The organism is Clostridioides sp. LIBA-2809, from assembly GCF_056688965.1.
The window spans coordinates 57,672-115,342 of the sequence record NZ_CP197004.1; the positions used below are offsets into that span (position 1 = coordinate 57,672).

61 protein-coding genes and 2 other annotated features (2 of these 63 cut by a window edge) are annotated in these 57,671 nt (G+C 31.6%); of the genes, 59 read left to right on the forward strand and 2 right to left on the reverse strand.

Going from position 1 to position 57,671, the window contains the following annotated elements:
• Both ACTG44_RS00450 and ACTG44_RS00455 read right to left on the reverse strand, forming a co-directional pair.
• Nucleotides 1-259, reverse strand: the beginning of a protein-coding gene (locus ACTG44_RS00450) for a sensor histidine kinase (protein ID WP_479921107.1). 839 nt of this gene lie to the left of the window's left edge; the window shows 259 of its 1,098 coding nt (coding positions 1-259); the start codon lies at nt 257-259; the stop codon falls past the left edge of the window.
• 4 nt (nt 260-263) lie between these two features.
• On the reverse strand, nt 264-998 hold the full coding sequence (locus ACTG44_RS00455; RefSeq protein ID WP_479917861.1) for a response regulator transcription factor: 735 nt from the start codon (nt 996-998) through the stop codon (nt 264-266).
• Between the two features lie 167 nt (nt 999-1,165).
• Between ACTG44_RS00455 and ACTG44_RS00460 the strand changes: the two genes are divergently transcribed.
• The 59 genes from ACTG44_RS00460 to rplR all read left to right on the forward strand — a co-directional run.
• Nucleotides 1,166-2,647, forward strand: a complete 1,482-nt coding sequence (locus ACTG44_RS00460; protein WP_479921108.1) for an aspartyl protease family protein — start codon at nt 1,166-1,168, stop codon at nt 2,645-2,647.
• Nucleotides 2,648-2,763: 116 nt separating this feature from the next.
• Nucleotides 2,764-4,224, forward strand: a complete 1,461-nt coding sequence (locus tag ACTG44_RS00465; protein ID WP_479921109.1) for an aspartyl protease family protein — start codon at nt 2,764-2,766, stop codon at nt 4,222-4,224.
• Nucleotides 4,225-4,625: 401 nt separating this feature from the next.
• The gene (locus ACTG44_RS00470; protein WP_021382477.1) at nt 4,626-5,579 is read left to right on the forward strand and encodes a sugar-binding transcriptional regulator; all 954 of its coding nucleotides are present in this window, start codon (nt 4,626-4,628) and stop codon (nt 5,577-5,579) included.
• A gap of 37 nt (nt 5,580-5,616) precedes the next feature.
• Complete coding sequence (locus tag ACTG44_RS00475) at nt 5,617-6,579, forward strand: thiamine pyrophosphate-dependent dehydrogenase E1 component subunit alpha (RefSeq protein ID WP_021382479.1); 963 nt, start codon at nt 5,617-5,619, stop codon at nt 6,577-6,579.
• A gap of 24 nt (nt 6,580-6,603) precedes the next feature.
• Nucleotides 6,604-7,590 carry an alpha-ketoacid dehydrogenase subunit beta gene (locus tag ACTG44_RS00480; RefSeq protein ID WP_021382484.1) on the forward strand — a complete coding sequence of 329 codons (987 nt, stop codon included), beginning with the start codon at nt 6,604-6,606 and terminating at the stop codon, nt 7,588-7,590.
• Between the two features lie 12 nt (nt 7,591-7,602).
• The gene (locus ACTG44_RS00485; protein WP_479921110.1) at nt 7,603-8,649 is read left to right on the forward strand and encodes a 2-oxo acid dehydrogenase subunit E2; all 1,047 of its coding nucleotides are present in this window, start codon (nt 7,603-7,605) and stop codon (nt 8,647-8,649) included.
• A gap of 163 nt (nt 8,650-8,812) precedes the next feature.
• Nucleotides 8,813-10,543, forward strand: a complete 1,731-nt coding sequence (lpdA, locus tag ACTG44_RS00490) for a dihydrolipoyl dehydrogenase (RefSeq protein WP_479921111.1) — start codon at nt 8,813-8,815, stop codon at nt 10,541-10,543.
• Between the two features lie 405 nt (nt 10,544-10,948).
• The gene (locus ACTG44_RS00495) at nt 10,949-13,900 is read left to right on the forward strand and encodes a sigma 54-interacting transcriptional regulator (protein ID WP_479921112.1); all 2,952 of its coding nucleotides are present in this window, start codon (nt 10,949-10,951) and stop codon (nt 13,898-13,900) included.
• Nucleotides 13,875-14,339, forward strand: a complete 465-nt coding sequence (locus tag ACTG44_RS00500) for a PTS sugar transporter subunit IIA (protein ID WP_479917868.1) — start codon at nt 13,875-13,877, stop codon at nt 14,337-14,339. Before ACTG44_RS00495 ends, ACTG44_RS00500 begins: the two co-directional genes overlap by 26 nt.
• Nucleotides 14,340-14,418: 79 nt before the next feature.
• Nucleotides 14,419-14,721 (forward strand): PTS sugar transporter subunit IIB, encoded by a 303-nt coding sequence (locus tag ACTG44_RS00505; protein WP_479919644.1) that lies wholly within the window; start codon nt 14,419-14,421, stop codon nt 14,719-14,721.
• A 76-nt stretch (nt 14,722-14,797) separates the two neighbouring features.
• Nucleotides 14,798-16,153: a PTS galactitol transporter subunit IIC gene (locus tag ACTG44_RS00510; protein WP_021382469.1), complete on the forward strand. Its 1,356-nt coding sequence runs from the start codon at nt 14,798-14,800 to the stop codon at nt 16,151-16,153.
• 27 nt (nt 16,154-16,180) lie between these two features.
• Nucleotides 16,181-16,654: a hypothetical protein gene (locus tag ACTG44_RS00515; protein WP_479917870.1), complete on the forward strand. Its 474-nt coding sequence runs from the start codon at nt 16,181-16,183 to the stop codon at nt 16,652-16,654.
• 171 nt (nt 16,655-16,825) lie between these two features.
• The gene (locus ACTG44_RS00520; protein WP_021382472.1) at nt 16,826-17,476 is read left to right on the forward strand and encodes a class II aldolase/adducin family protein; all 651 of its coding nucleotides are present in this window, start codon (nt 16,826-16,828) and stop codon (nt 17,474-17,476) included.
• A gap of 178 nt (nt 17,477-17,654) precedes the next feature.
• The gene (lplA, locus tag ACTG44_RS00525; protein ID WP_479921113.1) at nt 17,655-18,587 is read left to right on the forward strand and encodes a lipoate--protein ligase; all 933 of its coding nucleotides are present in this window, start codon (nt 17,655-17,657) and stop codon (nt 18,585-18,587) included.
• A 276-nt stretch (nt 18,588-18,863) separates the two neighbouring features.
• A complete protein-coding gene (ispD, locus tag ACTG44_RS00530; RefSeq protein WP_021382498.1) occupies nt 18,864-19,577 on the forward strand; it encodes a 2-C-methyl-D-erythritol 4-phosphate cytidylyltransferase in 714 nt (237 codons plus the stop codon).
• Nucleotides 19,574-20,059: a 2-C-methyl-D-erythritol 2,4-cyclodiphosphate synthase gene (gene ispF, locus ACTG44_RS00535; protein WP_021382470.1), complete on the forward strand. Its 486-nt coding sequence runs from the start codon at nt 19,574-19,576 to the stop codon at nt 20,057-20,059. The genes ispD and ispF overlap by 4 nt, the downstream gene beginning before the upstream one ends.
• A gap of 94 nt (nt 20,060-20,153) precedes the next feature.
• Nucleotides 20,154-20,362, forward strand: a binding site (T-box leader).
• Between the two features lie 63 nt (nt 20,363-20,425).
• Nucleotides 20,426-22,141, forward strand: a complete 1,716-nt coding sequence (locus tag ACTG44_RS00540) for a proline--tRNA ligase (RefSeq protein ID WP_479917872.1) — start codon at nt 20,426-20,428, stop codon at nt 22,139-22,141.
• A 120-nt stretch (nt 22,142-22,261) separates the two neighbouring features.
• Nucleotides 22,262-23,707, forward strand: a complete 1,446-nt coding sequence (proS, locus tag ACTG44_RS00545) for a proline--tRNA ligase (protein WP_021382483.1) — start codon at nt 22,262-22,264, stop codon at nt 23,705-23,707.
• A gap of 432 nt (nt 23,708-24,139) precedes the next feature.
• Complete coding sequence (gene gltX / locus ACTG44_RS00550) at nt 24,140-25,621, forward strand: glutamate--tRNA ligase (protein WP_479921114.1); 1,482 nt, start codon at nt 24,140-24,142, stop codon at nt 25,619-25,621.
• A 221-nt stretch (nt 25,622-25,842) separates the two neighbouring features.
• The gene (locus ACTG44_RS00555; protein WP_021382499.1) at nt 25,843-25,998 is read left to right on the forward strand and encodes a hypothetical protein; all 156 of its coding nucleotides are present in this window, start codon (nt 25,843-25,845) and stop codon (nt 25,996-25,998) included.
• A gap of 146 nt (nt 25,999-26,144) precedes the next feature.
• Nucleotides 26,145-27,542, forward strand: coding sequence for a cysteine--tRNA ligase (gene cysS / locus ACTG44_RS00560; protein ID WP_021382482.1), 1,398 nt, complete (start codon nt 26,145-26,147; stop codon nt 27,540-27,542).
• A gap of 2 nt (nt 27,543-27,544) precedes the next feature.
• Nucleotides 27,545-27,940 carry a ribonuclease III domain-containing protein gene (locus ACTG44_RS00565; protein ID WP_044211958.1) on the forward strand — a complete coding sequence of 132 codons (396 nt, stop codon included), beginning with the start codon at nt 27,545-27,547 and terminating at the stop codon, nt 27,938-27,940.
• A 105-nt stretch (nt 27,941-28,045) separates the two neighbouring features.
• Nucleotides 28,046-28,804 (forward strand): FAD-dependent thymidylate synthase, encoded by a 759-nt coding sequence (gene thyX, locus ACTG44_RS00570; protein ID WP_021382485.1) that lies wholly within the window; start codon nt 28,046-28,048, stop codon nt 28,802-28,804.
• Nucleotides 28,805-28,816: 12 nt separating this feature from the next.
• Complete coding sequence (gene rlmB / locus ACTG44_RS00575) at nt 28,817-29,554, forward strand: 23S rRNA (guanosine(2251)-2'-O)-methyltransferase RlmB (RefSeq protein WP_021382471.1); 738 nt, start codon at nt 28,817-28,819, stop codon at nt 29,552-29,554.
• Nucleotides 29,555-29,556: 2 nt separating this feature from the next.
• Nucleotides 29,557-30,084, forward strand: a complete 528-nt coding sequence (locus ACTG44_RS00580; protein ID WP_021382459.1) for an NYN domain-containing protein — start codon at nt 29,557-29,559, stop codon at nt 30,082-30,084.
• A 64-nt stretch (nt 30,085-30,148) separates the two neighbouring features.
• Complete coding sequence (sigH, locus tag ACTG44_RS00585; protein ID WP_021382468.1) at nt 30,149-30,796, forward strand: RNA polymerase sporulation sigma factor SigH; 648 nt, start codon at nt 30,149-30,151, stop codon at nt 30,794-30,796.
• 73 nt (nt 30,797-30,869) lie between these two features.
• Nucleotides 30,870-32,063, forward strand: a complete 1,194-nt coding sequence (tuf, locus tag ACTG44_RS00590) for an elongation factor Tu (protein ID WP_169469762.1) — start codon at nt 30,870-30,872, stop codon at nt 32,061-32,063.
• 249 nt (nt 32,064-32,312) lie between these two features.
• Nucleotides 32,313-32,462 (forward strand): 50S ribosomal protein L33, encoded by a 150-nt coding sequence (rpmG, locus tag ACTG44_RS00595; protein ID WP_003421192.1) that lies wholly within the window; start codon nt 32,313-32,315, stop codon nt 32,460-32,462.
• 25 nt (nt 32,463-32,487) lie between these two features.
• Complete coding sequence (secE, locus tag ACTG44_RS00600; RefSeq protein ID WP_003429494.1) at nt 32,488-32,709, forward strand: preprotein translocase subunit SecE; 222 nt, start codon at nt 32,488-32,490, stop codon at nt 32,707-32,709.
• 19 nt (nt 32,710-32,728) lie between these two features.
• Complete coding sequence (gene nusG, locus ACTG44_RS00605; protein ID WP_003421190.1) at nt 32,729-33,271, forward strand: transcription termination/antitermination protein NusG; 543 nt, start codon at nt 32,729-32,731, stop codon at nt 33,269-33,271.
• 35 nt (nt 33,272-33,306) lie between these two features.
• Entirely contained in the window at nt 33,307-33,732 is a 426-nt protein-coding gene (rplK, locus tag ACTG44_RS00610) for a 50S ribosomal protein L11 (RefSeq protein WP_003421189.1), read from the forward strand.
• Between the two features lie 70 nt (nt 33,733-33,802).
• Nucleotides 33,803-34,501, forward strand: a complete 699-nt coding sequence (gene rplA, locus ACTG44_RS00615; protein ID WP_021382507.1) for a 50S ribosomal protein L1 — start codon at nt 33,803-33,805, stop codon at nt 34,499-34,501.
• Nucleotides 34,502-34,552: 51 nt separating this feature from the next.
• Nucleotides 34,553-34,681 (forward strand) — a sequence feature (ribosomal protein L10 leader region).
• A gap of 42 nt (nt 34,682-34,723) precedes the next feature.
• Nucleotides 34,724-35,230 (forward strand): 50S ribosomal protein L10, encoded by a 507-nt coding sequence (gene rplJ, locus ACTG44_RS00620; RefSeq protein WP_003421187.1) that lies wholly within the window; start codon nt 34,724-34,726, stop codon nt 35,228-35,230.
• Nucleotides 35,231-35,287: 57 nt separating this feature from the next.
• Nucleotides 35,288-35,653 (forward strand): 50S ribosomal protein L7/L12, encoded by a 366-nt coding sequence (gene rplL / locus ACTG44_RS00625; protein WP_021382505.1) that lies wholly within the window; start codon nt 35,288-35,290, stop codon nt 35,651-35,653.
• A gap of 388 nt (nt 35,654-36,041) precedes the next feature.
• Nucleotides 36,042-36,830, forward strand: coding sequence for a 7alpha-hydroxysteroid dehydrogenase (gene hdhA, locus ACTG44_RS00630; RefSeq protein WP_479917875.1), 789 nt, complete (start codon nt 36,042-36,044; stop codon nt 36,828-36,830).
• Between the two features lie 469 nt (nt 36,831-37,299).
• The gene (gene rpoB, locus ACTG44_RS00635; RefSeq protein ID WP_021382506.1) at nt 37,300-41,016 is read left to right on the forward strand and encodes a DNA-directed RNA polymerase subunit beta; all 3,717 of its coding nucleotides are present in this window, start codon (nt 37,300-37,302) and stop codon (nt 41,014-41,016) included.
• 41 nt (nt 41,017-41,057) lie between these two features.
• Nucleotides 41,058-44,543, forward strand: a complete 3,486-nt coding sequence (rpoC, locus tag ACTG44_RS00640) for a DNA-directed RNA polymerase subunit beta' (RefSeq protein ID WP_021382500.1) — start codon at nt 41,058-41,060, stop codon at nt 44,541-44,543.
• Between the two features lie 288 nt (nt 44,544-44,831).
• Nucleotides 44,832-45,254: a 30S ribosomal protein S12 gene (gene rpsL / locus ACTG44_RS00645; RefSeq protein ID WP_021382501.1), complete on the forward strand. Its 423-nt coding sequence runs from the start codon at nt 44,832-44,834 to the stop codon at nt 45,252-45,254.
• Nucleotides 45,255-45,375: 121 nt separating this feature from the next.
• The gene (rpsG, locus tag ACTG44_RS00650; protein WP_021382504.1) at nt 45,376-45,846 is read left to right on the forward strand and encodes a 30S ribosomal protein S7; all 471 of its coding nucleotides are present in this window, start codon (nt 45,376-45,378) and stop codon (nt 45,844-45,846) included.
• Between the two features lie 48 nt (nt 45,847-45,894).
• Nucleotides 45,895-47,961, forward strand: coding sequence for an elongation factor G (gene fusA / locus ACTG44_RS00655; protein ID WP_021382502.1), 2,067 nt, complete (start codon nt 45,895-45,897; stop codon nt 47,959-47,961).
• A gap of 90 nt (nt 47,962-48,051) precedes the next feature.
• On the forward strand, nt 48,052-49,245 hold the full coding sequence (gene tuf, locus ACTG44_RS00660; RefSeq protein WP_169469762.1) for an elongation factor Tu: 1,194 nt from the start codon (nt 48,052-48,054) through the stop codon (nt 49,243-49,245).
• A gap of 370 nt (nt 49,246-49,615) precedes the next feature.
• Nucleotides 49,616-49,927 carry a 30S ribosomal protein S10 gene (gene rpsJ, locus ACTG44_RS00665; RefSeq protein ID WP_003421175.1) on the forward strand — a complete coding sequence of 104 codons (312 nt, stop codon included), beginning with the start codon at nt 49,616-49,618 and terminating at the stop codon, nt 49,925-49,927.
• 91 nt (nt 49,928-50,018) lie between these two features.
• Nucleotides 50,019-50,648, forward strand: coding sequence for a 50S ribosomal protein L3 (rplC, locus tag ACTG44_RS00670; RefSeq protein ID WP_021386632.1), 630 nt, complete (start codon nt 50,019-50,021; stop codon nt 50,646-50,648).
• A 29-nt stretch (nt 50,649-50,677) separates the two neighbouring features.
• A complete protein-coding gene (gene rplD, locus ACTG44_RS00675; protein ID WP_021386633.1) occupies nt 50,678-51,301 on the forward strand; it encodes a 50S ribosomal protein L4 in 624 nt (207 codons plus the stop codon).
• Nucleotides 51,301-51,591 (forward strand): 50S ribosomal protein L23, encoded by a 291-nt coding sequence (gene rplW / locus ACTG44_RS00680; RefSeq protein ID WP_003435681.1) that lies wholly within the window; start codon nt 51,301-51,303, stop codon nt 51,589-51,591. The genes rplD and rplW overlap by 1 nt, the downstream gene beginning before the upstream one ends.
• 29 nt (nt 51,592-51,620) lie before the next feature.
• Complete coding sequence (gene rplB / locus ACTG44_RS00685; protein WP_003421168.1) at nt 51,621-52,451, forward strand: 50S ribosomal protein L2; 831 nt, start codon at nt 51,621-51,623, stop codon at nt 52,449-52,451.
• Nucleotides 52,452-52,485: 34 nt separating this feature from the next.
• On the forward strand, nt 52,486-52,767 hold the full coding sequence (gene rpsS / locus ACTG44_RS00690) for a 30S ribosomal protein S19 (RefSeq protein ID WP_021386634.1): 282 nt from the start codon (nt 52,486-52,488) through the stop codon (nt 52,765-52,767).
• Between the two features lie 31 nt (nt 52,768-52,798).
• Nucleotides 52,799-53,134, forward strand: a complete 336-nt coding sequence (gene rplV, locus ACTG44_RS00695; RefSeq protein WP_009887891.1) for a 50S ribosomal protein L22 — start codon at nt 52,799-52,801, stop codon at nt 53,132-53,134.
• A 22-nt stretch (nt 53,135-53,156) separates the two neighbouring features.
• Nucleotides 53,157-53,996, forward strand: a complete 840-nt coding sequence (rpsC, locus tag ACTG44_RS00700) for a 30S ribosomal protein S3 (RefSeq protein WP_054268681.1) — start codon at nt 53,157-53,159, stop codon at nt 53,994-53,996.
• 35 nt (nt 53,997-54,031) lie between these two features.
• The gene (gene rplP / locus ACTG44_RS00705) at nt 54,032-54,463 is read left to right on the forward strand and encodes a 50S ribosomal protein L16 (RefSeq protein WP_003421160.1); all 432 of its coding nucleotides are present in this window, start codon (nt 54,032-54,034) and stop codon (nt 54,461-54,463) included.
• Between the two features lies 1 nt (nt 54,464).
• The gene (rpmC, locus tag ACTG44_RS00710) at nt 54,465-54,668 is read left to right on the forward strand and encodes a 50S ribosomal protein L29 (protein ID WP_003421158.1); all 204 of its coding nucleotides are present in this window, start codon (nt 54,465-54,467) and stop codon (nt 54,666-54,668) included.
• 23 nt (nt 54,669-54,691) lie between these two features.
• Complete coding sequence (gene rpsQ, locus ACTG44_RS00715) at nt 54,692-54,946, forward strand: 30S ribosomal protein S17 (protein ID WP_003421156.1); 255 nt, start codon at nt 54,692-54,694, stop codon at nt 54,944-54,946.
• 25 nt (nt 54,947-54,971) lie between these two features.
• Complete coding sequence (rplN, locus tag ACTG44_RS00720; protein WP_021382511.1) at nt 54,972-55,340, forward strand: 50S ribosomal protein L14; 369 nt, start codon at nt 54,972-54,974, stop codon at nt 55,338-55,340.
• A 23-nt stretch (nt 55,341-55,363) separates the two neighbouring features.
• Nucleotides 55,364-55,669: a 50S ribosomal protein L24 gene (gene rplX / locus ACTG44_RS00725; RefSeq protein ID WP_021382513.1), complete on the forward strand. Its 306-nt coding sequence runs from the start codon at nt 55,364-55,366 to the stop codon at nt 55,667-55,669.
• A 29-nt stretch (nt 55,670-55,698) separates the two neighbouring features.
• The gene (gene rplE, locus ACTG44_RS00730) at nt 55,699-56,241 is read left to right on the forward strand and encodes a 50S ribosomal protein L5 (protein WP_021382514.1); all 543 of its coding nucleotides are present in this window, start codon (nt 55,699-55,701) and stop codon (nt 56,239-56,241) included.
• 17 nt (nt 56,242-56,258) lie between these two features.
• A complete protein-coding gene (locus ACTG44_RS00735; RefSeq protein WP_003421149.1) occupies nt 56,259-56,444 on the forward strand; it encodes a type Z 30S ribosomal protein S14 in 186 nt (61 codons plus the stop codon).
• A 32-nt stretch (nt 56,445-56,476) separates the two neighbouring features.
• Nucleotides 56,477-56,875 (forward strand): 30S ribosomal protein S8, encoded by a 399-nt coding sequence (gene rpsH, locus ACTG44_RS00740; RefSeq protein WP_021382525.1) that lies wholly within the window; start codon nt 56,477-56,479, stop codon nt 56,873-56,875.
• A gap of 30 nt (nt 56,876-56,905) precedes the next feature.
• On the forward strand, nt 56,906-57,448 hold the full coding sequence (gene rplF / locus ACTG44_RS00745) for a 50S ribosomal protein L6 (RefSeq protein WP_003435668.1): 543 nt from the start codon (nt 56,906-56,908) through the stop codon (nt 57,446-57,448).
• 35 nt (nt 57,449-57,483) lie between these two features.
• Nucleotides 57,484-57,671, forward strand: partial view of a 50S ribosomal protein L18 gene (gene rplR / locus ACTG44_RS00750; protein WP_021382519.1) — the 5' portion only. The gene runs 181 nt beyond the window's last position; the window shows 188 of its 369 coding nt (coding positions 1-188); it begins with the start codon at nt 57,484-57,486; the stop codon falls past the right edge of the window.

The following is a 57,671-nucleotide window of genomic DNA, read 5'->3' on the forward strand; positions in this document are numbered from 1 at the left end:
TACTTATTGAACAAATTATCAAGTAAAGTGGTCGAACAAGAAATAAGCAAAAAAGTATCCCTCCTGTAATAAAGCAGAAAGAAATTATAAGTATGCTTGGAAAATATCCAATAGATGAATCAGTCACATATAAAAATTTATGTGATTTTTCAGGATATATTAATTGATTAAGTAATATGAATAATGTAACGAAGTATACTAGAAATATAAAGAGACCTGTTGTAAAGTAAGCAATAAAACGAAAGTATAATTTTTTCAATATATCAGCTCCCATCTGGTGGTATGAACTTATACCCAATTCCACGAAGGTTTGTAATAACTTTGTATGGTTTATTATCATCCAATATCTTTTTTCTAAGCTTGGATATATGTATTGTAACAGTCTTTTCATCTCCATATCCTGCTAATCCCCAAATTGTATCGTACAGATGTGATGTAGTAAAGACCTTGTTAGGATTTTGGCAAAAAAATTCCATTAGCTCGAGTTCTTTGGCTGTACATTCTACGTCTTGACCATTTACAGTAAGTATTGCACAAGTCATATCAAGAATAATATAACCATAATGATAAATTAAGGAATTTTCTGAATGAGTATGTAATACTGAACGTTCAAGTTGTTGACGCCTAAAAATAGCTTTGATTCTGGCGACAAGCTCCATTGTATTAAAAGGTTTTGTTATATAATCATCACCACCAATGGCAAGTCCTGATAATTTATCGTAATCACCAGTTTTGGCAGTCAGAAATATGATAGGGGCTATAGTTTTCCTGCGCATTTTCGCGCATAGGTCAAATCCGCAATAATCTGGTAGCATTACATCAAGAATGATAAGGTCATATTGCCTGTTTTCAATACACTCAAGGGCTTTGGTTCCTGTTGATACACAGGTAACATTATTATAGTGTTCTTTATTTAAGGTTATTTTCACTAGGGTTAACAGCCCTTCTTCATCATCAACAATAAGTATCTTTTCAGGGTTTTCCAATTTGTCATCCATAATATTTCATCTCCCAGTATACAAAAATAGTATCATTATAATACCATACATGCAAAATGTAAGCAATAAATTATTCTTTTGTTTTTACCCTCACTTTACTTTTATTTTATTTTCATACTATATTCTATAGATAAAAAGAGAGATAAAAATAAAACAGGAGGTAAAAAATGACAAAATCGCTAAAATCAAGAGGACTAAGTGTTCTGTTATGTGGAGCTTTGATTGTTGGTGTAATGGCAGGATGTACATCTCAGGCTACATCAACAAAAAGCTCAACATCTAAGTCAACACCTAAAACAATGGAAAAAGTTACCCGTGTAAGTTCTGAAAAACAGTTGAAGAAATCGAAAGAAAAATATGAGAAAAACCCAAATGATGGAGCCTTAGCATTAAAATATGCTCAAAACTTATTTGAATTGGGAGATTTTACAGAATTGCAAGAAGTATTAAAACCTTTTTTAAATGGAGATAAACCTCTACCAGATGCTATTTACCTTTCAGCACAAATAGAATATATGAATGGTAATTATACAAAAGCGGAAAAGCTATACAATACTCTTGTGGAGAAATATCCTGATAAATTTAAAGAAAAGGCAGAAGCTGGGCTATCAATGGTCTATTATCAAACAAATCAATATCAGAAAGCAAAACAGCTATCTATGGGGCAAGAAAATGCAAGTAGCTTATTGAACAATATGATGAAAGATTTTGGTGATAGACAACCTAATCAAATTGAATGGAATGGAAAAAATGAAAGTGTTATTCCATTTCTTACAACTGACCCTCTGCCTGTTGTGCCAGTAGAGATAAATGGAAAAAGAATGAACGCTTTTATTGATACTGGTGCTCCTACATTTGTTCTTGACAAAAAATTTGCAAAAGAACTTGGAATCAAACCAGTTTCAAATGCAGATGGAAATTTTGCTGGAGGTGGTACTTCTGAGATTGGGTTTAGTAGAGCTGATTCATTTAAGGTAGGAGATATAAATATGAAAAATATCCCAGTAATGATAGGAGAGCTTGGTGGACTTGCAGAACTATTTAAGAGTACTGGATTAGATGTTCGTGCTGTTCTTGGTACAAATGTATTAAAACAATTTGTACCAACAATGGATTATCCAAATGGTGAGTTGGTATTAAGACCACGAAGTGAAGTAGTAAGGAATGAAATAGTTGTAACTGATGAAGATGCCAAAGAAGGTAAAAGTGAAATAATACAACAAATTCCATTCACACTTTCTTCTACTCATTATATGTTTGGTAAAGGTTCAATTAATAATAAAAATAATCTTAATTTCTTTATTGATTCAGGATTTAATGGTGGAAAGGGTGCTGGGGTTATTTTGCCTAAACAAACAATTGATTTATTGGGTATTACTATGCCAAAGCTAAGACCAGCTACTACAGAAGAAGGTGGAATGACAGGAAATGATTTTGAAGTAGCACAATTTGATATTTCATCATATGGATTAGGTAATGTGCAACAGAGAAAAGGTATTGGGCATTTTGCGACAGGACAAGAAGGAATGTATCAAGCACATGGATTTTTCCAAGATGCTTTAATAAGCCATAATTATCTGAAGAATTACAAATGGACAATTAATTTTGATTCAATGAAGATGACATTTAATGAGAAGAAGAATATATAATCTAAATTGTGAACAAGAGATATCTTTTTAATTTTATTTTTGGTTTACTTTTATTTTACTTTCATTTTACTTTCATATTGTATCTTATAGATAAGAACAAAAATAGGAGGTAAAAAATGATGAAATCACTGAAATCAAGAGGAATAAGTATTATATTATGTGGAGCTTTAATTGTTGGTGTAATGACAGGATGTACATCTCAGGCTACCTCATCGAAAAGCTCAACGCCTAAGTCAACTAAGACAATAGAAAAAGTTACTCGTGCAAGTTGCGAAAAACAACTAACAGAAATCAAAGGAAAGTATGACAAAAACCCAAATGATGAAGCTATAAGATTAGAATATGCCCAGATACTATTTAAATTAGGTGACATTACAGAAGCACAAGAGATGCTGAGTCCCTTGATGAATTCGAAGAAACCTTCTCCAGATGTGATTTATCTTTCTGCACGAATAGAATATCTGAATGGTAATTATGAGCAGGCTGAAAAACTATATAATACTCTTATAGAGCAATATCCTGATAAATTCAAAACAAAAGCTGAAAAAGGATTGACACTAACATATTATCAAACAAATCAATATCAAAAAGCTGAAAAATTATCCGTAGCATCAGAAGATAAGAATAATAGTATAAATAGTGTATTGGAAATGATGAAAGCTTTTAAGGATAAACAACCAAATCAAATTGACTGGAAGGGAAAAAGCGAAACAGTGATTCCTTTTATCACAACTGACCCTCTGCCAGTTGTGCCAGTAGAGATAAATGGCAAAAGAATAAATGCTATTATTGATACTGGTGGTCCAATGTTTACTATTGATCAGAAACTTGTAAAAGAACTTGGTATAAAAACAGCCTCAAAAAACGAAAATGAATTTGCTGGAGGTAATTCTGTTGAAACTGGTTTTGGTCAAGCTGATTCACTTACTATAGGAGATGTAAATATTAAAAATGTACCTGTAATGTTAGGACCATTTGATGGGTTTGAAGAGGTATTTAAGGGTTATGAAAATATTCATGGTATTATTGGTACAGGTGTATTGAAGGAATTTGTACCTACGATGGATTACCATAGTGGTCAATTAATATTAAGACCTCGAAGTGAAGTAGGTAGAGAGAATCTTAATAAAATGCTTGCAGATGACAAAACATTGGAAGAAATGCCATTTACGCTTGCAGCCACTCACTTTTTGTATGGAAAAGGCTCAGTCAATCAGAAAAGTGGACTTAACTACTTCCTTGATTCAGGACTTGCTGACGAAAAAGGTGCTGGAATTATATTACCTAAAGAAACTATAGATTCTTTGAAGATTCCTATGCCAGAGCTAAAGAAAGCTCCTGAAGGACAAGGTGGAATGGGAGGAAGTGATTTTAAGGAAGCACATTTTGATGTTTCATCATATGGACTGGGTAATTTAAAACTAAAAAATGGTCTTGGATATTATTTTACAGGTGGACTGTGGGATTATGATGAGGAACTTGGATTTGTTCATGATGGATTGGTAAGCCATAATTATTTTAAGAATTATAAATGGTCAATTGATTTCGATTCTATGAAGATGACATTTAGCAAATAGAAATAGTATATAACACAAATTGCGTGATTAAGTTTCACTTCTTTAAAGACACAGAGGTACAGGAAAAGTATCTCTGTGTTTTTTATATGTAAAAATATTTTATAAGTCAAATGTAATAGATAACTTGTTTACAAATCTGTTAGGAGTAATAGTATTCTAGCTCATCTAATTACAGAGATACTATTAGTTGGTCAAGTTTCTAGCTGAGTTATAACAGAATTAGATAGAGTAGTAAAAACTAAAATTATGTTTTTACTAGTATTTATTGTAACAATTTTCTCATTATCCAAAAAAACAGTTGACTTTTTATATGAACCCCTTCTATAATGTTACTGAAATTAAGTAAAATGATTGAACAAATGTAAAGATAATTAAAAAAGCTTGATTTTGGAGGAAAGCAAATGAAAAAAATTGGAGACCTAAGGTTAATGATGAAGTGTTGTTCACTTTATTATGAAGATAATTTAAATCAACAAGAAATAGCAAATCAATTGGGAATATCAAGACCAACAATATCAAGAATATTAAAAGAAGCTTTTGAGCAAGGAATAGTAAAAATACAGATAGTTGATGTTTTGAAAAATGACTACCAAAAAATAGAGAGAAGTCTAGAAAGAAAATATAAATTGAAAGAAGTAATAGTTGTAGATGATAAACAGGATTCACTAACTCAAAAACAAGAATTAGCAAGAGCTGTATCTGAATACCTAACTAGAGTAGTAAAGGAAAATGATATAATAGGAGTTTCAATAGGCACGACGCTAAAAGAAATACCTAGATATGTAGAAAAAAATAACTGTAAAAACGTCACATTTATACCTCTGTTAGGTGGAATTGGAGACAATGAAATAGATATTCATGCAAATCAAATAGCAGTAAGTCTAGCAAGAGCTTTTGGAGGTGATTTTAAATTATTACATGCTCCAGCTGTTATGTCTGATTTGTCTACAAAAGAAAAACTTTGTAAAGATGAAAAAATTAAAGAAGTACTAGATTTAATATATAAAACGACTATAGCAATCGTAGGTATAGGAAATCCTATGAGCTTAAACTCAACAATAATGGCTTCTGGATACATGCATGAAGAAGATATAGAAGATTTAAAAAAATATAACTCAATAGGTGCAATTTGTTTACAAGCCTTTGATAAAGAAGGAAAAACTTCTATACTTGAATTTAATCAAAGAGTATTAGGAGTAAAGCTAGAAGATTTAAAAAAAATAAAAAGAACAATAGGTGTAGCTTCAGGAGATGAAAAAATAGAAGCAATAAAAGCATCATTAAAAGCAAAGTTTATAAATAGTTTGGCAATTAATCACAGTTTAGCACTTAAATTATTAGAAGATTGTGACTAATATAATAATAGATAAAAGTTAACAGGAGGGAATGTATATGTCAATATCAAAAGAAACATTGCTTGAAATGTATAAGAGAATGAATCAGGCTAGAAAATTTGAAGAAAAGGTTAGTTGGTTTTTTGCAAGAGGTATGGTACATGGAACAACTCATTTATCTGTAGGTCAGGAAGCTTCAAGTGTAGCAGCTGTAATGGCTTTAGAAAAAGGAGATTTAGTATCATTAACTCATAGAGGACATAGTCAATTTATAGGTATGGGAATAGACTTAAACAAGATGATGGCTGAACTTATGGGTAAAGAGACAGGATTTTGTAAAGGAAAAGGAGGCTCAATGCATATAGCAGATATTGAGTCAGGCAACTTAGGGGCAAATGGAGTTGTAGGTGGAGGTCTTACAATAGCTCCAGGAGCTGCACTTACACAACAATATAAAAAAACAGGTAAAATAGTTTTATGCAGTTTTGGTGATGGGGCATCAAATGAAGGTACTTTTCACGAAGGGATAAATTTATCCTCAATATGGAAGTTGCCAATAATATTCTACTGTGAAAATAACTTATATGGTATGTCAACAAGTATAAAACGTCATATGAATATAGACAGTATTGCTACTAGAGCAGCTTCTTATGGAATAGAGGGAATATCAATAGATGGATATAATCCAATAGAAGTATACGAGACAGTACAAAAAGCTGCTGAGAAATGTAGAAGAGGTGAAGGACCTGTATTGATTGAAAGTAGAACTTATAGATGGTTAGGTCACTCAAAATCAGATGCAAATGTATATAGAACAAAAGAAGAAATAGAATCATGGAAAGCAAAGGACCCTATTGAATTTTTAAGAAATTATCTTATCGAAAATAATATCTCTAACGAAAATGAATTAGATAAAATTCAAGAATTTGCAAAACAATCAATAGAAGATGCAGTAGAGTTTGCTCAAAACAGTCCAAATCCAAAGATAGAGTCTTTATTAGAGGATGTATATGCAGACTAAGAATGGTAAAGGAGGAAAATAAAAATGAGTACAAGAGAACTAACATATGCACAAGCTATAAAAGAAGCAATGTCAGAAGAAATGAGAAGAGATGAAAATGTAATATTTATGGGAGAAGATATAGGTATATATGGAGGAGCATTTGGTGTATCAGTTGGAATGATAGATGAGTTTGGTCCAGAAAGAGTAAGAGATACTCCTATATCAGAAGCAGCTATAGCAGGAGCAGCAGCAGGAGCTGCGGCAACTGGTCTAAGACCTATTATGGAAGTAATGTTTATGGATTTTGTAACAATCTCTATGGATGCAATTGTAAATCAAGCAGCAAAAATGAGATATATGTTTGGTGGAAAAGCTCAAGTTCCAATGGTTGTTAGATGTCCTGGTGGTTCTGGAACTGGTTCAGCAGAGCAACATTCACAAAGTTTAGAAGCTTGGTTTTGCCATGTTCCAGGAGTAAAGGTAGTTGCACCTTCTACACCAGCAGATGCCAAAGGGTTATTAAAAGCAGCTATAAGAGATAATAATCCGGTCATATTTGTTGAGAATAAATTGTTATATAGAAAAAAAGGTATTGTCCCAGAAGATGATTATGTAATTGAAATTGGAAAGGCAGATATTAAAAGAGAAGGTACAGATGTTACAGTAATCACTTATGGAAGAATGTTACAAAGTGTTGAGGAAGCAGTAGAGGCGCTATCAAAAGAAAATATAAGCGTAGAAATTATAGATTTAAGAACTTTATATCCATTAGATAAAGAGACTATAGTGAAGAGTGTGTGTAAAACTGGAAGAGTTCTAATTTGTCATGAAGCAGCCAAGACTGGTGGACTAGGTGGAGAAATATCAGCATTAATAACAGAAAGTGAATCATTTGATTATTTAGATGCACCAGTAAAAAGAATCTGCGGAAAAGATGTGCCAATACCATATAATCCAGAGTTAGAAAAAGCAGTTGTCCCAAGAGTTGATGAAATAGAAGAAGCAATAAAATCTTTAATTGTTAGATAAGGAGGGATAGATATGGTGGCAAATAAAGTAAAGGCCACACCAGCAGCCAGACATCAAGCAAGAAAAGACAATATAAAACTAGATAGGCTGATTGGAAGTGGAGAAAATGGAAGAATTCATTTAGTTGATGTGTTAAATTACTTAAAAGATAGTAAGGCAAATACTACTCCTTTAGCTAAAAGAATAGCAGAAGATTTGAATATAGATTTAGAAACTATTGTAGGTACTGGATATAATGGAAAAATAAGAAAATACGATGTAGAAAAATTAACTGAAAAAGAAACTATTGCATCAGTTAATACATCTAAAGCTAGTGAGCAAAAAGAGACAAAGAGTAAAGATGAAAATTCAAGCATGTTTAATACAGTAGAAGGAACGTTTGAAAAACCAAATCCAATGAGGGCCACTGTAGCAAAACGAATGTCAGAAAGTTATTTTAGTGCCCCTGTATTTACATTCAACATAGAGGTAGATGCTACTGAATTGAAGTCACTTAGAGCAAAGTTAATAGACACAGTGAAAGAAGCAACTGGAGTAAAATTAACTATGACAGATTTAATAGTAATGGCAGTATCTAGAATACTTCCAAAGCATCAAGCTTTAAATTCAGCATGGACAGACGATGGAATATTTAGATATAAAGATATAAATGTAGCTATTGCAGTCGGGCTAGATGAAGGTTTATATGTCCCAGTAGTAAAAAATGTAAATAAAAAATCTTTAAAAGAGATAGCTAAAGAAAGTAAAGAGCTTGCTGAAAAAGTAAAGACAGGAAAACTTCTACCAGCAGACCAAGAAGGCAATACATTTACTATAAGCAATGTTGGAATGTATGGTATAACTACATTCACACCTATAATAAATATGCCTTCAAGTGCAATACTAGGGGTGGGTGCTACACAAGATAAGTTTGTTCCAGTAAATGGAGAAGCTAAAATAAAACCTATAATGAACTTATCATTGACATCAGACCACAGAGTAATAGATGGAACAGTAGCAGCAAAATTCTTAAAAGACTTAAAAGAATTGTTAGAAAATCCTTTATCAATGCTTGTATAGTTTTTGATGTTTCATTACCGATATAATAGTTTTAATAGATTACATAGTTATGATTATCTAGGTAAATTTAAAACTTTTATATGTTAGGCATTACTTTTAAATGTAACTATATGAATATAAATTGATTAATGAAAATATATGAAAATAAATAGGAGGAGAGCCTATGTCAGTAGAAGTAATAATGCCAAAAGCAGGAGTAGCTATGGAAGAAGGTACTATAGTTTCTTGGCTAAAACAAGAAGGTGAAGAAGTAAAAATTGGAGAGCCTATATTAGAGATAACAACAGACAAAGTAAACATGGAAATAGAGTCAGAGGGAGAAGGTACACTGGCTGTAATCATACATAAAGAAGAAGGTGAAGTATTACCAGTATTTACAGTAATAGGTGTAATAGCAGAAAAAGGTGAAAATCAAGAAGAAATAAAAGATAAATATTTATCTGGTAATGTCTCAAAAGAAGATATTGTTGAAGAAATTCAAAACGTAGAGGAAAAAGAAGAAAAAATAAATAAAAAAGAATGTAATCATGATTATGATGTAGTAGTAATAGGTGGAGGACCTGGAGGTTATTTATCAGCATTAAAAGCATCTCTATTAGGTGGAAAAGTTGCATTAGTTGAAGAAAACATATTAGGAGGAACTTGCTTAAATAGAGGTTGTATTCCTACAAAGACCTATATAAAAACAGCAGAAATATTGGAAGAAGTTGAACAGTTATCAAAGAGGGGCGTAAAAGTAGCTGTAGATAAGGAACAGGATATCAAAAAAGCAATAAAATATAAAAATAGAGTAGTTAAAAAACTTACAGCTGGTGTTGGTGGTCTATTAAAAAGCAGAAATGTAGATGTATTTAATCTTAAAGCTAGCGTTAAAGAAGCACATAAAGTAATATTATCTGATGGAAAAATTTTAGATACAGAAAATATAATAATCGCAACAGGTTCTAAAGTAAGAGTATTACCTATAAAAGGAATAGAATCGAATTTGATAATAACTAGTACAGAAGCTTTAGATTTAGAAGTGGTGCCACAAGAATTAGTAATAATTGGTGGTGGAGTGATAGGTTGCGAATTTGCAGAGATATTTAATTCAAGAGGTTCTAAGGTAACTATTGTAGAAATGGAAGATAGAATAATTCCAAGAATGGATAAAGAATTGAGCGAATCTCTGAACTATTCTCTTAGTAAAAAAGGTATAAATGTATTAACTAAGAAGAAAGTTTCTGAATTCAAAGAAGAAGGCAATAAAATAGTAGTATGCATTGAAGATGAAGAGCCAATAAAAGCAGATTTATGTCTATATGCTATAGGAAGACAAGCTAATCTTTCTGGTATAGAAGATTTGGATATTAAAATAGATAAAGGTTCAATAGCTGTAAACAGTAAAATGGAGACAAGTATACCAAATATATACGCAGTAGGTGATGTTACTGGTGGTGTGATGTTAGCTCATGCAGCATTTAAAATGGGAGAGGTAGCAGCTGCAAATGCTTTAGGGATGAATGAAGAAGTTGATTTAAGTGCGTTGCCTAGTTGTGTCTATACAATTCCAGAAGTAGCATCAGTTGGACTTACAGAAGAAGATGCTAGAAAAAAACATAATGTAAAAGTGGGTAAATTCAACTTTGCTGGAAATGGAAGAGCCTTAGCTTCTGGACAAGAGCAAGGATATGTAAAAGTGATAGCAGATGATAAATATGGAGAAATTTTAGGAGTACATATGTTTGGATGTGGTGTAGCAGAACTTATAAATCATGCAGCATCATTTAAGGCATTAGAAATACCTGCTGATGAAGCTAGTGAGTTGATATTTGGTCATCCATGTACTTCAGAAGCTTTGATGGAAGCTTTAGCAGATGTAAATGGGAGATGTTTACATTTACCTAAAAAATAAATTATTAATGTAAGTTTATTATTAAAATAAATTTATATTATAAAATCTTAAAATACTTATTTAGCCATACTCTTTCTTGTATAAATATATATATTTGTACGAGAAGGAGTATTTTTTATGTGAAAATATAGAAATTAAATATTTGTAGTTTTTGTTGTACAAAAAAGATAGTAATATAAAATAACAGTGTCATTTTAGTATGACTTTACTTGGAATTAGAAAAAAAGACTTTTTTGTTTTTTTAAACGTATTATTTGTAAAATATTAAAAAAAATTTTCTTAATATTTCAATAAAAGAATAGCTTGATTTAAATGTTATGATTTTATGCAATAATAATAAGCACAAAAAAAACAATATATGGCATATAAGTTGCTATATAAATAGTAAGGAGGGAACAATTATAAATGAGGCAAAGAATAAAAAACCTAATTGAAAATGAAGATAAGAAAAATCCTTTAACAGATGAAGCAATTTCAAGTATGCTAAATGTTCGAAGAGAAGATGTTACCTTTTTGAGAAATGAGTTAAAAATAGAGGATTCAAGACAAAGAAGAAAAGTTGTTTTGATTAAAGCTATAAAGGACATTTTAAAGGAAGAAAATATTATAAATAAAAATGACATAACAAGAAGGTTAAACAGTATTGGATTTACAGTATCAAGATTTACAGTCATACAGTATTTAAAAGAAATTCAAGATTCTGATGATTTAAAGCCTGATAAAGAAGTTGATGATAAAAAAGAAGAGATAAAGAATAATGGAGAAAATATAGATATAGCATTTGATAAATTAATAGGCAGTAGTGGCAGTTTAAGTACAATTATAAAATTATCCAAAGCAGCAATACTCTATCCTCCTCACGGCCTTCACACCATCATTATGGGGCCAACTGGTGTTGGAAAGAGTGAGTTAGCAGAATGTATGTATAAATTTGCAGTAGAATCATCTAGATTCCCTAAGAATGCACCTTTTATAGTTTTTAATGCTGCAGATTATTCAGAAAATCCACAGCTTTTATTATCTCAATTATTTGGACATGTCAAAGGTGCTTTTACAGGAGCTGATGAGACCAAAGAAGGTTTAGTATCAAAAGCAAATGGAGGAATCTTGTTTATAGATGAAATACATAGATTGCCTCATGAAGGTCAAGAGATATTATTTCAATTAATTGATAAAGGTATGGTCAGAAAGCTAGGAGAAACAAGGTTGACAAATAAAATAGATGTAATGATTATTTCAGCAACTTCTGAACCCATAGATTCTCACTTACTTAATACATTTAAAAGACGTATACCTGTAACAATTGAAATACCAGAATTAGTTGCAAGACCATTAAATGAGAGGTTTGATATTATAAATAACTTCTTCTTAATAGAAGCTCAAAGAATGGAAACAAGAATACATATAAAATCAGATGTATTAAAAGCTCTTATGCTTTACGATTGTATAGGAAATGTTGGTCAGCTTAGAAGTGATATTCAAGTAGCTTGTGCCAGGGGACTATTAAACAAACTTACGAGCAAACAGAAAGAAGTAAATATAAATATATCAGATGTACCTGGATATGTTAAACAAGGTCTTATGAAAATTAGAAATTGTAGAGATAAAATAGAAAATTATGTAGATGGAGACTTAATTATAGACTCAAGTTATCATGGTGAGATAGAAAAGAAAAATGAAGATATATATACTTTTCCAGATGAAATATATAAGCTTACTGAAAGAAGACATATTGATTTATTAGAGCAAGGTTTAGATTTTGATGTTATAAATAGAATTGTTGGAGGAGAGTTAGAAAGCTGTATTCAAAAATATATAAAGCAAGTTAAAAAAGTTTCTATTAGTGATAATATTCCAGATATAAGTCCGATTGTTGGAAAATATATTGTAGAGCTTACTTATGAAGTAATCAAAATAGCATCACAATATCTTAGTTCCTTAGAGCCAAATCTACATTTATGTTTAGCAGTTCACTTAAAAGCAGCTTTTGAGAGGCTAAAAGAAGGTAAAGTAATATCCAATGCCCATTTAAAAGAAATAATAGGAAATTATCCATTAGAATACTCTGTAGCAGAAAAGGTAGCTCAACATCTGAAGGAAAGATATAATATAAATTTGCCAAAAGAAGAAATAGGTATAATAGCGATATATTTTAAAATGAGTAGCAGAAGAGATATATCTGAACAAAAAAAGATAGGTGTACTTCTTATGGCTCATGGAAGAGTGGCTTCATCTGTATGTGAAGTTACAAATAAACTATTAGGAATTAACCATGCAAGGTATTTAGATATGCCATTTGAAAAAAAACCAGAAGAAATGATTGAAGAGGCTACTACAGTAGTAAAAGATATTGATGAAGGTAGAGGCGTGATTATATTAGTTGATATGGGTTCGCTTTCATATTTTGGAGATATTATCTCTGGGAAGACAGGGATTAATATAAGGACAATATGTAGATTTGACACCTTACTATCCATAGAAGTTATACGAAGAGCAGTTTTACCAGATTTAACAATAGATGAAATAGTTGATGAAGTTAAAAGTATAGAACCACAAGTAAAGGAGAGGGCTAGTAAATATAACAACACAAAATTAGATTCTAGAAAACCTATAATTTTAACATTATGTATTACAGGATTAGGAGGAGCTTGTAAGGTAAAAAAAATCTTAGAGGAAAATATTAAAGGTATAAATGAAAAGGTTGATATAGAATCTATAGGTATGATTGAATATCCAAGTCTTGACTTAGAGATAAAGCAAATAAGTAATGATAAGAATGTAATTGCTATAGTTGGAACAATTGACCCACAGATAGCCAATATCCCTTTCTTTAGCCTAGTAGACATAACTGATAAAACAAAATTAAATCAAATAAATAATTTAATTGATACAAATCAAATTGTTAAAACAAATAAAAAATATGAATTATCAGATTTAATACATAAAGAAGATATCTTTGTAGATTTACAAGTTAAATCAAAAGAAGACGCTTTAAAGTACATGAGTAAAAAACTTAGAGAAAAAGGTTATGTGACGAAAAATTTCTATAAAAAAGTGGTAGAAAGAGATAATCTATTTCCGACTGAATTATCAGATGGAATAGCAATACCTCATACTGATGGAATAGATGTAATTAGACCAGCTATAAGTATAGCTATTTTGAAAAATCCTATTATATGGAGTAAAAATAAAGTGAAAATAATACTTTTATTAGCTGTAGACCAAAAATGCTTTAATCCATTAAATACTCTACTTACATTTATAGAAACAGATGAATTTAAAGATATAAAAAACATTAAAGATAGAGATTTTATTAGGGAGATGATATTAGATGGAGTCAATGCAAATAATCAGTAGTAATTTAATTTTCAAAAATATTGAAGTGTCAAATAATGAAGATGCATTAAAATTTTTAGGACAACGTTTATTTGATAAACAGTATGTAAAAGAAAGTTACATAGAAGCTGTTATAGCAAGAGAAAAAAAGTATGCTACAGGGTTACCAACGGAAATCTATGGAGTAGCTATACCACATACAGATATAGTACATGTAAATGAACCAGGTATAGCGATTGGCATACTTAATAAGCCTGTAAAATTTATAATGATGGGTACAGAAGATACTGAAATTGATGTAAAAGTTGTATTTATGTTAGCAGTAAAAGAGCCACAAGAACAATTACAATTATTAGAAAAACTTATGACTATATTTCAAGATAAGAATATGTTAAATAATATTGTAGATTTAAATGAAGAAAGTATGAGTGACTTATTAAACTCTAAACTAAAAAATTAAACATGTAAAGAGTATTAAAAATATATAAATGCTATTGAAGATTTCTAACTATAGATATCTTTAAAATAAAACAATTTTAATGGGGGTGAATAATGTGGCTAAAAAAATATTAGTTGCATGTGGAACAGGAGTATGTACTTCAACAATTGCTATAAACAAATTAAAGAAAGCACTTCAAGACCTTGGGAAATTAGACATGGTTAATATTACACAGTGTAAAGTAGTGGAAGTTGCGTCAAAAGCACCTGACTATGATTTGATAATTTGTACTACACAAGTTTCTAGTAGTATAAAAACACCTGTAATAAATGGGTTACCTTTTTTAACTGGTGTTGGAATGGACAAATTAATCGATGATGTATTGGAAAAATTAGAATTATAATTTGAACTTTTAAAGAATAGAGTCTCTAAAATTATAAGTTTTAGAGACTGAAAATTAAATAATGGAGGGTCTTTAGATGGAGATATTAAATTTCATTGTTAGTTTAGGTGCACAAGTAATGATGCCAATAATAATATGTATTTTTGGTTTGATATTAGGCACAAAGATTGGAAAATCATTAAGAGCTGGTTTAACAGTGGGGGTTGGATTTATAGGTCTTAATACTATTATAGCTTTATTGACAGATAACTTAGGTCCAGCAACACAACAAATGGTTAAGAACTTAGGATTAAACCTATCTATAATAGATGTAGGCTGGCCAGCAGCATCAGCTATAGCTTTTGCATCAACGGTAGGGGCTTTAATTATTCCAATAGGTCTTGTAGTAAATATAGTTATGTTAATTACTAATACTACTCAAACTGTTGATGTAGACATATGGGATTACTGGCATTTTGCTTTTACAGGGGCTTTAGTAGCAGGAGCCACACAAAGTGTAGTATGGGGAGTGTTTGCGGCAGTAGCAAATATGGTAATTGTATTGGTAATGGCAGATTTAACTGCTCCAGGTATAGAGAAATATTTGGGTATGCCAGGGATATCCCTTCCTCATGGATTTACACAAGCATTTGTTCCAATTGCTATAGTTGTAAATAAATTACTAGACTTAATACCAGGTATAAATAAGATTGAGATAAATGCGGATACACTACAGAAAAAATTTGGATTATTTGGAGAACCTTTAATCATGGGGTCTATAATAGGTATAATAATTGGTATTGCAGCGAAATATGATATAAAAGGTATATTACAGTTAGGTGTAACTATGGGAGCTGTATTGATATTAATTCCAAAGATGGCAGCATTGTTAATGGAAGGTTTATTACCAGTATCAGAAGCAGCACAGGAATTTATTGAGAAAAGATTTAAAAATAGAGGGAAGATTTATATAGGTTTAGATTCAGCAGTAGGGATAGGTCATCCTGTTACATTGTCAGTTGCATTAGTATTGGTTCCTTTAACTATAGTTATAGCAGCTATATTACCAGGAAATAAAGTCCTGCCATTTGCAGACTTAGCAGTAATTCCATTTGCACTTGTTTTAATCGTACCAATTACAAAAGGAAATGTATTTAGAACATTAATAATAGGAATACTTATAATTACTTCTGGATTGTTAATTGCAACTAATTTAGCTCCACTATTTACTCAAATGGCTCTAAATGCTAGTTTTAAAATGCCTGAAGGAGCAACTATGATTTCAAGCATTTGTGATGGTGCAAATCCATTAAGTTGGGTATTTGTAAAGATTATGAATTATAAAGCTATTGGAGGAGTGATTTTTGGAGTTATAGCTTTAGGAATGGCTATTTACAATAGAAATAGAATAATAAAGGAAAATAAAAAATTATCTCTAGAAGAGGAAATATAAAAATAATTTTATTGGAGTGTATGGATTATGAAAAAATATAAATATAATTCTATAAGATACTTAATTAGCGTGATAGTACCAGGATTTTTTATGATTTTGATATTGATTTATGCACTGTTTAATAACTATATAAATTTTAGTGTAAATATGTATAGTTTGTTGATAATTATCTGTACCTATGGGATACACAATACTTTTGTATCATCAAGTAATCCTAAAGAAATTATTATTGATAATAAATGTATACATTTTATCTCATTTATTGCTACACATAAGTATGAAATTACAGATATCAAAAAAGTAAGAATACGAGAGTTTTACAATAAAAATCTTTATCTGAAAATTAATGATGGGAGCTTTTTTAAAGGTAGGTATTGGATAAGAACAAATATGTTTAGTAACGATATAGAATTATACAATTATTTTGTTGCATTAGAAGAAGGTTTATATCCAGAATCATTAAAATTTAGAAATAAGAGATTAGATAATAAAGGAGTATAAGAGTAAAAAATTAAAATTGGAAGTGGATTAATTTCTATTGATAAAATGTAATATTAGGTTTTATGGAAAGTTTTTGGAATTTTCAAATAAAATTGAAGATAGTATTTAAATAATAAGGTGCAACTAAGATATATAAAGGTTGTGTCTATAATAGATTGGGGGATTTAACTAATGTTGTTGGAGAAATTGAGAAAAGAAGTATTACAGGCATCTTTAGACCTTTTAAATTATAAGTTGGTGACATTAACAGGAGGAAATGTAAGTGGAAGAGACGAAGAAACTGGATATATAGCAATTACCCCAAGTGGAATGGACTATAGAAACCTTATACCAAGTGATATTGTTATAGTGGATATAGAAGGAAACACTATAGATGGAAAATGGAAAGCATCAGTGGATTTGCCAGACCACTTATATATATATAAGCATAGAGAAGATATAAATAGTATAATTCATACACACTCTACATACTCAAGTTGTTTTGCTATTTTAAATGAACCTATAGCGTGTGCAAGTACAACTCTTGCAAATGAAGTAGGTGGGGCGGTACCTGTCGCAAAATTTGCACCACCAACATCTAACAAAATGGGGAAATGTGTTGTTGAAGTAATTGGTAATAAAAGAGCGTGTCTTTTAGCAAATCATGGTGTAATAGCAGTTGGTCCATCTGTAGGACATGCCATTACAGCAGCTGTAATGTTGGAAGATTCAGCAAAAGTATATTACTTGGCAAAATCAATTGGCACACCAGTATTATTGCCAGACGAAGAAATTCAAAGAGCTAGAGATGTATTTTTTAATGTATATGGTCAGGACAAATAAGCTAGGTAAAACTTTTAAATTAATGTAAAAATATAGATATTCAATAATATTAAGGCGTTTTATAATGATATAATAAGTTTAATAATTAAGAAAGAAAAATAGGAAGTCTAATAGTATATAAAATTATTTAAGTCTAAAATAAAAAATAAGATAAAATAAAAAAGGAGTCTATATTTCTATGTATTACTTATTAAACAAAAGCACAAATCCTTACTTTAATTTAGCATTAGAAGAATATCTATTTTTAAATGAAAAATATAATGATGATATTATAATCATATGGAGAAACGAGGAGTCCATTTTTATTGGTAAAAATCAAAATCCATATCAGGAAATACATCATGCTGTCATTGAAAAGGGAGAAATCCCTATTTTAAGAAGAATATCTGGAGGAGGTACTGTTTATCACGATTTAGGTAATATAAATATGTCATTCATACAAAAAGATAGGCATCTTCATGAAATAGATTTTTTGGAACATACTAAGTTTATGCAAGATATGCTCTTAGCCTTAGGCTTAGATGTATCTATAACTGAAAGAAAAGATTTATTTTTAAATGGTAAAAAAATTTCAGGCTCAGCACAGTCTATAAAAAGAAAAAATTCTCTTTATCATGGAACTCTTCTTTATGATTCGGATTTAAATAAATTGACTAAGTATCTGAATTCAAATAAATCAACTGAATCAAATGCTACTAAGTCTGTTTCAAGTAAAGTGACAAATATTAAACTTGTACTTGAAAAAGATATAAATTACTTTTTAGATTATTGTGTTAAATATTTAAAATCTAATATAAAAAATATAAAAGAACTTGAATTAGATGATGATGATATTAAAAGTGTATACAATCTAGTGGAAGACAAGTATAAAAAAGTGGAGTGGGCATATGGTAAAACACCTAAATTTCAAGTAGTACTGCCATTTAATAGTGAAAGTGAAATCAATATACATGTTAATAAGTGGAAGGTATCAAAGTTTTTTATTTCCTACAAGGATGATGTGATTAATATGGATAAGTTGCTAGAAGTGGAGTTTTTTAAACAAGAAATAAAAGATAGCCTCTTAGAAAATTATCCACATTACATAGATTTAATTAATTTAATATTTTAATATAAAGCCTCCAATTTGATAAAATTTTCTTATATCAAACTGGAGGCTTTGAATATTTTTTGCAAGCTTATAAACCATTACAAAGTTGTAAAGTTAAAAACAACACTATTGAAAAATCAATATATATCGAATTAAATGTGCATGTTTTTAATTAGAAAATAGAGATTAACTGTTTATACAACTGAAAATTTAATATATAATTAATCAGATGGTTAAAATAAAAAATATTGAAAGTTTTAATAAATTATAGTTAAAAATAAAATACGAGGTGATACCATGTATAGTGTTATAATTGTTGCTGCAGGAAGCGGAAGGAGAATGAACCTAGATATAAACAAACAGTTCATAAAATTAAGAGAAAAAGAAATTATTGCTCATACAATTCAAGTTTTTTATGAAAATATAAATATAGATGAAATTGTGGTATGTATAAAAAAAGAAGAGGAAGATTTTTTTAAGGAAAATATAATAAATAAGTATAATTTTAAAAATATAAAAATAGCATATGGTGGAAAAGAGAGACAGGATTCAATATATAATGGCTTAAAAAAATTAGATAAAAATTGTGACATAGTACTTATTCATGACGGAGCGAGACCATTTGTAGACCATAGAATAATTAATGAATCTATAAAGATGGCTAAAGAAAGAAAGGCTGTAGTTGTAGGTGTTCCAGTAAGTGACACTATAAAGATAGTGTCCGATGGAACAGTAAAAGAAACTCCAGAGAGAAGTCTATTGTGGGCAGCACAAACTCCTCAAACTTTTGAATATAATCTGATAATAAACGCTTATGAACAAGCATATAAGAACAATTACTATGGTACTGATGATTCAATGTTGGTGGAAAATATAGGGCAAAGCGTTACTATGGTAATGGGCTCTTATGAAAATATAAAGATAACTAGTCCAGAAGATTTAAATATAGCAGAACAAATATTAAATATGGAAAAAAGAGATGAAGTTAATAGTAGAAGGAGAATTATATGAGAATAGGGTTAGGATATGATGTACACAAATTAACAGAGGATAGAAAACTTATAATTGGTGGAGTAGAAATACCACATGATAAAGGTTTGTTAGGTCATTCTGATGCTGATGTACTGATACATGCAATAATGGATTCTATTTTAGGAGCTTTAGCTTTAGGTGATATAGGTAAGCATTTCCCAGATACAGATGAAAAATATAAGGGAGCAAATAGTATGAAATTATTAGAATATGTATATAATCTAATAACAAGTAAAGGGTATAAGATTGGGAATATAGATAGCACTATAATTGCTCAAAGCCCTAAGATGGCTCCATATATTGAGAGCATGAGAAATAACATATCAAAAACTTTAAATACGGATATTGATAATATAAACATAAAGGCAACTACAGAAGAAGGTCTTGGCTTCACAGGAGCAAAACAAGGTATCGCATCACAAAGTATTTGTTTATTATTGTTGACAAGTCAGAATAATTAATATATTATTAGTAATAAGTTTATTGGATATCAAATAATAGGCCTATATAGAATATCTATAATATGTGAATTTAAGTGAAATTAATATAAATATAAAACTAGCTATGATAAAGAAATAGTAAAACGATGAAATCTTTACAGAGAGAAAACGTTGGTGAGAGTTTTCAAGAGGAAATGTTTGAACCTGTCTTTTAGCTTAAAGGTATAAAAATCTTTACGGTAGGAACCGTTACATTCCCAAAAGAGAGCTATTTATATAGCTAACTAGAGTGGTACCGCGGAAATTAAACCTTTCGTCTCTATACTTGTATAGAGATGAGAGGTTTTTTATATTTTCAAGAAATTAATATTCAGGAGGAATTTATTAATGAAAATGTCTAAAATGTTTATGCCGACATTAAAAGAAATCCCAGCAGATGCTGAGATTACAAGCCATCAATTAATGGTTAGGTCGGGAATGATAAAAAAAATGACTTCAGGGGTTTATAATCAATTACCGATGGGATTAAGAGTGTTCAAAAAAATTGAACAAATAATTAGAGAAGAACTAAATAAAAAAGATTGTCAAGAGATACTTTGTGCGGCTTTACTTCCTTCTGAATTATGGAAAGAGTCCGGAAGATGGACTGCTATGGGTGAAGAAATGTTTAGGCTAAAAGACAGAACAGAAAGAGAATACTGTCTCGGACCAACACATGAAGAAGCCTTCACTGATATAATAAGACAAGAAATTACTTCATATAAACAATTGCCATTGAACCTGTATCAAATACAAGTAAAATATAGAGATGAAAGAAGACCAAGATTTGGTGTTATGAGAACTAAGACTTTTACTATGAAGGATGCATATAGTTTTGATGTAGATGATAAAGGTCTAGATAAATCATATCAAGATATGTTTGATGCATATGTGAGTATATTTGATAGATGTGGTCTAGAGAATAGTCCAGTTCAGGCAGATTCAGGAGCTATAGGAGGGTCTACATCAGCTGAATTTATGGTTAAATCAGAAGTTGGTGAAGATGAAGTTGTATTCTGTAGTGGATGTGACTATGCAGCAAATGTAGAGAGAGCAGAATCTTGTAATGTAGTATCAGAAAAAGAAGATATGAAGGAATTAGAAGAAGTTCATACGCCAGGAGCAGCTACAATAAAAGAACTAGAGGAATTTTTAAAAATTTCTCCAGATAAATTTGCTAAAACTTTAGTATATGAGGCAGATGGAAAAACAGTTGTAGTTGTTGTAAGAGGAGATAGAGAAGTTAACGAAGTTAAAGTGTCTAATGCTATAGGTTCTGTTATAGAATTTGCACTTGCTACAGATGATGTAGTGAGAAAAGTAACTAATGCAGAAGTAGGTTTTGCTGGACCAATAGGTATAAACGCTGACTATGTATTTATAGATAAAGAAATTGTTGAACAAAGAAACATAGTTGTTGGGGCTAATAAAACTGAGTATCATATAAAAAATGCTAACTATGGAAGAGATTTTGAAGGAATAGTTGGAGATTTTAGAAATGTTCAAGAAGGCGACAAGTGTATAGTATGTGGGAAGCCACTTGAAATAGCCAGAGGTGTTGAAGTAGGTCACATATTCAAGCTAGGAACTAAATACTCAGAATCTATGAATGCAAACTTTATAGATAAAGATGGAAAATCAAAACCTATAGTAATGGGATGTTATGGAATAGGTGTTGAAAGAACAGCTGCAGCTATAATTGAACAACATAATGATGAAAAAGGTATAATATGGCCTTTATCAGTAGCTCCATACCATGTTGTGATAGTTCCAGCAAATATGAAAAATGAGGAACAAGTATCAATAGCTGAAAAGATATATAATGATTTACAAGCTATGGGTGTAGAAGTTTTATTAGATGATAGAGACGAAAGAATAGGTGTGAAATTTAATGATTCAGAATTAATAGGAATACCTATGAGAATTACAGTAGGTAAAAATATTAGTGAAGGTAAAGTAGAATTTAAGTTTAGACATAAAGAAGATAAAGAAATAATTGACATAAAAGAAATAAATGAAAAAGTAAAGGCAGAGTTTATCAAAAATAATGTTAGGTTAGGATAGTAACTTAAAAAGCTATTGTATAGATAATCAGAGTTGTACTTTATAAACACCATTTTATCTATATAAGGAGATAAAGTGGTGTTTTTTTATAAAAACATAATAAATGAGGAGGTAATTGAAATGGCAAAAAATGAAAAACAATTTGTTGAAGAAATAACAAAGATGGAAGATGATTTCCCACAATGGTATACAGATGTAATAACTAAGACTGACTTAGTTGATTATGCACCAGTAAAAGGTTTTATGGTTGTAAAGCCATATGGATATGCATTATGGGAAAAAATGCAAGAATTTATGGATAAAAAATTTAAAGAAACTGGACACAAAAACTGTTATTTCCCATTATTAATACCAGAAAGTTTATTAAACAAAGAAGCAGAGCATGTTGAAGGTTTTGCTCCAGAAGTTGCATGGGTAACACATGGAGGAAATAAAAAATTAGAAGAGAGACTATGTGTAAGACCTACTTCAGAAACTATAATATGTACAATGTATGCGAAATGGTTAAAATCATATAGAGAATTACCATACCTTTATAATCAATGGTGCTCAGTTGTTAGATGGGAAAAATCAACTAGACCTTTCTTAAGAACATCTGAGTTTTTATGGCAAGAAGGTCATACATTACATGAAACAGCAGAAGAAGCACAAGAAGAAACAATACAACAATTAGAAATATATAAAGCATTATGTGAAGAATTACTTGCAATGCCAGTTGTAGCTGGTCAAAAAAGTGAAAGTGAGAAGTTTGCAGGTGGTGAAAGAACATATACTATAGAAGCTATGATGCATGATGGTAAAGCGTTACAATCAGGTACAAGTCACTTCTTAGGTCAACACTTTACAAAAGCTTTTGAGATTACTTTTGCAGATAGAGAAGGAAATTTAGCTAATCCATACCATACATCTTGGGGAGCATCTACAAGACTTATAGGTGGACTTATAATGACTCATAGTGATAACAGAGGTCTAGTATTCCCACCAAGAGTAGCTCCAATCCAAGTTGTTATAGTTCCTATAGCTGCTAAAAAAGGAAATGTAATGGAAACAGTGGATAAAATATATGCTGATTTAAAAGCTAAAGGAGTAAGTGTTGAAGTTGATGATAGAGACAACTATACAACTGGCTGGAAGTTTAATGAGTGGGAAATGAAAGGTGTTCCAGTAAGAATTGAAATTGGACCAAAAGATATAGAAAATAATCAAGCTATGATATTCAGAAGAGATACTTTAGAAAAGAGTTCTATGCCTTTAGAAGGATTAGCTGATGCTATATGTGATTTATTTGATGTTATACACAATGATATGTTTGAAAAAGCAAAAAAACATAGAGAAGATAATACATCTGTAGTTGAAAATATGGATGAGTTTAAAAAAGCTTTAGAAGAAAAGCCAGGATTCATAAAGACTATGTGGTGTGGAGATGCAGAATGTGAAGCTAAGATTAAGGAAGAAACAGGAGCAACTATAAGATGCTTACCTTTTGAACAAGAAAACTTAGGTCACAAGTGTGTATATTGTGGAAAAGAAGCAGATAATATGGTAGTAATGGCAAAAGCTTACTAAAATAAGATGTTTAAATAAAAACTGGGGTGATGAGTATTTGATACTTTTCATCCCAATTTTATTTTAAGTTTTATTTCCTTATATATATTTATTATTAGTGTACATACTTACTTTGTAGAACAGTTACTATATAAATATTCCATAAAGTAACTAATAAATACAAATATATCAATAGGGAATGCTTTTAATTTTCAACAAATAAATGAATTAAAAGAAAGATTTATGAAATTAAAACTAGGATTTTCTGCTATAATAAACATGTGTATTTTTAAATAAATAAGGATATTATTATTAGATTTGATTATGCGAAATTCTATGAAACAGGAACCCTGTGACTTTAGTCATGGGAGGTTCAGTAAAAATAAACTTGCAAAACAATGTACTAGTTTAATATTATAGTTATATTGAATAAAATATCAGGAGGAAGTAAAAATGAATGTAAGAGTAAGATTTGCACCAAGTCCAACAGGATTTGTACATATAGGTAGTTTAAGAACTGCTTTATATAATTATTTATTTGCAAAAAAAATGGGCGGAGAGTATATATTAAGAGTAGAGGACACAGACCAAAGTAGATTAGTAGAAGGTGCTATAGAGAATATGCTTAATGCTATGAAATGGGCTGGGGTTAATCATGATGAAGGTGTTATATTAGATGACAATGGAAGTGTAATACAAAAGGGAGAATATGGTCCATATATTCAATCTCAGAGATTAGATATATATCAAGAATATATAAAACAACTTTTAGATAGTGGAAAGGCTTATTATTGTTTCTGTACAAAGGAAAGACTAGATGAAGTAAGAGATGCTCAAAGAGCAGCAGGAGAAACAGCTAAATATGATGGTCACTGTAAGAATCTTTCTAAAGAAGAAGTAGAAGCAAATATAAAAGCAGGAATACCATACGTTATAAGATTAAGATTACCAGAGAATCATACAATTAAGTTTACAGATTTAGTTAGAGGAGATATGGAATTTAATACTAATGATTTAGATGACCAGGTACTAATGAAAACAGATGGATTCCCAACTTATCATTTTGCAGTAGTTGTAGATGATTATTTAATGAAAATCACACATGTTATAAGAGGAGAAGAGTGGGTATCATCTACTCCAAAACATGTCTATTTATATGAAGCTTTTGGATGGGAAGCACCTGTATTTGTACATTTACCAAATATACTTAATAAAGAAAAGAAAAAATTAAGTAAGAGACAAGGTGATGTAGCAGTTGAAGACTTTAAGAAAAAAGGATATTTACCAGAAGGTTTAGTAAACTATGTAGCATTAGTTGGTTGGTCTCCAGAAGATAATCAAGAATTGTTTACAATGGAAGAATTAGAAAAAGCATTCTCTGTAGAAAGAGTATCTAAAAGTGGTGGAGTATTTGATACTGAAAAGCTAAATTGGGTTAATCAACATTATATAAAAGATGGTGATGACACTTACTTAACAGATTTAGCAATACCATTCTTAATAGAAGATGGATTTATAACAGAAGAAGAAGCTACTAGTAAGTATGAGTTTTTAAAGAGTATGATATCAGTACTTAAAGAAAAATTACAATATGTAAAAGAAGTTACTGAACATGCAAGTATATTCTTTGGAGATAAAATAGAAGTAGAGACTGAAGAAGGAAGTGAATTCTTAAAATTAGAACACATACCTACTTTAATAGATGCTTTACAAGAAAAAATAGAAAAATCAGAAGTATTAAATGCTGAATTTGTTCAAGCAATGCTTAAAGAAATACAAAAAGAGTATAAAATAAAAGGAAAAAATTTATTTATGGGCTCAAGAATAATTTTAACAGGGCAAATGCATGGACCAGATTTACCAAAAGTAATGGAGGTTTTAGGAAAAGAAACTTGCTTAAATAGAATAGCTTATGTAAAAAATAATATATTATAGTCATAAAAGTCCGCTAATTTAGAAGCGGACTTTTTTTGTGTTAGTATTTGGTGAAAATATCTAGTTAAGAAAATGAAGGTATTTAGGGCTATAAATTTAATATATAAAAAGCAAAGCAAAAATATAAATAAAATATTAATAATAAACTAATAAAAATATTAAGCATAGAAGAAGGAAATCTATTATTTTAGTTTGATTTAATTATTAAGGGGGTAATTACTATGTATAGTAATATGGATGATGTTAAAAAGGAATTAAAGGAGCTATGCTTAGAATATGTTACAATTTTAGAAAAATTAAAAGATGAAAAAATGATTACAGAAGAAACTTTTGAAAAATGTTCTTCTCAAAAAAAGATATTTTTAGAAGAGCAATAGAGAATAACAATAGTATTTGTTATGATGTGGTTTAGAAGGATAGTACTAAAAATGATAGTAGTACTATTATTTATTGCAATTTTCAACTATAATATAATATATAATGTTAATAAAATAATTTATAAAAATACGGTGAGGTGATGAGTGTGAAAGTTTATAATACATTGACTAGAACAAAAGAAGAATTTGTTCCATTAGAAGAAGGAAAGGTAAAAATGTATGTGTGTGGTCCGACAGTTTATAACTATATACATATAGGTAATGCAAGACCATTTATAATATTTGATACTCTAAGAAGGTATTTAGAGTATAGAGGATATGATGTAACTTATGTACAAAACTTTACAGATGTTGATGACAAGATTATAAATAGAAGCCATGAAGAAGGAATATCTCCAGAGGAAGTTGCTACTAAGTATATAAAAGAATATTTTGTAGATTGTGATGGGTTAGGAATTAAAAGAGCTACTGTTCATCCTCAAGTTACAGATAATATACAACAGATTATAGATTTTATAAAAGAATTAGAAGATAAGGGATATGCATACGCAGTAAATGGTGATGTGTATTTTGATACAAATAAGTTTGAAGGATATGGAAAGCTTTCAGGTCAAAAACAAGAAGACTTAGAAGCTGGTGCTAGAATTGAAGTTAATGACCAAAAAAGACATCCTATGGATTTTGTTCTTTGGAAAGCCAAAAAAGAAGGTGAACCAGGATGGGATAGTCCTTGGGGAGAAGGTAGACCTGGATGGCATATAGAATGTTCTGTTATGTCTAAGAGATATTTAGGTGAGACAATTGATATACATGCAGGTGGTCAAGATTTAACATTCCCACATCATGAAAATGAAATAGCTCAAAGTGAAGCTAGAAGTGGAAAAACATTCTCAAAATACTGGATGCACAATGGATATATAAATATAAATGATGAAAAGATGAGTAAATCTAAAGGTAATTTCTTTACAGTAAGAGATATATCAAAATTATATGATTTAGAGATAGTAAGATTTTTCATGTTATCAGCACATTATAGAAATCCAGTAAACTTTAGTGATGAGATGCTAAATCAAGCTAAAGCTGGTCTTGAAAGATTATATAATACTAAAGAAAAATTAGAATTTACATTAAGTAATTTAAAAGAGTCTACTTTAACAGAAAAAGAAGTAGAGCTTGTTAAAGAGTTAGATAACTTCAGACAAAAATTTATCGACGCTATGGATGATGATGTCAATACAGCAGATGCAGTGAGTGTAATATTTGAGTTAGCTAAGTTAATAAATTCTAATGTAGATGAAAACTCTTCTCTAGAGTTTGCTAAAAAATGCTTAGATGAATTTAATGAGCTTACAAAAGTATTAAACATTGTAAATAAGAAAAAAGATACTGTATTAGATAAGGACATTGAAGAATTAATACAAAAAAGAACTGATGCAAAGAAAAATAAAGAATTCCAATTAGCAGATGATATAAGACAACAATTATTAGATATGGGAATTGTATTAGAAGACACAAGACAAGGTGTTAAGTGGAAAAGGGTATAAAAATGGAAAAAACTGAATTAGTTACTATGTCACCACTAGTTTTAGCATACTTAGGTGATACAGTGTATGAGACATATATAAGAGAACATTTAATTAGACAGAATACACAAAGAAAAGTTAATGATTTGCATAAATTAGCTATAAAGTATGTAAAAGCTAAAGCTCAGGCGAGTATAATTCATGAAATTGAAGCTGAATTAACTGAGGAAGAGAGCAAAATATACAAAAGGGGAAGAAATCAAAAATCAAATACTTCTCCTAAAAATGCAGATATTATAGACTATAAACATGCAACTGGATTTGAGGCCTTGGTTGGATATTTGTATTTAAATAATGAAATAGAGAGACTTCAATATATTATCAATAAAGGAATCAAAATTATTGAAAGAGATATGTAAATATTAAAGAGTGTTGTCTTAATAATAATCAATAAGGCAACACTTTTTTTATAACTAATGTATAATAAATATATAGAAATTAGTCATGAGAAAGGATAAAAGTTTATGAAAGTAAAATTAATATCACATACACCTGAACCAGAAAAAGTAATAGCTATGGCAGCTAAGCTATGTTATTCACCAGTTGGGACAGACGAAATAGAAAAAGACTTAACAGATGAAAGTATAGAGAAATTTTTAAATATGTTATTAGGTATAGGCCATGGGTCAATATTAGAACATGCTTCATTTACATTTTCAATAGAAGGGATATCAAGAGCTTGTTCACATCAAATTGTTAGACATCGTATAGCTAGTTTTTCACAACAAAGTCAAAGATATGTTAAATTAGAGCAATTTGAGTACATAATTCCTCCAGAAATAGAAAAAATAGAAAAAGCAAAAGAGTTATTTATAAATTCAATGAAAAAAGACCAAGAGGCTTATGATAACTTAGTAGAGATATTATTTGAAAATCATTATAATGAATTAATAAAAGATGGAAAAAATGAAAAAACAGCAAAAAGACAAGCTGAGAAGAAAGCAATAGAAGATGCTAGATATGTATTTCCAAATGCATGCGAAACAAAAATGGTATTTACTATAAACGCTAGAAGTTTGTTTAATTTCTTTGAACATAGATGCTGTGAAAGAGCACAGTGGGAAATAAGAAATCTAGCTGTAGAGATGTTAAGAGAGGTTAAAAAGGTTGCTCCAATACTATTTAAAAAGACTGGACCAAGTTGTGTAAATGGGAGTTGTCCAGAAGGAACTATGACTTGTGGAGATATAGTTCAAGTTAGAGAAAAATTTAAGGCCTTGTAGGAGGTGAATCATTTGGCAAGTATAGAAGGAAGAAATCCAGTAATAGAAGCTATAAAAAGTGATAGAGAAATAGACAAAATATTAATTTCAAATTCAGCTAAAGAAGGTTCAATTAAAAAAATAATAGGAATGGCTAAAGAAAAAAACATAATCATACAATATGTTGATAAACATAAGTTGGACGAGGTCAGCACAAGTCATGCACATCAAGGTGTAATAGCTTATGCAAGTGAATATAAGTATTATGAATTGGATGAGTTAATAGATTTAGCAAAGAATAAAGATGAGGACCCATTTTTCATTATACTAGATGAGATAACAGATCCACATAATCTAGGTTCGATAATAAGGACAGCAGATGCAGTAGGAGCACATGGAGTTATTATTCCAAAGAGAAGGTCTGTACACATAACCCCTGTAGTTGCTAAAGCATCCGCTGGAGCAGTAGAGTATATGCCAGTTTGTAAGGTAACCAATATAGTTAATACAATAAAAAGATTAAAAGATGAAGGGCTGTGGATTGCAGCTGCTGATATGGATGGAGAAACTTTTTATAAACAAAATCTTACAGGTCCTCTTGGTGTAGTAATTGGAAGTGAAGGTTTTGGAATATCTAGATTGGTTAAACAAAACTGTGACTTTATAGTAAAAATGCCAATGATAGGTAATGTTACGTCTTTAAATGCATCTGTGGCAGGTGGGATACTTTTATATGAGATATTCAGACAAAGACTGGATAAAAGTAAATAACCATGAAAAAAAATATAAATCATTACTTAATAATAGATGGCTACAATATTATAAATGCGTGGGATAATTTGAAAGAACTGGCTAAAGAGGACTTAGAAGATTCTCGAGAAAAGCTTATTGATGATATTATAGAATTTTCTGAGTTTATGGGTTATAAAACTATAATAGTTTTTGATGCTTATAATGTTAAGAATTCACGAGAAAAAGTTGAGAAAAGAAAACACATAACAATAGTTTATACAAGAGAGCACCAAACAGCAGATAGTTATATAGAAAAATTTATAACTTCTTTATCAAAGTATGATGATGTAAAAGTAGCGACTAATGACTATGCAGAGCAACAAATGATTTTAGGAAAAGGTGCTACAAGAATGTCTGCGAGAGAATTAAAGCTAGAGTTAGATCGTTCCAAGAATAAAATGAAGGAAAAAAATAGCGGTTTGAGGAAAAAAATTCAGCGAAATTGGTTGGAGGAAAGGTTAGATAAAGAAACATTGTCGAAACTTGAGAACATTCGTAGAAAGCGTTGAAATTACTAGCTTCTTTAGACTATAATATACCTATAAATTTGTTTTATATATGGGGGAGATTTACATGTTGGTAGCGAAAGAAAAAAGTTATGAGTTAATAGACAATTGTCAGCAAGATGAGTATAACATTGTATTAAGAGCAAGTGAAGGAGATAAAATAGCATTAGAGTACATTATTACCAAATACAGAAATTTTGTAAAGGCAAAAGCAAAGTCATATTTTTTAATTGGAGCAGATAAAGAAGATATAATACAAGAAGGAATGATAGGCCTTTATAAGGCAGTTAGAGATTTTGATGGAAGCAAGACAAATTCATTTAAATGTTTTGCAGAGATATGTATAACAAGACAAATAATAACTGCTATAAAAACTGCAACAAGACAAAAACATATACCTTTAAATTCATATGTTTCTTTGAATAAACCAATATATGATGAAGAGTCAGACAGAACACTTTTAGATATTATAGCTACAAGTATAGTAACAGATCCAGAAGAGCTTATAATTAGTAAAGAAGAGTTGAAAAATATAGAATCAAAGATGAACGAATTATTAAGTGACTTGGAATTAGAAGTCCTAGAATTATATTTAAATGGAAAGTCATACCAGTTTATAGCGGACAAGCTTAAAAGAGATGTAAAGTCAATAGATAACGCTTTACAAAGGGTTAAGAGAAAATTAGAAAAACATCTTGAAAACAGAAATGATTAATAGTAAAATACTTACCATAAGCTTATTGTGAGCAAAATTAATTTATATCGAAAGATAAGGGAGGAAATTCAAAATGGCTAAAGCTAAATACGAAAGAACAAAACCTCATGTTAATATAGGTACAATAGGACACGTTGACCACGGTAAAACTACATTAACAGCAGCAATAACAAAAACATTATATGACAGATACCAATTAGGAGAAGCAGTAGATTTCGCAAACATAGATAAAGCTCCAGAAGAAAGAGAAAGAGGAATCACAATATCAACAGCACACGTTGAGTATGAGACTCCAAACAGACACTACGCACACGTTGACTGCCCAGGACATGCTGACTACGTTAAGAACATGATAACAGGAGCAGCACAAATGGACGGAGCAATATTAGTTTGTTCAGCAACAGATGGACCAATGCCACAAACAAGAGAGCATATACTATTATCAAGACAAGTTGGTGTACCATATATAGTAGTATTCTTAAACAAATGTGACATGGTAGATGATGAAGAGTTATTAGAATTAGTAGAAATGGAAGTAAGAGATTTATTAACAGAATATGATTTCCCAGGAGATGATACTCCAATAGTAAGAGGATCAGCATTAATGGCATTAGAAGATCCAAAGAGCGAGTGGGGAAATAAGATAGTAGAATTATTCGAGCAAATAGATGAGTATATTCCAGCACCAGAGAGAGATACAGACAAGCCATTCTTAATGCCAGTAGAGGACGTATTCTCAATCACAGGAAGAGGAACAGTTGCAACAGGAAGAGTAGAAAGAGGAGTACTAAAAGTACAAGACGAAGTAGAATTAGTAGGATTAACAGAAGCACCAAGAAAAGTAGTAGTAACAGGAGTAGAGATGTTCAGAAAATTATTAGACCAAGCACAAGCAGGTGATAATATAGGAGCATTATTAAGAGGTGTACAAAGAAACGAGATAGAAAGAGGACAAGTACTAGCAAAAACTGGATCAGTAAAGGCACACACAAAGTTTACAGCAGAAGTATATGTACTTAAAAAAGAAGAGGGTGGAAGACATACACCATTCTTTGATGGATATAGACCACAATTCTATTTCAGAACAACAGACGTAACAGGAGCTTGTAAATTACCAGATGGAATAGAAATGGTAATGCCTGGAGATAACGTAACGATGGAAGTAGACTTAATAAACTCAATAGTTGTAGAAGAGGGATTAAGATTCTCAATAAGAGAAGGTGGAAGAACAGTAGCTTCAGGAGTTGTTGCTACAATAGTAGAGTAATCTTTTATTAAACTGATGGATTAAAAAGAATAATAGAAAGAGGGGTTATGCTCCTCTTTTTTTAACATAGAAATACAAAAACATTGACACAGCATAGGATTTTGTGATAACTTATACAAGGTAATGATTATAGGAAGTTAATAATATCTTGAATACTGTAGATTTTTAATAAATACATATTTTAAAGGTATTATATTCACATATATTAACAATATATATTATTGTATTACAAAGTTGGAGGTGTATCAGATGAGAGTTAAAGTAACTTTAGCATGTACAGAGTGTAAGCAAAGAAACTACAACACTACTAAGAATAAGAAAAATAATCCAGACAGAATAGAATTACAAAAATATTGTAGATTCTGTAAAAAGCATACAACTCATAAAGAAACAAAATAGTTTTTTATAAGGATGTGAGTATGGAATGGCTGCCCAAAAAAATGACGGTGCAAAAACTAAAAAAAGGTTTAGTTTATTTGGATATTTAAAAGAGACTAAACAAGAATTAAAAAGAGTTACATGGCCGACAAAAAAGGAACTGTTTAAAAACACAAGTATAGTTTTAACTGTAGTTATTTCATGCACTATATTAGTATGGGGTATAGACACTATATTATCTGGTGCACTAGCGTTATTACTAAAATAGACGAAAAGAGGTAAGTTAAATGTCAGAATTACAAGAAGCAAGTTGGTATGTAGTTCATACCTATTCGGGACATGAAAATAAAGTTAAAGCTACAATTGAGAAAGCAGTTAAAACAAGAGGTATGGAAGACTGCATAAGACAAGTAGTTGTTCCAACAGAAGAGGTAGTGGAAACTACTAAAACTGGAAAAGAAAAAACTAGACAACGTAAAGTTTATCCAAGTTATGTTTTGGTTAAAATGATAATAACTGATGAATCTTGGTATGTAGTAAGAAATACTAAGGGAGTTACAGGTTTCGTTGGACCTGGTTCAAAACCAGTACCATTAAGTGAAGATGAAGTCAAAGCTATGGGAATAGATACAACAGACCCTAAAGTAGTAAATAGCGATATTGATTTTGAAATAGGAGACACAGTAAAAGTATCTCAAGGACCATTTAGTGGACAAATAGGTAACATAGAAGAAATTGACTTAGAAAATAGAGAAGTCAAAGTATGCATAAATGCATTTGGTAAAAGGACTCTATTTGTAATAGAGCTTGAAGGTATAGAAAAAATCTAATACTATATAGAAAAATCTGAGGAGGTGCGCTCAAAATGGCTAAAAAAGTTATAGGTCAAATAAAATTACAAATACCTGCAGGAAAGGCTACTCCAGCGCCACCAGTTGGACCAGCATTAGGACAACATGGTGTTAATATAATGGGATTCACAAAAGAATTTAATGCTAAAACTGCAGATCAAGCTGGAATGATAATACCAGTTGTTATAACTGTATATCAAGATAGATCATTCAGTTTTATAACAAAAACTCCACCAGCTGCAGTTTTAATTAAAAAAGCATTAAACTTAAAATCAGGTTCTGGAGAACCAAACAAAAAGAAAGTTGCTAAAATGACTTCAGCTCAAGTAAGAGAAATAGCTGAGTTAAAAATGCCTGACTTAAATGCTGCATCAGTAGAAGCTGCTATGAGTATGATAGCTGGTACTGCTAGAAGCATGGGTGTTGTAATAGAAGACTAATAAAAAGAAACACTTTTTTTTATAAAGTGGGAGGCGAAAAGCCGAAATTAACCACGAGGAGGAAAATAAAATGGCTAAAAAAGGTAAAAGATATGCAGGTGCATTACAAAAAGTAGATAGAACTAAATTCTATGATGCATCAGAAGCATTAACATTAGTTTCAGATATAGCTGGAGCTAAATTTGATGAGACAGTAGAAGCACACATTAAATTGGGTGTTGACTCAAGACATGCTGACCAACAAGTAAGAGGTGCAGTTGTATTACCTCACGGAACTGGTAAAACTAAAAGAGTTTTAGTTTTTGCTAAAGGTGAGAAAGCTAAAGAAGCTGAACAAGCTGGTGCTGACTTTGTAGGAGCTGAAGAATTAGTTCAAAAAATACAAGGTGAAAACTGGTTTGAATTTGATATAGTAGTTGCTACTCCAGATATGATGGGTGTAGTAGGTAGATTAGGTAGAGTATTAGGACCTAAAGGTTTAATGCCAAACCCTAAATCAGGAACAGTTACATTTGATGTAGCTAAAGCTATAGATGAAATAAAAGCTGGTAAAGTTGAATACAGATTAGACAAAACTAACATAATACACGTTCCAGTAGGAAAAGTATCATTTGGTGGAGAAAAATTAGCTGAAAACTTTGCAGCATTAATGGATGCTATAATAAAAGCTAAACCAGCTGCTGCTAAAGGACAATATTTAAGAAGTGTAACAGTAGCTTCTTCAATGGGACCTGGAGTTAAAATAAACCCAGCAAGAACAGCTGAATAATAAAACTGTTGACACAGGTTGACAAAAATGTTATTATATCACTTGTCAATGTAAAAAAGAATAGATTTGCCGTAGATAGTGGGTGCGAAAGCTTAATATCCCGCCGAGGTTTTAGATAAATTGAGATTACTAAAGCTTTTGATGTCTACTTTTGGCAACAAAAGCTTTTTATAATGTTGCGGTAAATACTAAGCCTATTTGGTGAAGGAGGTGCACATCTATATGAGAAAAGCTATAGAAATTAAATCAGAAGTTGTTTCTGAGATAGTTGAAAAGTTACAAAAATCTTCTGCTGCTGTTGTTGTAGATTACAAAGGATTAACAGTTGAAGAAGTAACTGAGTTAAGAAAACAAATGAGAGAAGCTGGTGTAGATTACAAAGTATATAAAAATACTTTAGTTAGAAGAGCAGCTAAAGAAGTTGGTATAGAGCAATTCAATGATGAATTATTAGTTGGAACTAATGCTATAGCATTTGGATATGATGATCCAGTTGCTCCAGCAAGAATATTAAAAGGATTCATGGATTCTCATCCAAAGATGAAATTAAAGATGGGTATTGTGGAAGGTGCATTCTACGATGAGTCTAAAATTGTTGAAATGGCTAACATACCATCAAGAGAAGTTCTTATCGCTAAATTACTTGGTAGCTTAAAAGCTCCAGTATCAAACTTTGCATATTTAATAGATGCAATAGCGAAAAAGGCAGAAGGTCAAGAAGAAGCTTAATTGCTTAATTAAAAAATTATAAATATTAATTTGAAATAAAATTCGGAGGTGCTAAAAATGACAATAGAACAAATATTAGAAGCTATAGAAAATATGAAAGTTTTAGAATTAAATGAATTAGTTAAAGCTGCTGAAGAAAAATTCGGTGTATCAGCTTCAGCTCCAGTAATGGTAGCTGGCGCAGCTGCTGGTGGACCAGCTGCTGAAGAAAAAACTGAGTTTGATGTAGTATTAGCTGAAGTTGGTTCTTCAAAAGTTGGAGTTATAAAAGCAGTTAGAGAAATAACAGGATTAGGATTAAAAGAAGCTAAAGAAGTAGTTGATAATGCTCCTAAGACAGTTAAAGAAGGAGCTTCTAAAGAAGAAGCTGATCAAATAAAAGAAAAATTAGAAGCTGCTGGAGCTAAAGTAGAAGTTAAGTAGTTTCTTTAAAAAGATACCCAATGGGTATCTTTTTTATTTGCAAAGAATTATAGAATTTATTTGGAATTATAAATAAAATATTTTTATAAAATGAAAAAAATTTATATAATAGTATTAAATTAAGGGTATCATATAGTATGTAATGATATTTTAATTTAATATTGTTATTAAATTAAAATATAAACAATTATTGTAATGTATATATGTAGGGTATATAATTAAATGGAACTGTAAAAAATTACATATTATTTTAGAAAAATACATGAGTAATTTGGAAATAAAATGTAATAAATAATTAATTAACGAATATGAATTTTAAAATGAACTAAGTATTTAAAAAAATCGAAAATTGTAGACTTTGAAGGATATATTTAAGGAGGAATTAACAATGGAAAAATTACAAGGAAAAATTGCAGTAGTTACTGCTGCAACAAAAGGTATTGGATTAGCTTCAGCAGAGATATTAGCAAAGAATGGAGCAATTGTATATTTAGCAGCTCGTTCAGAAGAATTAGCTAATGAAGTTATAAATAAAATAAGTGCAGAAGGTGGTTGTGCTAAGTTTGTTTACTTTAATGCTCGTGAAGAAGAAACTTTTACTTCAATGATAGAAGATGTAGTTAAAAAAGAAGGTAAGATAGATATACTTGTAAACAATTTTGGTTCAACAAACCCTTCTCTTGACAAAGACCTTGTAACTGGGGATACAGATAATTTCTTTGACACAGTAAATACTAATTTAAAAAGTGTGTATTTACCATGTAAAGCAGCAATTCCTCATATGATAAAGAATGGAAAAGGCAGTATAGTAAATATATCAAGTATAGGTTCAGTGTTACCTGATTTATCCAGAATAGCTTATTGTGTATCAAAAGCATCAATCAATTCATTAACTCAAAATATAGCGACACAATATGCAAAAGATAATGTTAGATGTAATGCTGTACTTCCAGGTCTTATTGCAACTAAGGCTGCACTGGATAATATGTCTCCAGAATTCATAAAAGAGTTTTTAAAGCATGTTCCTTTAAATCGTATAGGAGAACCAGATGATATCGCTAAAGCTGTCTTATTCTATGCTAGCGATGACTCATCATTTATAACAGGAGATTTACTTGAAGTTGCAGGAGGATTTGGTTTACCTACTCCACAATTTGCAGATAATATATTAGGATAGTCAAGTTGATAATATGTAATGAAGATTTATGAATTAGTTATGTTAAAAATTCTATTTTTATAAAGACCATAGATATAATTTATATTGGAAAAAGTTTAATGCTCAAAATTCCAATTTAAATTTATCTATGGTCTTTATTTTGTATATTAAATAAATTGTATATATTTGTATAAATCTAATTATTTACAACTATTTTCTTATGGAATTATAATTAAATAGGGGAATGGTATTTGTATATAATTTTATATAGAAAATTAGACCTATAAATGCAAAATATGGATTTTATATTGAAAAATTGTACATAATACATAATATATGCTTAAAATAATTTACAAAAAATCAAAAATAATGCATAGTTTACATATAAGATAAAAAATATATTGAAAAATACTTGACAATATGCTAAAATTATTAGATGCGTTAGAATGAACTATTGTTTTATTTTTAATTATTGAGAGGTGAAAAGTGAATGCCACATCCTGTCACGATAGGTAAAAGAACTAGAATGAGCTTTTCTAAAATTAAGGAAATAGCTGATGTGCCAAATCTTATAGAAATTCAAGTAGATTCCTATGAGTGGTTTTTAAAAGAAGGTTTAAAAGAAGTGTTTGATGATATTTCACCAATAGAAGATTATACTGGTAATCTTATATTGGAATTTGTTGACTATTCTTTAGACGATAAACCAAAGTACGATATAGAAGAGTGTAAAGAGAGAGATGCTACATATTGTGCACCTCTAAAAGTTAAGGTAAGACTTATAAATAAAGAAACAGGCGAAATAAAAGAACAAGAAGTATTTATGGGTGACTTCCCTTTAATGACAGAAAGAGGAACTTTCGTTATAAATGGAGCAGAAAGAGTTATAGTAAGTCAATTAGTTAGATCTCCTGGTGTTTACTATGCGGAAGAAAGAGATAAAACAGGTAAGAGATTGATTTCATCTACTGTAATTCCTAATAGAGGAGCATGGTTAGAATATGAGACAGATTCTAATGATGTAATTTCTGTAAGAGTTGATAGAACAAGAAAGCAACCAGTTACAGTTTTACTTAGAGCTTTAGGAATAGGAACAGATGCAGAGATAATTGACCTTTTAGGAGAAGACGAGAGATTAACTGCTACATTAGAAAAGGATAATACTAAATCAGTAGAAGAAGGTCTTGTTGAGATATATAAAAAATTAAGACCAGGCGAACCTCCTACTGTAGAAAGTGCATCATCTTTGTTAAATGCTTTATTCTTTGATCCAAAAAGATATGATTTAGCAAAAGTTGGTAGATATAAGTTTAATAAGAAACTTGCTTTATGTTATAGAATAATGAATAAAATTTCAGCACAAGACATAATTAATCCAGAAACTGGGGAAGTATTTGTAAAAGCTGGAGAAAAAATAAGTTATGAGTTAGCTAAAGATATACAAAATGCAGGTATAAATGTAGTAAATCTACTAATGGATGATGATAAGAAAGTTAGAGTTATAGGAAACAACTTTGTAGATATTAAGTCTCACATTAATTTTGACATAGATGATTTAAACATAAAAGAAAAAGTACATTATCCAACTTTAAAAGAAATTTTAGATGGATATAGCGACGAAGAAGAAATAAAAGAAGCTATAAAATCAAGAATTAAAGAACTTATACCAAAACATATATTATTAGATGATATAATAGCTTCAATAAGTTATGAATTTAATATATTCTATAATATAGGAAATATTGATGATATAGACCACCTAGGAAACAGAAGAATAAGATCTGTAGGTGAATTATTACAAAATCAAGTTAGAATTGGTCTTTCAAGAATGGAAAGAGTTATAAAAGAAAGAATGACAGTTCAAGATATGGAAGCCATAACGCCTCAAGCGTTGGTTAACATAAGACCAGTTTCTGCTGCAATAAAAGAATTCTTTGGTAGTTCTCAGTTATCTCAGTTCATGGACCAAACAAATCCTCTGTCTGAGTTAACACATAAGAGAAGATTATCAGCTCTTGGACCTGGAGGTCTTTCAAGAGAAAGAGCTGGATTCGAAGTGCGTGACGTTCACCATTCACACTATGGTAGAATGTGTCCGATAGAGACTCCAGAGGGACCAAACATCGGTCTTATAAACTCTCTAGGAACTTATGCAAAGATAAATGAATTTGGATTTATAGAATCACCATATAGAAAATTTGATAAAGAAACATCAACAGTTACTGATGAAATACATTATCTAACTGCTGATGAGGAAGATTTATTTGTAAGAGCTCAGGCAAATGAGCCATTAACAGATGATGGTAAGTTCGTAAACCATAGAGTTGTTTGTAGAACTGTAAATGGTGCTGTTGAAATGGTTCCTGAAAGCAGAGTAGATTACATGGATATATCTCCTAAGCAAGTTGTATCTGTTGCCACTGCTATGATACCTTTCCTAGAAAATGATGATGCCAACCGTGCCCTTATGGGAGCTAACATGCAGCGTCAGGCAGTGCCTCTAGTTAGAAGAGAAGCACCAATTATAGGAACTGGTATAGAATATAGAGCTGCAAAAGACTCTGGAGCAGTTGTTGTTGCTAGAAACTCTGGTATAGCAGAAAGAGTAACAGCAGATGAAATAATTATAAAAAGAGAAGATGGAAACAGAGATAGATATAATTTACTTAAGTTTAAACGTTCAAACTCAGGTACTTGTATAAATCAAACACCTATAATAAGTAAAGGTGAAAAGATTGAGAGAGGCGATGTTATAGCAGATGGTCCAGCAACTGATTTAGGAGAAGTTGCACTTGGAAGAAACTGTCTTATAGCATTCATGACTTGGGAAGGTTATAACTACGAGGATGCCATATTAATAAATGAAAGATTAGTTAAAGAAGATAGATTATCAACAATTCATATAGAAGAGTATGAATGTGAAGCTAGAGATACAAAACTAGGACCAGAGGAAATAACTAGGGATATACCTAATGTTGGAGATAGTGCAATTAAAAACCTAGATGACAGAGGTATAATAAGAATAGGTGCAGAGGTAGACTCAGGTGATATACTAGTTGGTAAGGTAACTCCAAAAGGAGAAACTGAACTTACTGCTGAGGAAAGATTGCTTCGTGCAATATTCGGAGAAAAAGCTAGGGAAGTTAGAGATACTTCACTTAAAGTACCTCATGGTGAATCTGGTATAATAGTTGATGTAAAAGTATTTACTAGAGAAAATGGAGATGACTTATCTCCAGGAGTAAATGAATTAGTAAGATGTTATATAGCTAAAAAAAGAAAGATAAAAGTTGGAGATAAAATGGCTGGTCGTCATGGTAACAAAGGGGTTATCTCAAGAATATTACCAGAAGAAGATATGCCATTCATGGAAAATGGAACTCCTCTAGACATAATACTTAACCCACAAGGTATACCATCACGTATGAACATCGGTCAGGTTCTAGAAGTCCATTTGGGACTTGCTGCTAAGACATTAGGATGGTATGTGGCAACATCAGTATTCGATGGTGCTAATGAGTACGATATAATGGATGCTCTTGAGGCATCTGGGTATCCTAGAGATGGTAAATTAACTTTATACGATGGTAGAACAGGTGAAACTTTTGATAACAGAATAACTGTTGGATATATGTATTACTTAAAACTACATCACTTAGTAGATGAAAAATTACATGCAAGAAGTACTGGACCATACTCATTAGTTACTCAACAGCCACTAGGTGGTAAAGCTCAATTTGGTGGACAAAGATTTGGAGAGATGGAGGTTTGGGCTCTAGAAGCATATGGAGCTGCTCACATACTTCAAGAAATACTTACTGTTAAGTCTGATGATGTTGTAGGTCGTGTTAGAACTTATGAAGCTATAGTTAAAGGTGAAAACATACCTGAGCCAGGAATCCCAGAATCATTTAAGGTTCTTATAAAAGAACTTCAAAGTTTATGCTTAGATGTAAAAGTATTGACAGATGAAGACCAAGAAATAGAAGTAAGAGAATCTGTAGATGAAGATGATACAATAGGCGAATTTGAGCTAGACGTTGTAAATCATATGGGAGAAGTTGAAGAAAGTAATATAATAGAAGAAATTGAAGATGATTTTGCTGAAAACGCAGAAGATGAGGATATAGAGAATTTAGAAGAATTCGCTGAAGAGGATTTATTTGAAGAAGAAATAGATTTTGAAAGTGATGACTTTGATGTGTAAATTTAATTAATGTAAATCTCAAATAGAAGGGAGAGAACTCCTTGTTTGAATTAAACAATTTCGAGTCGATAAAAATAGCATTGGCTTCTCCAGAAAAAATAAGACAATGGTCTAGAGGAGAAGTTAAAAAGCCAGAAACTATAAATTACCGTACTTTAAAGCCAGAGAAAGATGGTCTTTTCTGTGAAAGAATATTTGGACCACAAAAAGACTGGGAGTGCCATTGTGGTAAATATAGAAGAGTTAGATATAAAGGTGTAGTTTGTGATAGATGTGGAGTAGAAGTAACTAAATCAAAAGTAAGAAGAGAGAGAATGGGACATATAGAGCTAGCTGCTCCTATGTCTCACATCTGGTACTTCAAGGGTATACCAAGTAGAATGGGACTTTTACTTGATATGTCACCAAGATCATTAGAAAAAATATTATACTTCGCCTCATATGTAGTAGTTGATCCAGGAGAAACTGGATTAAATGAAAAACAGTTACTTACAGAAAAAGAATACAGAACTGCTCTTGAAAAGTATGGATATACTTTTACTGTAGGAATGGGTGCTGAAGCTGTAAAGACATTGCTACAGAATATAGATTTAGAACAACAAAGTAAAGACTTAAGAGCGGAATTAAAAGATAGTACAGGACAAAAGAAAGTTAGAACAATCAGAAGATTAGAAGTTGTAGAGGCATTTAAAAAGTCTGGAAATAAACCAGAGTGGATGATTTTAGATGCAATACCAGTAATACCACCAGATTTAAGACCGATGGTACAACTAGATGGTGGAAGATTCGCGACTTCAGACCTAAATGATTTATATAGAAGAGTTATAAATAGAAATAATAGACTTAAAAGATTATTAGAGCTTGGAGCTCCAGATATAATTGTAAGAAACGAAAAAAGAATGCTTCAAGAAGCCGTTGATGCATTAATAGATAATGGTAGAAGAGGTAGACCTGTAACAGGCCCTGGAAATAGACCACTTAAATCTTTATCAGATATGTTAAAAGGTAAACAAGGTCGTTTCCGTCAAAACTTACTTGGTAAGCGTGTTGACTACTCAGGACGTTCTGTTATAGTTGTTGGACCAGAACTTAAATTTTACCAATGTGGACTTCCAAAGAAAATGGCATTAGAATTATTCAAGCCATTTGTTATGGACAAATTAGTTAAAGAAGGATATGCACATAACATAAAAAGTGCTAAATCTATAGTAGAAAAAGTTAAACCAGAAGTTTGGGATGTTTTAGAAGATGTTATAAAAAGTCATCCAGTTCTTCTTAACCGTGCACCGACTCTACATAGATTAGGTATACAAGCATTTGAACCAATCTTAGTTGAAGGTAAGGCTATAAAACTACATCCTCTTGTATGTACAGCATATAATGCAGACTTCGATGGGGATCAAATGGCAGTCCATGTACCTTTATCAGTAGAGGCACAAGCAGAAGCAAGATTCTTAATGCTTTCTGTAAATAATATCCTTGCTCCTAAAGATGGTTCACCTATAACTACTCCATCTCAGGATATGGTTTTAGGTTGTTATTATCTGACAATAGAAGCACAAGATGGAGCTAAAGGAACAGGCATGGTATTTAAAGATTTTAATGAACTATTACTTGCTTATTATAATAAATCAGTTCATCTACATGCTTTAGTAAAATTAAAGGTAACACTTGAAGATGGAAGCAGTTCATTAGTTGAAAGTACAGTTGGTAGATTTATATTTAATGAAAATATACCTCAAGATTTAGGTTTTGTAGATAGAAAAGAAAACCCATTTGCACTGGAAGTTGATTTCTTAGCAGATAAAAAATCTCTTGGGAAGATAATAGATAAATGTTTTAGAAAACATGGAAATACAGAAACAGCTGAATTACTAGATTATATAAAAGCTCTAGGGTTTAAATATTCTACACTAGGTGGAATAACAGTTGCTGTTGATGATATGAGTGTACCAGAAGAAAAGAAAGTATTTATATCTGAAGCAGAAGCAAAAGTTGATAAATATGAAAAAGCGTACAGAAGAGGTCTAATATCTGATGAAGAGAGATATGAGAAAGTCATAGAGACATGGACAGAAACAACTGATAAAGTTACTGATGCTCTTATGGGTGGACTAGACAGATTAAATAATATATATATAATGGCACATTCAGGAGCCAGAGGTTCTAAAAACCAAATTAGACAGCTGGCAGGAATGCGTGGTCTTATGGCCAATGCGTCTGGTAAAACAGTTGAGATACCAGTTAAATCTAATTTCCGTGAAGGTCTATCAGTACTAGAATACTTTACATCTTCACATGGTGCCAGAAAAGGTCTTGCTGATACCGCTATACGTACAGCTGAATCTGGATACTTAACAAGAAGACTTGTTGATGTAAGTCAAGATGTTATTGTAAGAGAAATAGATTGTGGAACAGAGGATACTACAGAAATTTATGCTATAAAAGAAGGAAATGAAGTTATAGAAGAGATATACGATAGAATTGTAGGAAGATATACTATAGACCCTATATTAAATCCTGAAACTGGCGAAGTTATAGTTGAAGCTGATGCTATGATACAAGAAGATGAAGCAGAAACTATAGTAGATTTAGGAATTGAAAAAATTAGGATAAGAACAGTTCTTAACTGTAAAACTAATCATGGAGTTTGTTCTAAGTGCTATGGTAGAAACTTAGCTACAGGAAAAGAAGTTAATATAGGTGAAGCAGTTGGTATAATAGCAGCTCAATCTATCGGTGAGCCGGGTACTCAGCTTACAATGCGTACATTCCATACTGGAGGAGTTGCAGGAGCCGATATAACTCAAGGTCTTCCAAGGGTTGAAGAATTATTTGAGGCTAGAAAACCAAAAGGATTAGCCGTAATAACTGAAGTATCTGGTAGAGTTGAAATAGACGAAACTGGAAAGAGAAAAGAAGTAAATGTAATACCAGCAGAAGGCGAAACTCAAACATATGTGATACCATATGGTTCTAGATTAAAGGTTAAACAAGGTCAAATGTTAGAAGCTGGAGACCCATTAACACAAGGGTTTATAAATCCTCATGATATAGTAAGAGTAAATGGTGTTAAGGGAGTTCAAGAATATATAGTTAAAGAAGTTCAAAGAGTGTATAGACTTCAAGGGGTTGACGTTAACGATAAGCATATAGAAGTTATAGTAAGACAAATGCTATCTAAAGTTAAAGTTGAAGACCCAGGAGATACAGATTTATTACCAGGTGGATATGAAGATGTATTAACATTCAATGAATGTAATAAAGATGCTGTAGCCAAAGGTCTAAGACCAGCAGTTGCTAAAAGAGTTTTACTTGGTATAACTAAAGCGTCTCTTGCAACTGATTCATTCTTATCAGCAGCTTCATTCCAGGAGACAACAAGAGTACTAACAGAAGCAGCAATAAAAGGTAAAGAAGACCACTTAATAGGACTTAAAGAAAATGTTATATTAGGTAAATTAATACCAGCTGGAACAGGAATGAAGAAATATAGAAATATAGCTGTTGAAAAAATTGAAGATTAATGGCAGATAGAGTAAAGAAATCTTGACAACCATTATTTGTGGTGTTAAAATAGTAAAGTGTGTTGTTTAAAAGTGCACTAAGGGCTTGAATAAGCTCTTAGTGACTTTTAGATGGCAATAAATGAAAACTAAAAAGCATCAAGCTAGAAAAATGCTAATATCACATATTTATGTGTTATAGACATTAAATTGTAAGTAACGTATGTTACAATCAGTCAGTATGAATATTCATATTGATGTAGTTGGCGGTCACTGATAAGATCGAAAATTTGGAAGGAGGTGCAGATGATGCCAACAATTAACCAATTAGTTCGTAAAAGTAGAAAAGCGGTAGAGAAGAAATCTACTGCTCCAGCATTACAAAAAGGTTACAACTCTTTAAACAAGAAAGTAACTGACGCTAGTGCCCCACAAAAAAGAGGGGTTTGTACTTCAGTAAAAACAGTTACTCCTAAGAAACCTAACTCAGCTTTAAGAAAAGTTGCCAGAGTTAGATTAACTAATGGTATAGAAGTTTCTGCTTATATACCAGGAGAAGGACACAACTTACAAGAGCATAGTGTTGTTCTTATAAGAGGAGGAAGAGTAAAAGACCTTCCAGGGGTTAGATACCATATACTAAGAGGTACTTTAGATACAGCAGGTGTTGATAAGAGAAGACAATCAAGATCTAAGTACGGTGCGAAGAGACCTAAAGAAGCTAAAAAGTAAAAACAATTAATGATTGATTATAGTTCGGTGCTTTAAATATATATATTTATGGCATCACGGCATTAAGTGAATTATGTCGAGTACCTATGATTTAAGTTAAATAATTAAGGAGGGAAGCGAAATGCCAAGAAAAGGTAATGTTCCAAAAAGAGAAGTTTTACCAGATCCTATGTATGGGAGTAAGGTAGTTACTAAATTAATAAATAATCTAATGGTAGACGGAAAAAAAGGAAAGTCTCAAAGTATAGTTTATGATGCTTTCGCAGTTATTGCTGAAAAGACAGGAGAAGAAGCTTTAGAAGTATTTAATAAAGCAATGGACAATATAATGCCTGTTTTAGAAGTAAAAGCAAGAAGAGTTGGTGGAGCAAACTACCAAGTACCAATCGAAGTTAGACCTGAAAGAAGACAAACATTAGGTTTAAGATGGCTAGTAAAATACACTAGAGCTCGTGGAGAAAAAGGAATGGTTGATAAGCTTGCTAAAGAAATAATGGATGCAGCTAACAACACTGGAGCTTCAGTTAAGAAAAAAGAAGATACTCATAAAATGGCAGAGGCTAATAAAGCATTTGCTCATTACAGATGGTAGGATATATAGATATCTTATAAAATTGAGGATATCATAAGGAGGATAACCATGGCTAGAAAGTTTCCTTTGGAAAGAACTAGGAATATAGGAATCATGGCTCATATAGATGCAGGAAAAACTACTACTACAGAAAGAATTCTGTTTTATACTGGGCAAACTCATAAAATAGGAGAAACTCATGAAGGAGCTTCTCAAATGGACTGGATGGAGCAAGAAAAGGAAAGAGGTATAACAATAACTTCTGCCGCTACTACTGCTTCATGGAAAGACCATAGAATAAATATAATAGATACTCCTGGACACGTGGACTTCACAGTTGAAGTTGAAAGATCTCTAAGAGTTCTTGACGGTTCAGTTGCTGTATTCTGTGCAAAAGGTGGGGTTGAGCCTCAATCAGAAAATGTATGGAGACAAGCTGAAACTTATGGAGTACCTAGAATAGCTTTTGTAAACAAAATGGATATATTAGGTGCAGATTTCTATAATGTTGTAAGCATGATGAAATCTAGATTAAATTCTAATGCAGTTCCTATGCAATTACCAATAGGTAAAGAAGATTCATTCATAGGTATAATAGACTTATTAAAAATGGATGCTGTTATATACAAAGACGACCTAGGGGTTGAAATGGAAGAAACAGATATACCAGAAGACATGAAAGAATTAGCCACTGAGTGGAGAGAAAAATTAGTTGAATCAGTAGCTGAAACTGATGAAGAACTAATGATGAAATACCTTGAAGGTGAAGAGCCTACTATAGAAGAATTAAAAGTTGCTATAAGAAAAGCTACTATAGCTTGTGAAATGAACCCAGTTTTCTGTGGTACAGCTTATAGAAATAAAGGTGTTCAGTTAGTAATAGATGCAGTTTTAGACTACTTACCAGCACCAACAGATATAGCAGCTATAAAAGGTATATTAGAAGATGGAGAAGAAGCTGAAAGACATTCTTCTGATGAAGAGCCATTCTCTGCATTAGCATTCAAAATAATGACTGACCCATTCGTTGGAAAACTAGCGTTCTTCAGAGTTTACTCTGGAACATTAGAATCTGGTTCTTATGTTTTAAATGCAACTAAGAATAAGAGAGAAAGAATTGGTCGTATATTACAAATGCATGCCAATACAAGAGAAGAAATAACTAAAGTTTATGCTGGAGATATAGCAGCAGCAGTAGGATTAAAAGATACTACTACTGGAGACACATTATGTGACCCTGCTAATCCAATAATACTTGAATCTATGGAATTCCCTGAGCCAGTTATATCTGTTGCTATAGAGCCAAGCTCTAAAGCAGCTCAAGAAAAAATGGGTATAGCTCTTCAAAAATTAGCTGAAGAAGACCCAACTTTCACAGTTAAGACTGACCAAGAAACAGGACAAACTATAATATCTGGTATGGGTGAGTTACACTTAGAGATAATAGTAGATAGATTATTAAGAGAATTCAAAGTAGAAGCTAAAGTTGGTGCACCACAAGTTGCATATAGAGAAACTATAACTCAACCAGTTGATGTTGAATACAAGTACTCTAAGCAATCAGGTGGTAGAGGACAATACGGTCACGTTAAGATTAGAGTTGCTCCTCAAGAGCCAGGTGAAGGATACAAGTTCACAAACAAAACTGTTGGTGGATCTGTACCAAAAGAATATGTTGGTCCAGTTGACATGGGTATACAAGGAGCTATGCAATCTGGTATAGTTGCTGGTTATCCAGTTGTAGACGTTGCTGTTGAGTTATATGATGGTTCTTACCATGAGGTTGACTCTTCTGAGATGGCGTTTAAAATGGCTGGTTCAATGGCATTCAAAGATGCTATGAAGAAAGGTAATGCAGTTCTTTTAGAGCCTTACTTCAAAGTAGAAGTTGTTACTCCTGAAGATTACATGGGAGATGTTATGGGTGACTTAAACTCAAGAAGAGGATTAATTCAAGGTATGGAAGCTAGAAGTGGTGCACAAGTTATAAATGCATTCGTTCCACTTTCAGAAATGTTTGGATACTCAACAGACCTAAGATCTTCAACTCAAGGTCGTGCAACTTATACAATGATATTCGATCACTATGAGCAAGTTCCAGCTTCAGTTGCTAAGAAAATAGCTGAAGGAAAATAATTTAAAAATAATTAATAATATAAATATAAAAAATAATCAGCGATATGAGATATATCTCATATCGCACAAGATAAAGGGAGGAAATTCAAAATGGCTAAAGCTAAATACGAAAGAACAAAACCTCATGTTAATATAGGTACAATAGGACACGTTGACCACGGTAAAACTACATTAACAGCAGCAATAACAAAAACATTATATGACAGATACCAATTAGGAGAAGCAGTAGATTTCGCAAACATAGATAAAGCTCCAGAAGAAAGAGAAAGAGGAATCACAATATCAACAGCACACGTTGAGTATGAGACTCCAAACAGACACTACGCACACGTTGACTGCCCAGGACATGCTGACTACGTTAAGAACATGATAACAGGAGCAGCACAAATGGACGGAGCAATATTAGTTTGTTCAGCAACAGATGGACCAATGCCACAAACAAGAGAGCATATACTATTATCAAGACAAGTTGGTGTACCATATATAGTAGTATTCTTAAACAAATGTGACATGGTAGATGATGAAGAGTTATTAGAATTAGTAGAAATGGAAGTAAGAGATTTATTAACAGAATATGATTTCCCAGGAGATGATACTCCAATAGTAAGAGGATCAGCATTAATGGCATTAGAAGATCCAAAGAGCGAGTGGGGAAATAAGATAGTAGAATTATTCGAGCAAATAGATGAGTATATTCCAGCACCAGAGAGAGATACAGACAAGCCATTCTTAATGCCAGTAGAGGACGTATTCTCAATCACAGGAAGAGGAACAGTTGCAACAGGAAGAGTAGAAAGAGGAGTACTAAAAGTACAAGACGAAGTAGAATTAGTAGGATTAACAGAAGCACCAAGAAAAGTAGTAGTAACAGGAGTAGAGATGTTCAGAAAATTATTAGACCAAGCACAAGCAGGTGATAATATAGGAGCATTATTAAGAGGTGTACAAAGAAACGAGATAGAAAGAGGACAAGTACTAGCAAAAACTGGATCAGTAAAGGCACACACAAAGTTTACAGCAGAAGTATATGTACTTAAAAAAGAAGAGGGTGGAAGACATACACCATTCTTTGATGGATATAGACCACAATTCTATTTCAGAACAACAGACGTAACAGGAGCTTGTAAATTACCAGATGGAATAGAAATGGTAATGCCTGGAGATAACGTAACGATGGAAGTAGACTTAATAAACTCAATAGTTGTAGAAGAGGGATTAAGATTCTCAATAAGAGAAGGTGGAAGAACAGTAGCTTCAGGAGTTGTTGCTACAATAGTAGAGTAATCTTTTACTAAACTAATGGATTTAATATAGAAAAAGAGGGGGTAACACCTCTCTTTTTTGTTTTTTGTTGACAAGTAGCACTAAAGCATATATACTAAACTAGTGCCTTGAGACAGATTAACAATCAAGTCTGAGGTTATGCTGTTGTAATAGAAAATAAAATTGAAAAAAATATAAAAAAAACTTGAAAAAATGTAACAGATGATATAAAATATAATAGTGTGCTTGAGAGATTAAGAAAATAAGAATTAAATCCTAGTGAAATACGAACTAATATCGATTTGAAAGTTACAACACACCCGGAGCAGTGTATCGGTATTGGTTGTACGCAACTTGAAAATTAAACACGTGATAAAGGAGGGAAAACAAAATGGCTAAGAATGAAAAAATAAGAATAAGATTAAAATCATATGATCACAAATTATTAGATTTTTCAGCAGGGAAAATAGTTGAAACTGCTAAAAAGGCTGGATCACAAGTTTCAGGACCTGTGCCTCTACCAACAGAAAAACAAGTTGTAACTATATTAAGAGCTGTACATAAGTACAAAGACTCTAGAGAACAATTTGAAATAAGAACTCATAAAAGACTAATCGACATAGCTAATCCAACACCTAAAACAGTTGACTCATTAATGAGATTAGACTTACCAGCAGGTGTAGATATAGAAATAAAATTATAAGAACCCCTAAGATATTATCCTATAGATGATTATCTTAGAATGATTACTCTAAAAGATGTAATCCGCTGTAAGAATTATAGGAGGTGCTAATATGAAAGGAATATTAGGAAAAAAAGTTGGTATGACTCAAATATTCACTGATAAAGGTGTAGTTATACCTGTAACAGCTGTTGAAGCAGGACCTATGGTCGTTACTCAAATAAAAACAGTTGATAAAGATGGATACAATGCTATACAAATAGGTTTCGAAGATGCTAAAGAAAAAGCTTTAAACAAACCTAAAAAAGGACATTTAGCTGCTGCTAATGTTTTAAAGAAACATTTAAAAGAATTTAGAGTAGATTCTGTAGAAGGATACACAGTAGGACAAGAAATAAAAGCTGATGTATTTGAAGCAGGTGCAAAAATAGATGTTACTGGAATAAGTAAAGGTAAGGGATTCCAAGGTCCAATAAAAAGACATGGACAAAGTAGAGGTCCTGAAACTCACGGTTCTAGATACCACAGAAGACCAGGTTCAATGGGAGCTTGTTCTTACCCTGGTAGAGTATTTAAAAACAAAAAATTAGCTGGACACATGGGAAGCGTAAAGGTAACAGTTCAAAACTTAGAGGTTGTTAAAGTAGATGCTGATAAGAACCTTATATTAGTTAAGGGAGCTATACCAGGAGCTAAAGGTTCAGTAGTAACTATAAAAGAAGCTGTAAAGGTTTCTAAATAATGACTAACCTAGAGAAAGGAGGAATAACAATGCCAAAATTAAATGTACTAAATGTTAGTGGACAAAACGTTGGAGAAATAGAATTATCAGATTCTATATTTGGCGTAGAAGTTAATGGACATGTTTTATACGAAGTTGTAAAAAATCAATTAGCAAATAAGAGACAAGGAACTCAATCTGCTAAAACTAGAGCAGAAGTTAGAGGTGGCGGAAGAAAACCTTGGAAACAAAAAGGAACAGGTAGAGCAAGACAAGGTTCTACAAGATCTGTACAATGGGTAGGTGGAGGAGTTGCTTTTGCACCTAAGCCAAGAAGCTACAGATATACATTACCTAAGAAGGTAAGAAGATTAGCTATGAAGAGTGCTTTATCTTCAAAAATACAAAATAGTGAAGTTATAGTATTAGATGCATTAAACATGGATGCTCCTAAAACTAAAGAATTCGCTCAAATATTAAATAATATAAATGCTGCTAAAAAAGCTTTAGTAGTTATAGCTGACAAAAATGATAACATAATAAAATCAGCTAGAAATATAGAAGGTGTTCAAACTGCATTAGTTAATACTATGAATGTATATGACATATTAAAATATGATTCATTCATAATAACTACAGATGCTGTTAAAAAAGTGGAGGAGGTGTACGCATAATGACTAATCCACATGATGTAATAATAAGACCAGTTGTAACTGAGCACAGTATGGCTGAAATGGGTGAAAAAAAATACACTTTTGTTGTGGCTAAAGATGCGAACAAAACTGAAATAAAAAAAGCAGTAGAAAAAGTATTCGGAGTTAGTGTTGATAAAGTAAATACTTTAAACTACGATGGAAAAGTTAAAAGAATGGGTAGAACTCAAGGAAGAACATCAAGCTTTAAGAAAGCAGTAGTTAAGTTAACTGCTGATAGTAAAGAAATAGAATTCTTCCAAGGAATGTAGTATTATAACAAACGAAGGAGGGAAAACAGATGGCTATAAAAAAGTTTAGACCAACTTCTCCTGCCTTAAGACAAATGACAGTTTTAGTTTCTGATGAAATAACATGTAACCAACCAGAAAAATCTCTTTTAGTTAACTTAAAGAAAAATGCTGGTAGAAACGTACATGGTAGAATAACTGTTCGTCATAGAGGTGGAGGACAAAAAAGAAAATATAGAATAATAGATTTTAAAAGAGATAAAGATGGTATACCTGCTAAGGTTGCTACTATAGAATATGATCCAAACAGAACTGCAAATATCGCATTATTAAACTATGCTGATGGAGAAAAAAGATATATATTAGCTCCAGTTGGAATTAACGTTGGAGATACTATATTGTCAGGATTAGGTGCTGATATAAAACCAGGAAACTGTTTAGCATTAAAAGATATGCCAGTTGGTACTATCATTCATAATATAGAATTAAAGCCAGGAAAAGGAGCTCAATTAGTTAGATCTGCTGGAGTTTCTGCACAATTAATGGCTAAAGAAGGAAAAAATGCTTTATTAAGATTACCATCAGGTGAGATGAGATTAGTAAGCATAAACTGTAAAGCTACTATAGGACAAGTTGGAAATATAGAGCACGGTAACGTAGTTATCGGTAAAGCAGGAAGAAAAAGACATATGGGAATAAGACCTACTGTAAGAGGTTCTGTAATGAACCCTAATGACCATCCACACGGTGGAGGGGAAGGTAGATCTCCAATAGGTAGACCATCTCCTGTTACTCCATGGGGTAAACCAGCTCTTGGATACAAAACTAGAAAGAAAAATAAAGCTTCAAATAAATTAATAGTATCAAGAAGAACTAAGTAGTAAATTTATTTTTGCTCGGAAAGGAGGAATATAAATGTCAAGATCAACTAAAAAAGGGCCTTTTGTCCATGCAAGACTTTTAAAGAAGATAGAAGCTATGAATGCTAGTGGAAGTAAAGAAGTTATAAAAACTTGGTCAAGATCTTCAACTGTATTTCCACAAATGGTAGAAAACACTATAGCTGTTCATGATGGAAGAAAACATGTTCCAGTATATATAACAGAAGATATGGTTGGACATAAATTAGGTGAGTTCGTTCCTACTAGAACTTTCAAAGGACATAAGGATGACGAAAAATCTAATAAGAGAAAATAATTAAATTATGACTAAGAAAGGAGGAATAACAATGGAAGCAAAAGCTACTGCTAAATACGTACGTGTATCACCAAGAAAAGCAGGCCAAATATGTGACCTTGTTAGAGGAAAGAATGTTGATGAAGCATTAGCAATATTAAAGTTTACTCCAAGAGGAGCAGCTTCAATAATAGCTAAGGTTGTAAAATCAGCTAAAGCTAACGCAGAAAACAATCACGAAATGGATACTGAAAAATTATATATAGCATCAATAGTTGCTAATCAAGGACCAACAATGAAGAGATTCATGCCTAGAGCTATGGGTCGTGCAACTACAATAAGAAAAAGAACTTCTCATATAGAGGTTGTTGTTAAAGAGAAAAAATAATTAATAGATAGGAGGGAAAGTAATGGGTCAAAAGGTTAATCCACACGGCTTAAGAGTCGGTGTTATAAAAGATTGGGACTCAAGATGGTTCGCTACTGATAAAAAAGAGTTCGGAAACTTATTATTAGAAGACCATAATATACGTAAATTCTTAAAGAAAAGATTATACTCAGCTGGAGTTGCTAAGATAGAAATAGAAAGATCAGCTAACAAAATAAAAATGGACTTACACGTTGCTAAGCCAGGAGTAGTTATAGGAAGAGCTGGTGCAGGAATCGAAGCATTAAAAGTTGAATTAGAAAAAATGACAAAGAAAACTATAATAGTTAATATAGTAGAAGTAAGAAGTACAGATAAAAATGCTCAATTAGTAGCTGAAAATATAGCTTTAGCTATAGAGAGAAGAGTTGCTTTCAGAAGAGCAATGAAACAAGCTATACAAAGAGCAATGAAATCTGGTGCTAAAGGAATAAAAGTTTCTGCTTCAGGAAGATTAGGTGGAGCTGAGATGGCTAGAACTGAAGGTTATAGTGAAGGAAATGTGCCACTACAAACTTTAAGAGCAGATATAGATTATGGTTTCGCTGAAGCTGATACTACTTATGGAAAAATCGGTATAAAAGTTTGGATATGTAATGGTGAAGTTTTACCAACTAGAGACGGTGTAAATCCAAGAGAAGAAAGCAGAAAGAGCGATAGAAGAGACAATAAGAGAGATAACAGAAGAAACGATAGAAGAGGAAATGACAATAGAAACTATAGAGGAAATGATAATAGAGGAAATGATAACAGAGGAAACTACAGAGGACAAAGACCTCAAGGTGGATCAAGACCTCAAAGAACTGAAAACAAAGGAAATTAATAATAGTTAGGTTCAAGGAAGGAGGAAAAATACTCATGTTAATGCCAAAAAGAGTAAAGCGTCGTAGAGTTCATAGAGGAAGTATGGCTGGGCAAGCTCATAAAGGTAACAAAGTTACTTATGGTGAGTTTGGATTAGTAGCTTTAGAAGCTTCTTGGATAACTTCTAATCAAATAGAAGCTGCCAGAATCGCGATGACTAGATATATAAAAAGAGGGGGAAAGGTTTGGATAAAAATATTCCCTCATAAACCAGTAACAAGAAAACCAGCAGAAACTCGTATGGGTGCAGGGAAAGGTTCTCCAGAATATTGGGTAGCTGTAGTTAAGCCAGGAAGAGTTATGTTTGAATTAGCGGGTGTTTCTGAAGATAAGGCAAGAGAAGCTATGAGACTTGCTGCACATAAATTACCAATCAAATGTAAATTTGTGAAAAAAGAAGATTTAGAAGTAAAGGGTGGTGAATAGGATGAAAGCTAAAGAATTAAGAGATTTAACAAGCGAAGAGCTAATGAACAAATTAAACGACTTCAAAAGTGAATTATTTAGCTTAAGATTCCAATTAGCTACTGGTCAATTAGAAAATACAGCTAGAATAAAGTTTGTTAAGAAGGATATAGCAAAAGTTAAAACTGTTCTTGCTGAAAGAAAGTTATACGAAACTAGAGCTTAATTTGGAAAGGAGGCTTTTTAAACATGGAAAGAGGAAGAAGAAAAGTTAGAATAGGCCGTGTTGTTAGTGATAAGATGGATAAAACAATAGTAGTAGCTGTTGAAGAGTTTGTACGTCATCCACTATATAATAAACGTGTTAAGAGAACTAAGAAATTCAAGGCTCATGATGAAAAGAATATATGTAACATCGGAGATAGAGTTAAAATAATGGAAACTAGACCTTTATCAAAAGACAAGAGATTTAGACTAGTTGAAGTTGTTGAGAAAGTGAAATAGTTTTTGAAGAAGGAGGGATTACGATATGATACAACAAGAATCACGTCTAAGAGTTGCTGATAACTCAGGAGCTAAAGAAATTTTATGTATACGTGTTCTAGGCGGAAGTAAAAGAAGATATGGTAACATAGGTGACGTTATAGTTGCTACTGTTAAAAGTGCAACACCTGGTGGAGTTGTAAAAAAAGGTAAAGTTGTTAAAGCTGTTATAGTGAGAACTAAACAAGGCATGAGACGTAATGATGGAAGTTATATTTCTTTTGATGAGAATGCAGCTGTTATAATAAAAGACGATAAAACTCCAGTAGGGACTCGTATATTCGGGCCTGTTGCTAGAGAGTTAAGAGACAATGAATTCATGAAAATAGTTTCTCTTGCTCCAGAAGTACTATAATTAAGGAGGTGCAATAGGACATGATGCGTGTTAAAAAAGGTGACACTGTTGTAGTTATAGCAGGTAAAGATAAAGGTAAAAAAGGTTCAGTTTTAAAGGTATATCCTAAAGCTAGCAAAGTGTTAGTTGAAGGTGTAAATGTAATAACTAAACATCAAAAACCAAGTGCTATGAACCAACAAGGTGGAATAATAAATAAAGAAGCCCCAATACACATATCTAATGTAATGCCATTTGATCCTGAAACAGGAAAAGGCGTTAGAGTAAGATATGAAGTAAAAGATGGGAACAAAGTAAGAGTATCAGCAAAGAGCGGAAAAGAATTATAATAAATATTGCTTGAAAGGAGGGACCTTAAATGGCTTCTAGATTACAAGAAAAATACATGAAAGAAGTTGCTCCTGCTTTAATGGAGAAATTTGGATACAAAAACGTAATGGAGATACCTAAGTTAGATAAAATAGTTATTAACATGGGTATAGGTGACGCTAGAGAAAATCCAAAAGGATTAGAAAAAGGCGTTGAAGAATTAGAAATAATATCAGGACAAAAGCCTGTTATAACTAAAGCTAGAAAATCTGTTGCTAACTTCAAATTAAGAGAAGGAATGCCAATAGGAACAAAAGTTACATTAAGAGCTGACAAAATGTTCTACTTTATGGACAAACTAGTTTCTGTTTCTTTACCAAGAGTTAGAGACTTTAGAGGAGTTAACCCTAACGCTTTTGATGGTAGAGGAAACTATGCTTTAGGAGTTAAAGAACAATTAATATTCCCTGAAATAGAATATGATAAAATAGATAAAGTAAGAGGAATGGATATAATATTTGTTACTACAGCGAAAACTGACGAAGAAGCTCGTGAATTATTAAAATTATTAGGAATGCCATTTTCTAAGTAAGCAAAGGAGGGATTCCCGTGGCTAGAAAAGCGATGGTTGTTAAACAACAAAGAAAGCAAAAGTACGCTACTAGAGAATACACTAGATGTACTATATGCGGAAGACCGCATTCAGTTTTGAAAAAATTTGGTATATGCCGTATATGCTTTAGAGAATTAGCTTATAAAGGTCAAATACCTGGTGTTAGAAAAGCAAGCTGGTAGAAGCTTGATTAGAATGGAAGGAGGGCAACAAAATGACAATGACAGATCCAATTGCAGATATGCTTACTCGTATAAGAAATGCTAATGTTGTTAAGCATGAAACTGTAGATGTTCCAGCTTCTAATATTAAGAAAGAGTTAGCTAGAATCTTATTAGAAGAAGGTTTCATAAGAGGTTATGATGTTATAGAAGACGGAAAACAAGGTATCATAAGAATACAATTAAAGTACGGACAAGAAGGCGAAAGAGTTATAACAGGTCTTAAGAAAATATCTAAGCCTGGTATGAGAGTTTACGCTGCTAATCACGAGATACCAAAAGTATTAAACGGATTAGGAATATCAGTTATATCTACTTCAAAAGGAATATTAACTGACAAGCAAGCTAGAAAAGAAAATGTTGGTGGAGAAGTAATCTGCTACGTTTGGTAATTAATATGAACAATGTAAGGAGGTGCGACCATGTCAAGAATAGGTGTTAAGCCAATAATAATACCAGCAGGTGTTGAAGTTACTATAGCTGAAGGAAATTTAGTTACAGTAAAAGGTCCAAAAGGAACTTTAACTAAACAATTAAGTGCTGAGTTAAACATAAAAAAAGAAGAAAATACAATAATGGTTGAAAGACCAACTGATAATAAAAAACATAGATCTTTACACGGATTAACTAGAACTTTATTAGATAATATGGTTGTAGGTGTAAATACTGGTTTCGAAAAGAAATTAGAATTAAAAGGTGTTGGATATAGAGCTCAAAAACAAGGAAAGAAATTAGTTATGAACTTAGGTTTCTCTCATCCAGTTGAAATGGAAGATCCAGAAGGAATAACTGTTGAAGCTCCAAACCAAACAGAGTTAATAGTAAAAGGTATAGACAAGCAATTAGTAGGAAATTATGCTGCTAAGATAAGAGCTTGGAGAAAACCAGAGCCATACAAAGGTAAAGGTATAAAATACGTTGATGAAGTAATCAGACGTAAAGAAGGAAAAACTGGTAAAAAATAATACCAAAACTTAAACGCTAGAAAGGAGTGAGCTAGGTGTTAAAAAAGGCTGATAAAAATGCTAATAGACTTCAAAGACATAAGAGAGTTCGTAGAAAAATAAGCGGTACTTCTCAAAGACCAAGATTATGTGTATTTAGAAGTGCTAACAATATATATGCTCAAATAATAGATGACACACAAAGAGTAACTCTAGTTGCTGCATCTTCTTTAGACGCAGAAGT

What these genes read in the sequence shown, in the direction of transcription:
- ACTG44_RS00455 (WP_479917861.1), bottom strand. Translation starts at nt 998, where the DNA reads ATGGATGACAAATTGGAAAACCCTGAAAAGATACTTATTGTTGATGAT.
- ACTG44_RS00460 (WP_479921108.1), top strand. Translation starts at nt 1,166, where the DNA reads ATGACAAAATCGCTAAAATCAAGAGGACTAAGTGTTCTGTTATGTGGA.
- ACTG44_RS00465 (WP_479921109.1), top strand. Translation starts at nt 2,764, where the DNA reads ATGATGAAATCACTGAAATCAAGAGGAATAAGTATTATATTATGTGGA.
- ACTG44_RS00470 (WP_021382477.1), top strand. Translation starts at nt 4,626, where the DNA reads ATGAAAAAAATTGGAGACCTAAGGTTAATGATGAAGTGTTGTTCACTT.
- ACTG44_RS00475 (WP_021382479.1), top strand. Translation starts at nt 5,617, where the DNA reads ATGTCAATATCAAAAGAAACATTGCTTGAAATGTATAAGAGAATGAAT.
- ACTG44_RS00480 (WP_021382484.1), top strand. Translation starts at nt 6,604, where the DNA reads ATGAGTACAAGAGAACTAACATATGCACAAGCTATAAAAGAAGCAATG.
- ACTG44_RS00485 (WP_479921110.1), top strand. Translation starts at nt 7,603, where the DNA reads ATGGTGGCAAATAAAGTAAAGGCCACACCAGCAGCCAGACATCAAGCA.
- lpdA (WP_479921111.1), top strand. Translation starts at nt 8,813, where the DNA reads ATGTCAGTAGAAGTAATAATGCCAAAAGCAGGAGTAGCTATGGAAGAA.
- ACTG44_RS00495 (WP_479921112.1), top strand. Translation starts at nt 10,949, where the DNA reads ATGAGGCAAAGAATAAAAAACCTAATTGAAAATGAAGATAAGAAAAAT.
- ACTG44_RS00500 (WP_479917868.1), top strand. Translation starts at nt 13,875, where the DNA reads ATGGAGTCAATGCAAATAATCAGTAGTAATTTAATTTTCAAAAATATT.
- ACTG44_RS00505 (WP_479919644.1), top strand. Translation starts at nt 14,419, where the DNA reads ATGGGGGTGAATAATGTGGCTAAAAAAATATTAGTTGCATGTGGAACA.
- ACTG44_RS00510 (WP_021382469.1), top strand. Translation starts at nt 14,798, where the DNA reads ATGGAGATATTAAATTTCATTGTTAGTTTAGGTGCACAAGTAATGATG.
- ACTG44_RS00515 (WP_479917870.1), top strand. Translation starts at nt 16,181, where the DNA reads ATGAAAAAATATAAATATAATTCTATAAGATACTTAATTAGCGTGATA.
- ACTG44_RS00520 (WP_021382472.1), top strand. Translation starts at nt 16,826, where the DNA reads ATGTTGTTGGAGAAATTGAGAAAAGAAGTATTACAGGCATCTTTAGAC.
- lplA (WP_479921113.1), top strand. Translation starts at nt 17,655, where the DNA reads ATGTATTACTTATTAAACAAAAGCACAAATCCTTACTTTAATTTAGCA.
- ispD (WP_021382498.1), top strand. Translation starts at nt 18,864, where the DNA reads ATGTATAGTGTTATAATTGTTGCTGCAGGAAGCGGAAGGAGAATGAAC.
- ispF (WP_021382470.1), top strand. Translation starts at nt 19,574, where the DNA reads ATGAGAATAGGGTTAGGATATGATGTACACAAATTAACAGAGGATAGA.
- ACTG44_RS00540 (WP_479917872.1), top strand. Translation starts at nt 20,426, where the DNA reads ATGAAAATGTCTAAAATGTTTATGCCGACATTAAAAGAAATCCCAGCA.
- proS (WP_021382483.1), top strand. Translation starts at nt 22,262, where the DNA reads ATGGCAAAAAATGAAAAACAATTTGTTGAAGAAATAACAAAGATGGAA.
- gltX (WP_479921114.1), top strand. Translation starts at nt 24,140, where the DNA reads ATGAATGTAAGAGTAAGATTTGCACCAAGTCCAACAGGATTTGTACAT.
- ACTG44_RS00555 (WP_021382499.1), top strand. Translation starts at nt 25,843, where the DNA reads ATGTATAGTAATATGGATGATGTTAAAAAGGAATTAAAGGAGCTATGC.
- ACTG44_RS00565 (WP_044211958.1), top strand. Translation starts at nt 27,545, where the DNA reads ATGGAAAAAACTGAATTAGTTACTATGTCACCACTAGTTTTAGCATAC.
- thyX (WP_021382485.1), top strand. Translation starts at nt 28,046, where the DNA reads ATGAAAGTAAAATTAATATCACATACACCTGAACCAGAAAAAGTAATA.
- ACTG44_RS00580 (WP_021382459.1), top strand. Translation starts at nt 29,557, where the DNA reads ATGAAAAAAAATATAAATCATTACTTAATAATAGATGGCTACAATATT.
- sigH (WP_021382468.1), top strand. Translation starts at nt 30,149, where the DNA reads ATGTTGGTAGCGAAAGAAAAAAGTTATGAGTTAATAGACAATTGTCAG.
- tuf (WP_169469762.1), top strand. Translation starts at nt 30,870, where the DNA reads ATGGCTAAAGCTAAATACGAAAGAACAAAACCTCATGTTAATATAGGT.
- rpmG (WP_003421192.1), top strand. Translation starts at nt 32,313, where the DNA reads ATGAGAGTTAAAGTAACTTTAGCATGTACAGAGTGTAAGCAAAGAAAC.
- secE (WP_003429494.1), top strand. Translation starts at nt 32,488, where the DNA reads ATGGCTGCCCAAAAAAATGACGGTGCAAAAACTAAAAAAAGGTTTAGT.
- nusG (WP_003421190.1), top strand. Translation starts at nt 32,729, where the DNA reads ATGTCAGAATTACAAGAAGCAAGTTGGTATGTAGTTCATACCTATTCG.
- rplK (WP_003421189.1), top strand. Translation starts at nt 33,307, where the DNA reads ATGGCTAAAAAAGTTATAGGTCAAATAAAATTACAAATACCTGCAGGA.
- rplA (WP_021382507.1), top strand. Translation starts at nt 33,803, where the DNA reads ATGGCTAAAAAAGGTAAAAGATATGCAGGTGCATTACAAAAAGTAGAT.
- rplJ (WP_003421187.1), top strand. Translation starts at nt 34,724, where the DNA reads ATGAGAAAAGCTATAGAAATTAAATCAGAAGTTGTTTCTGAGATAGTT.
- rplL (WP_021382505.1), top strand. Translation starts at nt 35,288, where the DNA reads ATGACAATAGAACAAATATTAGAAGCTATAGAAAATATGAAAGTTTTA.
- hdhA (WP_479917875.1), top strand. Translation starts at nt 36,042, where the DNA reads ATGGAAAAATTACAAGGAAAAATTGCAGTAGTTACTGCTGCAACAAAA.
- rpoB (WP_021382506.1), top strand. Translation starts at nt 37,300, where the DNA reads ATGCCACATCCTGTCACGATAGGTAAAAGAACTAGAATGAGCTTTTCT.
- rpsL (WP_021382501.1), top strand. Translation starts at nt 44,832, where the DNA reads ATGCCAACAATTAACCAATTAGTTCGTAAAAGTAGAAAAGCGGTAGAG.
- rpsG (WP_021382504.1), top strand. Translation starts at nt 45,376, where the DNA reads ATGCCAAGAAAAGGTAATGTTCCAAAAAGAGAAGTTTTACCAGATCCT.
- fusA (WP_021382502.1), top strand. Translation starts at nt 45,895, where the DNA reads ATGGCTAGAAAGTTTCCTTTGGAAAGAACTAGGAATATAGGAATCATG.
- tuf (WP_169469762.1), top strand. Translation starts at nt 48,052, where the DNA reads ATGGCTAAAGCTAAATACGAAAGAACAAAACCTCATGTTAATATAGGT.
- rpsJ (WP_003421175.1), top strand. Translation starts at nt 49,616, where the DNA reads ATGGCTAAGAATGAAAAAATAAGAATAAGATTAAAATCATATGATCAC.
- rplC (WP_021386632.1), top strand. Translation starts at nt 50,019, where the DNA reads ATGAAAGGAATATTAGGAAAAAAAGTTGGTATGACTCAAATATTCACT.
- rplD (WP_021386633.1), top strand. Translation starts at nt 50,678, where the DNA reads ATGCCAAAATTAAATGTACTAAATGTTAGTGGACAAAACGTTGGAGAA.
- rplW (WP_003435681.1), top strand. Translation starts at nt 51,301, where the DNA reads ATGACTAATCCACATGATGTAATAATAAGACCAGTTGTAACTGAGCAC.
- rplB (WP_003421168.1), top strand. Translation starts at nt 51,621, where the DNA reads ATGGCTATAAAAAAGTTTAGACCAACTTCTCCTGCCTTAAGACAAATG.
- rpsS (WP_021386634.1), top strand. Translation starts at nt 52,486, where the DNA reads ATGTCAAGATCAACTAAAAAAGGGCCTTTTGTCCATGCAAGACTTTTA.
- rplV (WP_009887891.1), top strand. Translation starts at nt 52,799, where the DNA reads ATGGAAGCAAAAGCTACTGCTAAATACGTACGTGTATCACCAAGAAAA.
- rpsC (WP_054268681.1), top strand. Translation starts at nt 53,157, where the DNA reads ATGGGTCAAAAGGTTAATCCACACGGCTTAAGAGTCGGTGTTATAAAA.
- rplP (WP_003421160.1), top strand. Translation starts at nt 54,032, where the DNA reads ATGTTAATGCCAAAAAGAGTAAAGCGTCGTAGAGTTCATAGAGGAAGT.
- rpmC (WP_003421158.1), top strand. Translation starts at nt 54,465, where the DNA reads ATGAAAGCTAAAGAATTAAGAGATTTAACAAGCGAAGAGCTAATGAAC.
- rpsQ (WP_003421156.1), top strand. Translation starts at nt 54,692, where the DNA reads ATGGAAAGAGGAAGAAGAAAAGTTAGAATAGGCCGTGTTGTTAGTGAT.
- rplN (WP_021382511.1), top strand. Translation starts at nt 54,972, where the DNA reads ATGATACAACAAGAATCACGTCTAAGAGTTGCTGATAACTCAGGAGCT.
- rplX (WP_021382513.1), top strand. Translation starts at nt 55,364, where the DNA reads ATGCGTGTTAAAAAAGGTGACACTGTTGTAGTTATAGCAGGTAAAGAT.
- rplE (WP_021382514.1), top strand. Translation starts at nt 55,699, where the DNA reads ATGGCTTCTAGATTACAAGAAAAATACATGAAAGAAGTTGCTCCTGCT.
- rpsH (WP_021382525.1), top strand. Translation starts at nt 56,477, where the DNA reads ATGACAATGACAGATCCAATTGCAGATATGCTTACTCGTATAAGAAAT.
- rplF (WP_003435668.1), top strand. Translation starts at nt 56,906, where the DNA reads ATGTCAAGAATAGGTGTTAAGCCAATAATAATACCAGCAGGTGTTGAA.